A 57671-nucleotide genomic window follows, 5' to 3' on the forward strand; every position below is an offset into this window, starting at 1 on the left:
GATAAGCTGCAATTTCTCCGGCATTTTAATCGGCAAGGGGTTTTACTGAATATTCAGCGAAGCAAGGATGTGGGCGACACCCGAACGATAAAACAGCTCTACGGTATAAACAACTAATCCCAATTTTATGAAAAAGAAGACTTATTTAACCGCAATTCTAGCGGTAACGGGGATAGCTTTTCCTTTATTTTCCAAAGCGGACGGACTTGCAACTGATATTCAGGGTCTGCAGGGAACGTTAAACGGGGTATATAACGATATGCTCCCAATGTGCAGCCAACTCATCGGTGTTGGCCGTGCAATAGCCGGATTTGGTGCGCTTTTTTATATAGGAAGCCGTGTTTGGCGACAAATAGCCAGCGCAGAGCCGATAGATTTTTATCCCCTGATGCGCCCCTTTGCATTGGGTTTAGCGATTCTTGTATTCCCTACAGTTATAGCCATTATTAATGGGATTATGTCACCTACAGTAAGTGCCACGGGCGGAATGGTGCAAAATTCGGATGCCGCTATTGCAACCTTGTTAAAAGCAAAAGAAGCGGCGGTTGAAAAAACGGACACCTGGCAAATGTATGTTGGCTCCGACGGCGATGGCGACCGCGATAAATGGTATAAATACACTCATCCAGACGATCCAACAGGTGCAAATGAAGGAATGCTTGCCAGCGTAGGCAACGATATGAAGTTTGCTATGTCTAAGGCTTCATATAATTTCCGCAATTCAGTTAAGCAATGGATGTCCGAAGTGTTGCAGGTGCTATATGAAGCTGCGGCATTATGTATCAATACCATCCGAACATTCTATCTCATTATCCTTGCCATATTGGGGCCTATCGTATTTGGGTTAGCTGTTTTCGATGGGTTTCAGCACACCTTAACGGTGTGGCTGGCCAAATACATCAATGTGTTTCTATGGTTGCCGGTAGCTAATATCTTCGGTGCCATTATCGGTAAGGTACAGGAAAATATGCTAAAACTGGATATTAGCCAGGTGCAAAATGCAGGTGATACTTTCTTTAGTTCCACTGACACTGCGTACCTCATATTTTTAATTATAGGCATCATCGGTTATTTCACCGTACCAAGCGTAGCCAACTATATTGTAAATGCAGGCGGCGGCAATGGTTTACTTCAAAAGGTGAATAGTATTGTCAGTAATACCAGCCAATCCGTAATGAGCGCAGGCAGTTCCGGCAGCAGCATGTCATCAGATGCTTTTGGCAATCAACGCTCAAATACCAGCGCAAGTATGGCCGACAATGCCGTTAGCAAGCCATATTTCCAGGATAAACAACAAGGCGCAAATAGTCAGCAAGCCTCAAAAATAAATCCGCAAAAAGTATAATCATTCACCTTTAATAGCTCATTTATGTTTTCACAACTCAAAAATATCGACACAGCTTTCAAGCATATTAAGCTGTTTAGCTACCTGCTCATTGCAGCATGTACGCTTATTTCCTGCTTCGCGCTTTTTAAAAGCTATCAGGCGGCAAACATTGCAAATAATCATGTCTATATCCTGGCGAATGGCAAGGCGCTGGAAGCTTTTGCTGCCGACCGAAAAGATAACATCCCGGTTGAGGCAAGGGATCATATAAGGATGTTCCACCACTATTTTTTCACCCTTGACCCCGACGAAAAAGTAATTGATGCAAATATCGGCAAAGCGCTATACCTGGCAGATGAGAGCGCCAAAAATCAGTACAACGATTTGAAGGAAAAGAGTTACTACAATAATCTTATTTCCGGCAATATCAGCCAACAGGTTACAGTGGACAGTATTCAACTGGATATAAACCAATATCCCTACTATTTTAAATGTTTCGCTACACAAAAGCTTATCCGTTCAACCTCCACCGCGAACCGCAGCCTGATCACTCAGGGGTATTTGCGCAATGTAGCAAGGTCAGACAATAACCCGCATGGTTTTTTGATCCTGCATTGGGAAACGTTAGCGAATAGGGACACCACCATTCAACATTAAATGCTATGATTTTATCAAACAGTAAAACGTCAGCACAATTGAGCGACAAGGTTGCGGCTTCGCTGGCAAAACAGATTATATATTTCCAAATACGTTTTTCAGCCTGGCTAAACAGGTGGTTTAACGCTTACTCTATTCGTCAAAAGAAACAGATTGCTATTGCAATCGGACTGCTAACGATCATTATACTCATCAGCAGTTCATTTTGCAGTTTTTACACTATCCCCAAATTATCACAAAACTATACATCTGCACATATTGGGCAGGCATCAGAGTTTCCCGACCCCCGATTTATTAAACGTCAATTAACAGATTCATTAATTAAAAAAAAGTAAATCATGAATGCAGTATTAAACAGCGGCCAATTGCCGCAGCATACTCCTGAATTTCTGAAGGAGCGCAAATTTTTAGTCGTTATACCCCTGCTTATTATCCCATTTTTAACGATGGCATTTTGGGCATTAGGTGGCGGTAAGCAATCCGCATCCGCCTTTGAAAATTCCAGTGCACAGGGATTAAATGCAACACTGCCGCAGGCGCAGTTTAAAGATCAAAAGGCCCAGGATAAAATGGGCGTTTATCAAACCGTTAAAACTGATTCCGTAAGTTCATCCAGCAGTGGGGTTAGCGAAAGTTTCGTTAAATCAATGGGACTGGATGCCGCTAAAGCCGGGCATACTGATTCAGCTACCCAATGTTCGACCGCCAACCTTACAGGTGGCCCTACCGTAGCAGATGTTAACGAAGCTAAAATTCAGGCCAAACTTGCCGCAATCAATCAGCAGATCAACCAGCCCGAACAGCCCAACTATGGTGGCGGGAGCGCCTCATCGCCGCAATCTGCCGCAGATGTAAAACGGCTTGAATTAATGATGAAAGCCATGAATGGCAACGGCGGAGGCAGTGATCCTGAAATGAAGCAGATCACCCAAATGTTGCAACAAATCAACGACATACAAAACCCAGGCAATGCCAACAACCGTTTACGAAACCAATCTTTAAAAAATCACGGTAGGGTTTACGCTGTAGCAGCCGCTAAAGACGACGATGATGAGGAAAATCCTGTTTCAGGAGGAATGCAGGTTAGTTACACCTCTTACGATGGCGGCAATAAAACAAAAAAACGCCGCTCTGCAAGTACTGCCGAAACAGCAGGCAATACCATTCAGGCAGTTGTGCATGAAGACCAAACGCTCGTTAGTGGTGCAGTTATCAAACTAAGGTTGCTGGATGGCATTTATATAAACGGCAAAATGATACCAAAAGGCAGTTTTGTTTACGGCACTTGTTCGTTGAACAACGAGCGGTTAGAAATCAAAATAGCCAGTATTCGCTATCTCAACAACATACTACCAGTAGCACTCGCAGTTTATGACCTGGACGGTATGGAAGGCTTATATGTTCCCGGTTCAATAGGAAGGGATGCTGCAAAAAATGGTGTTGGCGATGCCGTGCAGTCCATGCAAATCATGTCAATGGATCAGTCTGTTGGTACGCAGGCCGCCAGTGCAGGAGTTGAAGCCGCAAAAGGCTTATTCAACCATAAGGTTAAGCAAATTAAAGTTAAAGTGAAGGCCGGATACGAAGTTCTTTTAAAGGATAGTAACGACCGTGATAATTAATCAAAAAGCCATGAAAAAATCATTCATTATTTTCATTCTTGGTGCCTGGGGAACAGTTTCTTACGCTCAAGATACCGCTTACGTAAGCCGTGATAAAACCACCGCTTTATTTTTTAAATCGGCGGTTAAGATTATCAGCAAATCAACACATGGTTTCGATGTAACCCAAAAAGAAGATGCACTGATTACCATTAAAGCACTTGATGCGGATTTTGCGCCTACGCGCATTAACGTGCAGGATGTTAGTACTGCAAAAATTTATCATATTCCGGTCGAATATTCCTACGGGCGGGCCGGAAGAAGGATTGACATTGACGGAACAGCACCGATGACAGTTAGGGTCATTAAAACTGGTGATTACAATTACAACGCAGTTGTTACCCAATTAGGCGAAGGTAAACGCAAAGATGTTGTAGACCATGAAAAAACCGGTGGTGTTAAAGCCTGGGTTGATAAACTATCCCTTGCAGGTAACCGCATTTTCTTTAGGCTTGATATTCGTAATAAATCCAATCTTCCTTATGAAATTGATTTTGTCCGCTTTTATATCAGGGATTTGAAAACTGTTGCACGGATGGCAACTCACGAGCAGGAAATAGTGCCGCTAATTACAACACTCCATAAAAAAACTTCAATTGCCCATAAGCAGGATATTGCAAAAATTTTTGGCTTTCACCGTTTTTCACTTTCTGAAGACCAGGCGCTCAACGTTGAATTATATGAGCGCAATGGCAACCGCCACCTTTACCTGCAAATCAAACAAAAAGATCTGGACGATTTAAAAACAATTGCACCGGCAAGGCAGCAACCGGCAAATACTTTAGTAGCTGCAAATACACTTTAATTAACCATTTATTCATTTAAATCATTAAGTTATGAATACTCAAAATGCTGAATTTTTGAAAAAATGCCTGCTTAATCTGGGTTTTGGCGACAAGTTAAATGCTGAACTGGATAAAGAAATGGCTGCTAAGACACCTGAATTTAAGTTAGGGCTTCAACACGAGTTTAACCAAAAAAGGGTTGACTACACCTTGCATTTCAAGGCTGGTGATAACCAGGATATGTATTTCTTTAATAAGTACGACGCAACCGTCAACCATAAGGATGATCCCGCAAAGAACATCGATCAAACGTTTTTTATTAATAAAGGCAGCGGCATTACCGCCAAAGAAGCCTTTAACCTGATGGAGGGCCGTGCCGTTCACAAACAGCTATATAACCTTGAAGGGCAAAAATATCAGGCCTGGTTGACGTTGGATGATAAGAATCTGACCGATAACGGCAATAAAAAGATTAAACATTATCATGAAAATTACGGCTATGATCTTGAAAAGGTCATTGCCGGAAAAGGTATTAAAGAACTGGAGGACCCAAAAGCTAAAGAGGAACTTTTGTACTCTTTGAAGAAAGGTAATGCCCAGCAAATTACAATTGGTGGTGAGGAAGGCGATAAAAAGTTTTTTATAGCGGCTAATCCGCAATTCAAAACTGTTGACCTTTACGATCACCAGATGAAGAAAATAAAGCGGGAAGAACTATTACAGATCGAACAAAAGCCGGTAAGGAACTTAAAACAACGTGAGCAGCAAAAGGAGGATGCTCCCGCAAAAAAGCAGTCGCGTAAAGCAAAAGTTCATGTTTAAGATAAATCGAAACAGGTCAGCTATTGGCCTGTTTCTTTTAAATAATTACGCTTATGATTACCGAAACAAGAGTATATAATCCACTAATAAACATTAAGGATGAACAGTGGTTCTTACTGATAGATTTACTTACTGAAAATGTTTTCGCTTTGAATGGCAGGAAATTAACCAAAATTGAAATTTAACATAGCATAGGAGGTCATTATCCTGCCATTTATTTCCGCTTAACGACTATTTTAGAAGATCCAAAAGATAATGATCTTAAAACGGAAGTTTCAGGCTTCGTACTTGGGTTTAATAACGAGTGGACAACGATGTTTATATACATCCATTGTCAACGCAGGGGTTTTGGGACGATTGCCTAAAAGATAATTCTATAAACGCTACGTTCGCTTATCATGAAGTGGGCCTGCGGAAATTGTTATCATTTTTGGATAAAGAACTAAATCTATGGCATATTCCGGAAGAAGTTAACTACAATGTTATTGTGCCAAATGAATGGCGGAAGTTAAATGCCGAACCGGTTAAGGACATGACAGCTAAAGCACCCTGATTTAAGTTAGGTTTTAACAAGAGTTTTAACAAGCAAATGAGGATGCTACGATGACAACGATTGGGTTAAGCCTGCATCTTTTTATGTGGAAGTTTGCGGTAAATATTTAATAATACCATTGTTATCAGCGTACAGCCGAACATCACCGCGGGCATAACTAACGTTGTACCGTTATTTAGAAAATTAACCAGCCACGATGCCGCAACCCCTGCGGTCATTTGAATACTCCCTAATATGGCAGATGCCCGGCCCGCAGCCGCTGAGAATGGTTTTAATGCGAGGGCGGTTGCATTTGGATTGATAAACCCCAACCAAAACAGGAAAAGGAATGTTAAGGCCAGCGTTATATAAGGCCCGGCCTGTCCTATAATATTAGCAAACAATAGTACCAAGCCGGTCAGCAATAGCAGCATCGCTGTGTAATTATTGATCTTAGCGCTATCATACCGTTTTAAAGCCAGCCGGTTGATCTGGCTGCCCAGTATAAGGCCGCAGGCATTAAAGGCGAATGCCCAGCCATAAGACTGGTCGGAAAAACCAAACTTTTGCATAAACACAAATGGCGAACCTGCAATGTAAGCATACATGCCGGCATAGCTGATGCCTCCTGCTAAACTGTATATCAAGAAACTCCTGTTTTTAAGCACGGCTAAATATTCCGGTGCAATTATTTTAATTTTCAATGAAACGGTGGCATCCGCTGATCTGGTCTCCGGTAAAAACCATTTTACGGCAGCGATCAGCATTAATGCGATAAATCCCATTACACCAAATACCCACCGCCAGCCCAGTAACGTATTAACAAATCCGCCTATCGTCGGCGCGATTATGGGGGCGACTCCCATGACCAAAACAAGTATAGACAGGATTTTGGCCGTGTCTTCCGGCGGGAAAAGATCACGTACTATAGCTCTTGCAGCTACCATGCCCACGCAACCTCCGAGTGCCATAAATAAACGGATGGTGATCAGCAGTGGAATGTCTGGTGCCAGCGCACAACCAATTGCCGCCACCAGGTAAACCAATAAGCCAATCAATAGCGGTTTCTTTCTGCCAAAACGGTCGATCAGAATGCCATATACCAGTTGTCCGGCGCATAAGCCTGCATAATAACTGGTTAATGAATAACCTACATGAGCGATATCCGACCGGAGCGATACGGCGATGGCCGGAAATGCGGGCAGGTACATATCTATTGAAAAAGGGCTTAGCGCAATAAGCGCTCCCAGGATTAAGATTATGAGTGTTTGCTGTTTGTTTTTCATAAACTTTTTAAGCGTTTCATAAATGCCGGAAAGGCGGAGTTCAATTCTTCAAATAATGGATGGTTGCGATTTTTGAGTTTCACTTCGCTAAATAATTTCAAACCGAGCGCAAACTGCGCAGCCTGTTCGGGATCATTAAAAGGATCTTTCGCTTTGATCCGGTCAATAATGCCAAATATTTCATCATGATTATCAAATACAAGCTCTATTTCTTTAGAAGGCTCGGTGCTGCCGTCCGCATATCTTTTCAAGGTCAGCGTCAGGTTATATTGGTTTGTCTTTTTTTCCATTGAGTGCAAATAATGATACAAAGATTGGTAACAATTCAATCATATTTAGTTAATATTAAATCCAAAAAGGATACTTTTAGAACATTTAACCGTTTTGCGAAATCCCGAACATGAAGCATCCGGCTTATTAAAAGGCATTAAACGTCCATAGAAAACTTCTTAACGAAACTTTGCCGAGAATTATAAGATGAAGCTTGGATCATTATCGGCAATTACATCTTCAGGCTTTACATTGTATTAAAAATTCGGATTACAGATGGACACCATTTGTCTATAAAATCAAAATATCGATAAAATCTTTACATTTGCATAATTGATTATATAATTAGCTATGTAATTATTGCTGGGTAAATGCTTTTTCAACAAACAAGCTGTATCAAAGATTAAAAGAAGATGAATTTGTATAATAAAACAGGTAAGATGGCATTGGGTAGTAGATTGCGCTTGCTAACATCAAGAATAACAGAAGACGCTGTGAGGATTTACGAACTATACGATGCAGATTTTTCACCTAAATGGTTTCCTGTATTTTTTGCCTTATGGGAGAATGGAGAGACCACGATCACAGCGATAGCCGACGAAATAGGACATTCCCAGCCATCCGTTACCACTATCATAAAAGAAATGGCTGTAGCCGGTTTAGTGGAGAATGGCATAAAATCTAATGATAAGCGAAAGAACATTGCAGGACTGACCGAAAAAGGAAGGGCCTTGGCTAACCGGATGATTAATGTTCAGTGCAAAGATGTTGATATGGCCATTGATGGGATGATCGCTGAAACCACACATAATCTATGGGAGGCTATAGCTGAATGGGAGTTTCTGCTGGATAAAAAGTCCTTGTTCAAACGGGTGGAACAGCAGAAGAAAATCAGGGAAAGCCTGGAGGTAGAAATAGTAGCTTATGAACCGCAATATGCAGCGGCTTTTAAATCACTTAATGAAGAATGGATCTCCACCTACTTTGAGATGGAAGAAGCAGACCATAGAACCTTAGACCACCCTCAGGAATATATTCTCGATAAAGGGGGTAAAATATTTGTTGCACTATACAACAACGAAGCTGTTGGAGCTTGTGCGCTCATAAAACTTAATGATAATGAGTATGATTTTGAAATGGCCAAGATGGCTGTGTCACCGGGCGCTCAGGGAAAGAGCATCGGATCGTTACTTGGTAATGCTGTTATAAATGCCGCTTTGCAAATGGGTGCAAAAAACGTTTACCTGGAAAGTAATACTTTGCTAAAGCCGGCAATAAACCTTTATCACAAATTAGGATTCAAAAAAATAGCCGGCAAATCCACACCTTACAAGCGATGCGACATACAAATGGTTCTTGATCTGGGTAAAAAAAACAAATAAATTCTATGAAAAACATTGTAAAAAAAGAACAGGCTGTACAGAAACAGTTTCTGGGTGTCGATTTCGTCGTATTAGCTATTGGCGCGGATACGATGGTAACTAAAATGCTGTACAAAACCACAGATCATGTACCGTTTCATAAGCATCCAAACGAGCAGAGTGGATATGTAATCTCTGGTAAATATAAATTGAAGTTCGATGGTCTGGAATATGATTTATCGCCTGGGGACGCTTATGCTATTCCTAAAGACATCGAACATTCGCTTGAAATTATCGAGGCGGGCGAAGTCATTGATGTGTTTAGCCCTATCAGACAGGATTATTTATAGCGATGGTAGTGATATACAAAAAAACAGCCTGAGTTTATTTCGGCAAACTATCCAAAAGTGATATAAAGCCTAAATTTAAATTTATGTACGAGAAGATTTTAGAAAGTTTCAATAAGCAGGGGCTGATGCAAACCTTTAATGCTAAACTTGCTTTAGTAGAAAACGGCAGAACAGAGATCACTTGTGATTTTTCCGCAGGGTTGACACAACAGCATGGCTTTTCATGCCGGAGTGATGACAAGTATCGTTGACAGCGCTTGCGGTTATGCAGCATTGACGATGATGCCCGAAAATGTAGAGGTATTGACTGTAGAGTTTAAAATAAATTTTTTGAAACCTGCCGTTACCAATAAACTCATCGCGATAGGAACAGTACTTCAGTCAGGAAAGACGCTGGCCGTTTGCGAAGGTTTGGTGTATGACAGTAAGCGAGAGAAGCTAATTTCAAAAATGACAGCAACGTTTATCGCGGTTCAGAAGTAGCTTTTACCGTGTTTCAATTTTAAAGCCGCGATGGGAATTTTACAGGAAATGATACTTTTAGCATATATAACGTTATGAAAGCACAGCCCACTGCTATTAAAGCATATGATGGTTTATATGGAGACCGGAATTCCCGTCCCGAAGCTGATTATTTGTTTTCAGAAAGATTGGAAACACGCAGCCCGAAATTCGGGTGGGATATAAAACCGCATTCTCACCCCGGTCTTTTGCAAGTATTCCTGATTCAAAGCGGTGATTTTGAACTTTTCCTGGCCGAAGAACAACAGCGTATAAGTGCGCCATGCCTGTTAGTGATCCCCTCAGCGGCGTTACATGGATTTCGTTTCAACGAAGAGGTAAAGGGACGCATCCTAACCATGAAAGAAACGCTTTACACCACACTCAGCGGCGAAATTCCGCTTGGGCCGGTTGATGAAGGGCGGCTGATCTGTATTAGCCAATTCACAAATTCAGCCACTCCGGATCGTATTGATGAACTGATGGCCGCTATTGACGATGAACTGGTTTCGCACGAAACTGGTAAACAATTAATGTTGCGGATCTGCCTGCAACAGTTATTTTTGTTGATCCGTCGGCAGACGGAAAATGGTCTGCCTGGAAAAGATCAATTAGTGAGTTCAGTCCCCCGTGTTTACAGGCAGTTTCATCAACTCATCCGTCAAACAGGGGCCAAAACATCAGTAGCTGATGTAGCTGCGACATTGGGTGTATCAACAGTTCATCTGAACCGGATCTGCAACCGGATTGCCGGAAAATCCGCAGGGATGCTTTTACAGGAATACCTGATCGGCGAAGCTAAGAAATACTTGTCTTATACCAGCTACTCTATAGCAGAGATCGCCTATCGCTTACATTTTGATTATCCAAACTACTTTGCCCGTTTTTTCAGAAAACATACCGGGCTTTCACCTTTGTCTTACAGGAATACTTAGGTGTTGTTATTAAGAGCGCTATATGGAAGACAAAGGTGATCCGCTACTGACCGTAAAGTTGTCATTCTGGGAACGTTTGTAATCTCGTAATTTAAATTTAAGCTATCCAGCCAGATAACATCGGTGCCAAGAGCCATACCATCTTTAATTTCCGAATCCGGGTCGTCTCCAACAATAATTACTTCCTTTGCCGGGTATCCGTTAGCCTCCATGATCCTGCTGAATATATCTTTTTTCGTATCGTTAGATTTCGTGCGGTCAATAATATAAATGCCGTTAAAATCATTCCCTATACCTAACTGTTCAACTTTGCTTAGCTGCAATTTAGTAAAGCCGGCAGTAACCAGGTATTTAGCCTGGGGAAGTGCCCTGATCAATTCATATCCGGGATAAGTTGCTATGGGATTATGATAGGTAAGCTCATCCAATAAAGCCAATGCTTTCCTTTTTAACTTATCGCTCATGCCATAGTGTTCCGCTACATATTGGAATGGCTTACGTTGAATGGCCAGTTCAATCTCCGGCAAGTCCGATCCGCATTCCCCGCTTTCGATAATTAACCGCATCAAGGGCGCAAATAATTGTTGCCCTATAGAAGAAACCGGGTACAGCGTGTTGTCCAGGTCGAAGATGATCGTTTTCTTTTTCATATTTAATAAATAATGCGGAAAGGTATTCCTTTCCGCAAATTATTCTTTTTACCATTGTTCAATGCCAAGCAATTTTTTTCCTAAAGAGGAAAGTTCAGCAACTGGATAATTTTGTTCTCTTTTCAATGGATCGCCGGGAAATGCGTAGCCCTCGGGTGCATTGCGCTCCTGCCAGGCCTTGATCCGCCATTGGCGGATGTCTTCGTTATTTTCATCTGCCGGCATCATCGAAATATATTGCGCAATCCGCACCTTGTTACCACTGTTATTTGCACGAATGCCATGAGGCTGCGAACTGTTGAAGATTAGCAGGTCACCGGCATTCATTTTTACTTTGGTTGGAGAAAACCCTGTGGTGTCCGGTTTAAAATGGTCACGGTCATCAGGCTGGGTTAGTTTCCAGGTTTCGTAATTGCGGAATAGTTCGGGAATGCATTGAAAGCCGCCCATGTTTTCATCCGTCTGATCAGCCAGGGCTAAAACCCCCTGCACGTTTTGAGGCTTGGTTTCAGGATCGTAATCCCAGTGGATAAAACCTTTATACTCATGGCCGGGGCGTATCGGGAAATTCAGGTTCGCCCTGTCGATCGTTACCCATAATTTGTCCGTTCCCCAAATATCGGCGAAAGCATCATGGATACGCTGGTTCTGGCGATTATCCCATAAAAGCTGATTGTTGTAAACTTCCACCATCCCCGTATTATTCAGTTCTTTCATCTGCATTTCTGCCGCGGGTGCCTTATACCATGTTTCGGGATCGTTGGCATCTTTACCTTCATATTGCCACAAAAAGTCCGCAGTTTTTTTAGCCTGTTCTGCCGGGATGGCATTTTTAATGATAACATAGCCGTTAGCTATCCAAAATTTCCAGTCTGCTTCTGACAGAACCTTTAAAGGTCTTGAACCGATCTCCTGACGTAGTTTGATCTTGCTGCTGGTTGCTGTTGACGGATTGCCGGGTATTTCTTTATGGGCAGTATTCAGTCCGTTTTCGGGTGTCATTGTTGCTCTTTCCATAACTTAATTTTTTATAATGATTTATAATACAAAAGTAGACCGAAATATTAGTTAGACTTTTCTCTGGAATAACGATTTTTTGCTCTTCATTGACTAAATTTGACTTATTACTATTATAAACGCGATCAATTAACGTCAAATGAAGATTCAAAAAGAAGTGGTACCGATAGAACCGGGGCACTCGTTCCGGGTATTTTCACCCAGCCTGCGAAACTATTTTTACTGGCATTATCATCCCGAATATGAACTGATCTATATTGAAGGGTTAACTGGTATCCGGCATGTGGGCCAGCATATAGACAGTTTTATGGAAAGTGACCTGGTTTTGATCGGCCCTAATATTCCGCATCTGAATTTTGATTATGGCTTAATGACCGACTATCATCAGATCGTGGTGCAGTTGAAGGAAAATTTCCTGGCAGATTCTCTTGCCAACACTCCTGAATTTACAGGCATTTCACAGTTGTTTAAGCGCTCAGTTTATGGAATTTCATTTCAGGGAGAAAGCAAAAAATTGGCAATAAGCATTTTAAAGAAAATACAGAATCTGGACAGTTTTCACCGAATGATAAAAATACTTGAAGTTTTCAATATTCTTGCCCATAGCGGGGAGTACACACTGTTAAACCAAGCTGATACCAGCGTAAAATTATTTTTAAACGATAAGCTTAGGATGGCAAATATTTATAGCTACATCCATCTTCACTATCATGAGCATGCTGATGTGAATGAAATGGCAGAAAAATTAAATCTTAGTACAGCTGCGTTTTGCAGGTATTTCAAAAAGCAGACTAACATGACCTTTACTGAGTTTGTAAATCAATACCGGATCAACCAGGCAAAAACGCTGCTGCTACAGGAAAATACTGTATCGGAAGTTTGCTACAGTGTCGGTTTCCAAAGTTTGTCTTATTTCAACAAACTTTTTAAAAAGCTCACCGGCCAGGGGCCAATGGAATTTAGAAAACGGTTTATCGGGAATTCGAAATACTATGGGTAGAAGATTCATGTTAGGTATCCAAATTTGATGATGTGTTGCCCTTACTTAAAATGGTAGCTTATGTAATATAGATACAAATTTTGTCCCTGCCGGAAAATATGTCAAATTCTAATTATTTAATAATCGCCGATCAACCTTATATATATTACCGTATCGTCTCTGCTAATAAACCTGCCAATATTTGAACTATAATTTAACAAAGTCCCTTTAGACTAATAGAACCTGAAGTTTGGCTAACTTCTTATTAAGCGAAATACTGAAATTTGATCTATAATCATTTAAGCTATGAAAGCAATAAGAATTCATGAATTTGGAGGTCCGGAAGTGATGCTAATGGAAGAAGTTCCCATCCCTGAACCAGCATCTGATGCGGTACTCGTTAAAACATACGCAAGCGGTGTAAATATTGCGGATTGCGGAATCAGAAAGGGAGGTAACGCCATACTAAGGCCGTTACTGAAGCTTCCGCTAACGCTCGGTTGGGATGCATCTGGTATAGTTGATAAGGTGGGCGATCAAGTAACCGCATTTAAAAAAGGGGACGAGGTATTTGGAGTGCCCACTTTCCCCGGCGATGGCAGTTACGCCGAATATTTTGTAGCGAAAGAGAGCCATCTCGCTTTAAAACCAAATGCTATCAGTTTTAATGAAGCAGCCGGCGTTCCTTTAGCAGGTGTGACCGCCTGGAATGGCGTTATTGAATACGGAAAATTACAGCCCGGTCAAAAAATCCTCATACATGGCGCTGCAGGCGGCGTTGGCAGCCTTGCAGTTCAAATCGCAAAAGCCAAAGGAGCCTATGTCATCGGAACAGCTTCTGTAAATAACCTTGAATTTTTAAAAGATCTCGGCGCAGATGAAGCAATTGATTATAAAACGCAACGCGTTGAAGAGATGCTAAAGGATATAGACCTTGTTTTTGACGCATCGCCCATACGGGATAACAACATACGTCTTAAATTTGTACAAATATTGAAAAATGGTGGCAGGCTTGTTTCTTCACAACTTGATTTTCCTTACAGCGAGGAGGTAAAGACTGCGCTTTCAGCTAAGAATGTTGAAGGTTCGCTGGTTCGCCTGCAAAATTACGCCTGCTTACGGGAAATGGCCGAACTGATAGACGCGGGCAAAATTAAAGTAGTGATCAGTAAAGTATATCCATTGGAGCAGGCCGGTGAAGCTCACAAAGAAAACGAAGCCGGTCATGTCCGCGGAAAACTGATTTTGGAAATCATCAAAGAATAATAAACAGCATGCGGCATTTTAAAACGATAAGCGAATTTCATGATTTCAGGCATTTGCCTGGGCCTAATCACCCTTTATTCAGCGTGATCGACCTTTCAACACCTATGCGACTGCATAATGATGAACCTATGCCCATGAGCAAAGATTTTTATGGAATAGGTATAAAACGAATGTCGAATGTCAAAGCCACCTACGGGCAGCAACCGTTTGATTTTAATAATGGTTTAATGACTTTTATGGCTCCAAACCAAATATTCAGTGTTGGCCTCGATAATAAACTGTTAGAGGCCAAACGATCAGGATGGATGATCTGCATTCATCCTGATTTTTTGTGGAACTCTCCCTTGGCCTTAAATATCAAAAAATATGATTTCTGGCATTATTCAATTAACGAGGCATTATTCCTTTCCGCTAAAGAAGAAGGGGTTATTAATAATATTATCCAAAATATTTTACAGGAGTATCATGGCAATATGGATAAGTTCAGCAAACAAATTATCATATCCCAAATCGAGAGCCTGCTAACCTATGCCGACAGATTCTATAACCGGCAGTTCATTACGCGTGATAAAATTAACCACCAAATATTGGAGCGTTTAGAGAAAGTGCTCATTAATTATGTTAATTCTGAACTTCTGCCCGAAAAAGGATTGCCAACAGTACAATATATTGCTGATGAACTACATCTTTCACCTAAGTACCTGAGTACATTGTTACGCGCCGTTACCGGACTAAATACACAACAGCATATACATGAAAAGCTGCTTGAAAAAGCTAAAGAAAAACTATCAACAACCAATTTATCAGTCAGTGAAATCTCTTATCAATTAGGATTCGAGCACCCTCAATCGTTCAATAAGTTATTTAAGACAAAGACAAATTTGTCGCCTTTGCAGTTTAGGGCAACGTTTAATTAATATGAAGACAATTTGTTGCTAATCCCTGTCGTTTTGAAAATCAAGAAATCCTTCGCTTATGACATTAATTACGCCTTACCCTTTTTTTGAAAATTAATCGCTGACCCCATACTTTTAGCAGTAAACCCTGCAAAGAATACAAAAAAAGAGAACTGCATGTTTCGCCCCCCCCCTTCAACAAAGGCTCACCTTTTTGAGTTGCACCCTTTTTGAGCTGGCACTTAACACATTAAAGTCATCGTCGGATAAAGGTACAACCTCGTTAATTGCTTTTTTAAGTACGTTATAATCTATATAGACAAATTTATGTATTGCAATGATGGTGTAATATAACGGTGAGTAGTAACAATCAATTGGGTGATAATTTCGTACATTCGGTTACAAACTCCTTACATCCGGTTATTTTTATTTTTCGCCTTAAGGTGACTTTTGTGGTATAAGATTTACTGACATGAACACTCCAGATTTAGAAAAAAACAAAGCCATTATTATTCAGTTTGACAAAGCCTGTATCCAACAAAACAACGAAGCCGCATTGGATGAATTGGTATCAGATCGGGTGATCAATCATGCGGCACATCCCGGTACGCCAAACGGGAAAGAGAGCTTTCATGATTTTTTAAATGCTTTACATGCCGGATTATCCGATATTAGGGTAACTGCATTGCGGCAGATTGCCGAGCATGACCTGGTGGTAACCCAGAAAGTTATTAGCGGTATACATACCGGAAACTTCTTTGGCATACCGGCAACCGGCAAGCCCATCAGCTTTGAAGCTATTGAAATTATAAGGCTGGAAAATGGCCAATATGCAGAGCATTGGGTACAAAGTAATATGGCTACCGTTTTGGGCGCTATCCATAATTAACTATCCTTAGATTTTTTGTATGAAAAACGTATCGCCTTTTCATATCCGGTCTATTACCGAGCTGCACCGGCTCAGGAAATTTCCGCCGCCGATGCATCCTTCTGTCAGCGTATTGCAGCTAAATTCAATAAACCAAGAGTTTTTGGAAGTGGCGGGGGCAATGGTGTTTGATTTTTATTGCATTTCGCTCAAACGAAATTTCAATCTTAATTTAAAATACGGACAGCATCGGTATGATTTTGATGAGGGCGTGCTGTATTTTTTAGCACCCGGCCAGGTGTTTGGTATTGAACAGGAAATGGTTGAAGCCAGCAACAAGGTTACAGGGTGGATGCTATTAATACATCCCGACTTTTTATGGCATACCGCACTGGCAAAGGGCATTAAAAAGTATGACTTCTTTGATTACTCGGTAAACGAAGCCTTATTTCTTTCTGACAAAGAGGAAGCGATCATTGTAGGTATTTTACAGAACATTGAGCAGGAATACAAGGAGAATACGGATAAGTTTAGCCAGGATATTATCATAAACCACATAGAGGCCCTACTTAATTATGCCGACCGCTTTTATCACCGGCAATTCCTTACGCGGAAAATTGCTAATCATCAAGTGCTTGAACGGTTAGACGAACTGCTTAAAGAAGCTTTTACCAGTACTGCGCTGATTAGTTCTGGTATACCAACGGTGCAGCAGATTGCCGATAAACTTCATCTTTCCCGGAATTACCTCAGTTCACTACTAACCGTAGCCACAGGCCGGAATACAAAGCAGCATATACAGGACAAGTTTATTTCAGTTGCAAAGGAACGAATATCCACTACTTCGCTTTCGGTAAGTGAGATTGCTTATGAATTCGGCTTTGAACATCCGCAGTCTTTTAGCAGAATGTTCAAATCGAAAACCGGTATGTCTCCATTAGCTTTTCGGGAATCATTTAGTGATTAAAACCCCCTATCATTCTGAATTTTGAAGCCTGTAGATATCAATGGTTGCAGGCTTTTTGCTGTCCCTTCGGCCAGACTTTACACTATCTCTTTTCTTTGAAAAGGGTGCCTTTCCAATACGTGAGAGAGACTGCTTATGGTTGAATGTTAAATTTCCAGCTACTGCATTTTTGCTGTGCTGCAACAGCATTCGCTTTCACGTCGACTGCCACCACTTCCCGTTAAGCGCATTATTCAGGACTTCACTTGTTTACCCGCTCCATTTCATTGCGCCGGGAAAAGCATCGCTTGCCTTCATGCTGCACTTAATTTCCAGCTAAAATATCAGATGCTTTCAAGGTGCTATTTTCCAAAGAAAACGGACAAAAGCGGCGTCAAGATCGGTCAGCCCGGTCGTACGAAGGCATAATGTCCTGCGCTGCGGCCACCCTTCGGGTTCATCAGAATCTCCAAGTGGGACCGATTCGAAATTATAACTGATATTTTTAAGCCGGAACTTTAAAGATGTATTTATAAACTTTAAGCTGTGAATTAGTGAACGATAATTAATTCTAGCATTCTGTCGAATAATAAAATCGTTGTCATATTTAAAAAAATATGGCATCAGTAAAAGTATTCCCCAGATTAGACAAGGCAAATAAGCAAGGTCAAGTGCCCTTGTATCTCCGGCTAACAAAGAACCGCAAGTCGAAGTATATCGCATTAGGCGTGTATATTGACCCGAAGAATTGGAACCCTCAAACCGGTAAAATAAAACCAAATGCAAAGAACGCCGGCCAAATCAATAGCTTCCTGGCCACTAAGGAAGCCGAAGCGGAGGCGCTCGCTTTGGAAATGGAGACCAATTCTAAATTTATCAGCGCTTACGATATTAAGTCAAAGATGCTCGGTAGGTCCTCTGAAGACTTTTTTGAATTCATCGAGATTCATCGAAAGGCATTGTACAAGGGCCTCAAAATAAAATCTATTGACCGGTGTGATAGTGCAATAGCAAAATTGAAAGTATACTGTAAAAATGAACCCTTGTTGTTTGATGAGCTGACGGTAAAATTTCTGGAAAATTATCAGCAATATCTAAGCAGCGAGCGCCACAATCATGTTAATACTATTCATGGCAATTTTAAAGTGATCCGGAAAATAGTGAACTATGCGATAGGTGAAGAGATGTTACCGGAAGAAAAAAATCCGTTTAAAAAAATAGCATTTAAAGCGGAGAAAACAACAAAGAAGTATCTGCTGGAGGATGAATTGGAAAGAATGGAAAAACTGGAGCTTGATAAGTCCAGCAAGCTTAATCATCACCGGAACCTATACATCTTCAGTGCCTATTCAGGTGGCATACGAATTTCTGATCTATTGATGATGCGTTGGGCAAATTTTGATGGAGAACACCTTGTTTTTAAAATCAGAAAAACGACAGAAAATCTCAGCGTCAAACTTCCTCAGAAATCATTGGACCTTATCATGTTTTACCTGGCTTTGTCAAAAGAAAAATTTTTAGACAAGGAGATTCCCCCCGAATCATTCATTTTTCCTCTGCTAAATATTAATAAAGATGAAACTGATGACCGTGCAATATATAAAGCCATTTCTTCAGCAAACGCCTATATCAATAAGAGCCTGCGAAAGTTGGTTAAGATGGCTAAGATCAATAAACAGATCTCATTTCATTCTGCCCGGCATACCTGGGCGGTGAGGGCAATGCAAAAAGGCATGCGAATTGAATATGTTTCCAAGTTAATGGGCCATGCCTCAGTTAAGCAAACGGAAGTCTATGCCACTATATTAAATACAGAACTAGATAAAGCTATGGCTGTTTTTGATCAAAAACCGGATAAAGAATGAGTCGAGCTGAGTTGTAATATTCGCCAGCTATTAAGAGATAAATGTGATTTGGTAATTAGATTGTCCTATTGTTTAAAAAGAAATAAAAAACCATTGCAGGGATCATGCGGGGATCACAAGAAGGGACAGAAAGACAGGTGACCCAAATGTTTTACCTATGTTGTACCTGTAACTAAAAACGCCCCGTAAGTTGTTGACTTACAAGGCGTTTGCTTTAAACTTCGTGATCCCGCTGGGATTCGAACCCAGGACCCCAACATTAAAAGTGTTATGCTCTACCAGCTGAGCTACGGAATCATACTTTTTAACTTTACCGGTACTGCTACCGTTTCTGTTTAAAGAGATTCAATTATGGTTTAAAATAAGAAAAGCCTTCTTTCAAAGGCTTTTCGTGATCCCGCTGGGATTCGAACCCAGGACCCCAACATTAAAAGTGTTATGCTCTACCAGCTGAGCTACGGAATCATTACTTTTCAACTTTCCCGGTACTGCTACCGTTTCCGTTTAAAGTGGTGCAAATATAGGGCGATTAATTATATGATGCAAGTGGTATTTACAATTAATTGTAAAGTATTTGTTAAGCTATTAATTGCCAATAAACTACATTTTAAATATCGCTATTTTACCCTTGTCGCCAGCCAATAAAACCAGCTTTCCGTGTTTAGCCCTGCGGCAAACATTAAAGCTGGTGCTATCAATTTTTTTCCAGGACTCGCCGTAGGCTGCCGATAAGCTGGTGCCAGATGTCCCTGTTGATAAATATGTCCGCCCTTGTATGCGCTCCACACATGACTGAAACCCGGTATCGCCTGCAGGCAAAACCTTATATAAGTTGCTTTTTTTGTCGTACTTACAAATTACAGAATCCGTTGCTTTATCTTTTGAATAGTTACCACCTACAGCCACCAGCAAATCATCAGATATTGAAAAAGAGCCTTTACTGCCTGCATTTTGTGCAAGGGGTAACCTTTTTGTTTGCCATTGCGGTTTATTGCAATTACATAATTGTAAAAAACGGGCTGCCATGCCGCCGCTTGCTATAACCACACCCAAATCTTTATTAACCCTTAAGCAGGTACCGCTTGCTGCAAAGGCGGCCTCGCCGGGTAAGGCATCGGGCGTGTTTTGCATCTCGGCCCAGGTTTCGCCGCCATCGTTGGTTTCCATCAGCAGGAATTTATTTTTTATAGGGTCGCCTAAAATATAGCCGTGTTTGGCGTCGGCAAAGTCCATAGCATCAAAAAAGTATATACTATCGGTTTTGCGGCATTTTTCCTGCCAGGTTTTACCGCCATCAGTAGTTTTTAAAACCAAGGCGGGAGTACCCGAGCTCATAATCACAGCCTCTTTATCATTAAATGCTTCAATATCCCTAAAATCGGCTTTTTCATAGCCGGCAACCTGCTGCCAGGCCCAGGTTATGCCGCCATCGGTAGTAATAGCTATGTGTCCTTTGCTGCCGCTTATCCACGCGGTTTTATCATCAACAACCGATAAACCACGAATGCTGGTTGGCTTATCCTGCTGTAAAATGGTGATGGTTTGCGCTGCCGAAATAAATGGCGTAAACAGTAAAACTGTAATTATTAGCTGGTAAAAACGTTTCATGAAGCCTAAATTAAGCCTAAACCGGGCAAGTAACAACTGCCCGCCAATTTTTTAATTTATTATAAGGCTTTTTGACAGAAACGCTTATATTTGCACGCTTGTTAATAAAACAACAGGCCCGGATGGCGAAATTGGTAAACGTTGCGGTCTCAGAAGCCGTTGAGAATTGTCTCTTGAGAGTTCGAGTCTCTCTTCGGGCACGCCGGAAATGAAGTTGAAAGTCTTAAGTCTACAGTCTAAAGTGAAATACTTAAGGCTTAGAACTTAAGACTTTAAACTTAAAATGCCCAGGTGGCGAAATTGGTAGACGCACCATCTTGAGGGGGTGGCATTCGTAAGGATGTACGAGTTCGAATCTCGTTCTGGGCACTTCGCAAAAATTCAAATCATTTCCTTCACAACCCCAGGTTATAACAAGCGTGCTTGCAAACATCTGATGATATTGGTTGTAACGTATATACGTTAAACAAGCAAATGTATAAATACACCCTATCTATTTTCATTATTATAGCAGTTGCCTGCAACCTGCGGGCGCAAAACCAGCCTATCTATCAATATAAAGATCATGTTTTCCCTAATATCGACATAGCAGAAAACTTAACTTATAATCCCGCTGCAAAGCCTGCCGACGCTATTTCATACCTCTTCGATCTATATCAGCCCAAGGGTGATCATGCCGCAGCCAGGCCGCTTATTATCTGGATGCATGGCGGTGGTTTTAAATATGGCTCAAAAGCCGACAAGGGCATCAAAATATGGAGTAATGATTTTGCTGAGCGTGGCTATGTATGCGCGGCTATTAACTACCGGCTAAGCAAAAATAACCCGGTATTCCATTTTGATGAATTGCAAAAAAGCTGCTATTACGCCGTACAGGATGTAAAAACGGCTATAGCTTATTTTAAAAAGCACCGGGCAGAATATCATATCGACACCAACAAAATAATTCTTGCAGGCAATTCTGCGGGCGGCATTATAGCCTTGCAAGCCGCTTATAGCAGCAACGCCGAACTATCAAGACGTACAGGCGTAGTTGACTCGACAGCCTTACTTAAACCCGACGATAGGGCTAAAATTGCCGGCATCATTAACTTTTGGGGAGGCATTCTTGACATCCGCTGGTTAAAAAATGCGCGGGTACCTATTGTAAGTGTCTATGGCTCGCATGACCGCATTTTAAACCCCATACAGGCCGATACAGGGATGTATGGCAGTATCACCATCCATCACCGCGCGGATGACCTGCATATTAAAAATAGCGTAAAAGTATTTGAGGGATTCGGGCACGAATTGCAAAGGCATTTCAATCCGCTTTTTGATGCCGGCAAACCCACGCAGAAAAGATGGCTTGAGGCAGCACAGTTTGCAGCCGTTTTTTACTACGAACTATTATTTAACAAACCCGAGTAAACAATTGTTGCTTTTTGCAGTTATAATGTTGAAATTGCTTTGATCCAATTAATTACAAGTATATGAGAATCACAAAAATTATCACGATTGCAACCATAGTGCTAATGAGCTTTGAGGCTTTTGATGCCACAGCCGAAGCATTACCTGCTGTTGCGGCAACATCTGTTTTACAAATCAAGCTTCCGCCACCGCCACCACGTCCGCCTGCACCGCCAAATCCGTTCAGGAGGCGTCACCGTCGCATCCACAGGCACCGCAGGCTGCATATCAAATTGCCGCCGCGTCCGCCTGCACCGCCAAACCCTTTGAATTTGCCAACGCCGCCGCGCCCATAATTAAAAAGCCCTCCCGATAGTACATCCGGAGGGCTTTAACGTTTAGGTTTATTGCGGAAGGTTATAAAAAAATGTTTCGGTTACAATTTTACCGGCTTTAACTTCGTAAACGCAAACTTCGCTCATCATGCTGCGGCCCTGGCCTTTATAGGTTACATCCATATCCATGGTTACTGCAAAAAAGTTACCGCTTACAATCGGGTCAGATACCTGGCCGCTGTGAACCTCTTCAACCATATCATACCATTGCTGGTTTTTGGCTATCGCGGCTTCCTTACCCTCTGAAAGCTCCATATGCGAACCTTTTGGTTCGTGGCTTACCACATCATCAGCATACAGCTCACTTATGGCATCTAAATTTTTGCCTTCGCGGCAAAACTCAACTAATTTTTCAGCTACTTCCTGTGTGTTCATCTCAATTGGTTTTATTGGTTAATGCTGATATAAAGTTACTCAGTATTATAAAAACTATGGCATTATTTGTTTTAAGTTTAGGTTAAGCTTTATTAAGTTTCTGAGGTCGGATATCTGGGGTCTGGGCTCAGAGATCTGAGATCTGAGGCTGGAAGCCTGGGAGGCTGAAATCTGTCATCTGATTACAGAGTACAAACCTGTTAAAAGCTAAAAACTCTGACCTCAGACCTCATAACCCAGCCCTCAGACAATTCGTCTAAAAAAGTTTAATAAAATCATTTTTTTATGATTACTTTGAAGGTTAAATTTTTGCAAGGGATACAACAAATTAAATGCAGCTTACCCGCTTAGAAATCAAGGGCTTTAAGAGTTTTGGAGATAAGATCACCATTAATTTTAATGAGGGTGTAACTGCTATTGTTGGGCCCAATGGCTGCGGTAAATCAAACGTCGTCGACTCTATCCGCTGGGTACTGGGCGAACAAAGCACCAAGATGCTCCGGTCGGAGAAGATGGATAACGTGATATTTAACGGTACCAAAACCCGTAAAGCAGCCAACCTTGCCGAAGTTTCCCTTACTTTTGATAATACCAAAAACGTACTGCCCACTGATTACTCGCAGGTTACCCTTACCCGCAAGCTTTACCGCACCGGCGAAAGCGAGTACCGGTTGAATGATGTGCAATGCCGCTTAAAAGACATTACCGATCTTTTCCTGGACACGGGTATCGGCTCAGATTCGTACTCCATCATCGAGCTACGGATGATTGATGAGATCATCACCAACAAGGAAGGCTCTCGCCGCAATTTATTCGAGGAAGCATCCGGCATATCTAAGTACAAACTGCGCAAAAAACAAACTTTTAATAAGCTAAAAGATACCGAAGCCGATTTAGAACGTGTTGAAGACCTGCTTTTCGAGATTGAAAAGAACCTGAAAACACTGGAGAACCAGGCAAAAAAAACCGAGCGCTATTACCGGATAAAGGATCAGTATAAATCGCTGAGCATTATGCTGGCCTCATTTAGGATAGTATCTTTCAGCGAATCGTTGGCAAAAATTCAGGACCAGGAGCAAAAGCAAAAAGCCGATAAAGGCGGCATTGTTGCCCAGATAGATACTTTGGAGGCTGCCCTGCAACAACAAAAGCTGGATAGCATTACCAAAGAGAAAAACCTATCGGTACAGCAAAAAACCACCAACGAGTTTGTATCGAAGATTCGCGCTTACGAAAGCGAGAAAAAAATTAAGAACGAGCAGCTAAAATTTCAGCAGGATAAGGAAGCGCGGTTGACAGAGGAACTTGACAAAGATAAAAACCAGTTAAACCACGTTTTTTACAACATCAAACGCCTGTCGGAAGAAAAGGCGCTGGAAGATGAAACCCTGCAAACTATTAAAACCCGCCTGGCCGATTTAAAAGAAGCGGTTGACGAGTTACGCCTGCAGCAAACATCGGCCCGAAACGAATTGACCGAAATAACCGGCATTAACACCCGCCTGCAAAACCAGGCCTATAAGGCAGAAAAGGATATCGATATCCTGCAAATTCAGCAACAGGCGCTGGAGCAGGAAAGCCAGCGCAACATGGAAGATACCACCAATAAAGAGGTGGAACTTTCGCACTTTAACCAGGTGGTTGCCGAGCTGCAAAACAGGAAGGAAACGCTGGATTTTGATTACCAGCAGGCCCTTGATTTTGAAAACAAGTTAAAGGAGCAGATAGCCGAAACGGATGCCGAACTGAGTTTGGTAAAAGATACCATCATTAAAGAAAGCCGCAAGCTGGATGCCAAACAAAACGAGTACAACCTTACCAAAAGCATGGTTGATAACCTGGAAGGTTTCCCTGAGTCTATCCGCTTTTTAAAGAAAAATACCGACTGGGCAAAAAATGCCCCCTTGTTTAGCGATGTACTGTTTTGTAAAGAGGAATACCGCGTAGCTATTGAAAACTACCTGGAGCCGCTGATGAACTACTACGTAGTTGAAAATTATGATGAAGCTATAAAGGCTATCCAGCTATTGAGCAATTCGTCGCGTGGCCGCGCGCATTTCTTTATCCTTGAAAATTATAACGAGATAAACCCGACTAACCCTGCTTTTGAAAATGCGGATGCGGTATCGGCCCTTAAGGTTATCGAGGTTGATAAACGCTACATTAACCTGTGCAACCATCTGTTGAAAGATGTATTCCTGGTTGATGACGATAAAGACCAGCAAATTAACAACGCTGCCCTGCCCGATGGCGTGGTGCTGATTGGCAAAAGCGGCAAATTCAACAAATCCAGGCATACCATGGCCGGCGGATCGGTAGGTTTGTTTGAGGGGAAAAGGATTGGGCGCGCCAAAAATCTGGAAAACCTGGCTAAAGAAATTAAAGGCATCGAAAGCCTGGTTAACACGCAGAAAAGCAAATCCGACGAATTACAGAGCAGATTATCTGCCTTAAGATCATCAACTAAAAACACCGAGATCAATGAGCAGCAAATGATCATCAACCGGCTAAATACCGAACTGATCACGGTAAAAACCCGGCAGGAGCAGTACCAGACATTTATTGAAAACAGCCTTAATCGTAAGGATGATATAGCCCGCAAAATTGAAGGCATTAAAGCCGAAATGGAAGCCCTGCACCCACAATTGGCCGATTTAAAAGCCCAGAAGCAAATTCAAAGCGAACTGCTGGTTGACAAACAGGCCGAATTTAACGAACTGAACGAATATGTATCGGTACAGTCAAACGCCTTTAACCAGGAGAATATCCGTTTTCACCAACAGCAAAACAAGGTATCAGGCCTGGTAAAAGACCTGGAATACCGCGATAATCAGCAGGAAAACCTGGAGGCCCGCATAAAACAAAACAGCGCCGAACTGGAAAAAGTAAAAATTGCCATCCAGGATAACCTGAAGCAATCTGACAACTCCGACGATGACCTGCTGGAGATGTACGAGCAGAAGGAAAACCTGGAAAAAGCCACCCAACAGGCCGAGCAGGAATACTATCAATGGCGTGGCATCATTACCGAAAACGAAAACGAGATAACCGCGCTTCGCCGTAAAAAAGACAACCACGAGGTGATTGAAAATGAGCTTCGCGATGAGCGTAATAACCTGAAACTGGAACTAAACGCGCTTAAAGAACGCCTCTCGGTTGAGTTTAATATCGATATTGAAGACCTGCCGGAAACCGAAACACCGGCCGAAAGCGAACAGGAACTGCGCGAAAAGGCCGAAAAACTAAAAAAACAGCTGGACGATTTTGGTGCCATCAACCCTATGGCGGTTGAGGCATACAATGAGATGAATGAGCGTTACACCTTCATCCAGGCACAAAAGAAGGACCTGAGCGAAGCTAAAGCATCGCTGCTGGCCACCATCCAGGAGATTGATGATACCGCCAAAGAAAAATTCATGCATGCCTTTGTCATGGTGCGCGAAAACTTCATCAAAGTATTCCGCTCATTGTTTAATGACGAAGATTCATGCGATTTGATCCTGACCGACCCAAGCCACCCGCTGGAATCGGACATTGACATCATCGCAAAGCCAAAAGGGAAACGCCCGTTATCCATCAACCAACTATCCGGTGGAGAAAAAACCCTTACGGCCACGGCCATACTCTTTTCCCTTTACCTGTTAAAGCCCGCCCCTTTTTGTATTTTTGACGAGGTGGATGCCCCACTTGATGATACCAATATTGATAAATTTAATAACATCATCCGCACCTTTTCCAAAGATTCTCAATTCATCATTGTATCGCACAATAAACGCACCATTGCCAGTACCGATGTTATTTATGGCGTAACCATGGTTGAGCAAGGCATATCGCGCGTGGTGGCAGTTGATTTGCGGGAACTGGCAGATTAAATGTATTTCGCTAAAAGTAGGCAGGGCAGTTTGTTTCCCCCAAACATATAGCACCAACGGCGCACGCCGCTATCGCTTTATCCTCCCCTCCACCGTGTTTACACCTTTGGGTATATTATGTAAGAAATAGTTATCATTTCGACGGGCGAAGGTGACCATTGGGTAGGGTATGAAGAAATTCTATACGAGCGATATGCACAGTTGGGTATGGCATAGAAGATTTCTCACCATTACCCCCGAACGGGTCACCCCTCCAAGGAATTCGAAGTTACAGAAGATACTAAACATCAATGCCGCAAATTTTGTAAAAGCAGATATTACAACTTAAATTAAAAAGGGGCAAAAGATAAATATCCCTTGCCCCTTTTTAATAAGATTCAATGCTTTCCGCTTATCTATGGCGAAGTTCTTTCTTTCCTCCTACCATTCCTTTAAACTTACGTTCGTCCAGTTTTAGTGTCATGTCTGAAACCTGCTGTGCCGACATAGTTTTAGTTTTTGACAAGCTTTGAACTTTCGGGCCAGACACGTCATAAACGCCCGTAGTAATATAGTTTAGGGCATGTTGCAATAATACTTCTGTACTATCGCCAAAATCCTTGGTAACATCATCATAATCAAGTTTACCCGGGTAATCTGTTGAACCTGGCGTCATCCCCGAATAATACCCACCCTGGTTGGCCGAGTTTTTGGTTTCAAACTGCGGCACATATAATTGGTATTTATTGATATCGATAGCAAAAAAACCTACCGGTTTACCGTAACTGGTGCGACCTATAAGTTTAACTTCCATTTCGGGGCGCAGGTTATTAATAGTTAGTTCACTTGCCGATGCAGTTGAGCCGGTTACTATAAAAAACACTTTACTTACATTCAGCGAACCACTTTTGGCGAAATTAACCCGGTTGTTAGCCGGTAAAAAATCGCCTTTATTAATATCATATATAGCGCTTAGCAATGGGTGGTTATCGGCTTGCAGCTTATTATTATAATAATAAGTAAACATCTGGGTGCCGCTTTTTGCAGCAGGTACAATCAGGTTATCCAGGTATTCGGCTGTTTCAACACTTCCACCGCCATTATAGCGCAGGTCAACAACCAGGTCAGTAACACCTGCAGCGCTAAAGGCATTAAAGGCTTTTAATAATTGGGGGCGGGCGTTAGCTATTACTGTAAAAGTATTAAAAACAACATACCCTATTTTTTTATCACCCATAGTAAAAACCTTGTATTTTAAAACCGGGTTAATGGTATAATCGGCCACACTTAACGACACGTCAGCTGTAGTATTGTTGGCCTTTTTAAGTGTCATAGTAATTGGGCTGGTGCCAAAAATCGCATTTACTACAAAGTTTACATTGGCGCCGTTATCATAATCCAAACTGGTGCGGCTATTAAGTTTTACTATCTGATCGCCCCTTTTTATGCCTGCACTATCAGCAGGCGAACCAGGATATACATATTTTACGCGCAGATCGTTGGTTTCCTGGTACAACACCGAGAATCCAAAATCGCCGCTTACACCGCCCAGTTCTGAAGAAACAGACCCATCATCAATAAACGAGTATTTAGCCGAGCCAGGATCGGCCGCATAGTATTCATATGGAAGGCTTGTTGCCGGGTTAATTTTATATTGCGATAGTTTATCCACCTCGCTGGTAAGTGCGGCTATTTCGTTAGTTCCCGTGAATGAACGTGGAGCAAATGTTTTATAATCCGGAATAGCATCATACCATAAATAGGTTTCTTTAGTATACAGGTAAACCGAATCCTTGATCAGGTTAGATATTTCTAATTTGATTGCGGTAGAATCGGTACCGTTCACGATTATTTTTTTATCCTTATGGCAAGCTGATAACAAACCGGCGGCAAGGATGATGATCAAGTATAATATTTTTTTCATGTACAACAAATATAATGTGTTAACGAAATAAAAATAAGTATGTTACAACAGGTGTTACAAAAATTTGTCTACGCTTAAATAGTCAATTCCAACAGTTTCGGCGCATAAGCTATCTACTTCAGAACTGCCTATCATCAAAATATCCCTTCGTTGCAGGTTATGCTCCTGCATTAACAGGTGTATTACATCTGGCTCGGGTTTTGGGGCGGTTTCATCGGCCAGGTAGCAAATTAGGTATGGTTCAAGTTTATGCCACTCTACCTGCCTTATCTTATTTACCTGCTGCGTAACTTTCCCGTTGGTTACAATGAATAGCTTTTTGCGGTCGACAACAATTTCCTGAAGTAAGGTAAGCATATTCTGGTACAAAAGCAATTTCAGGGGCAGCTTCGCGGTATCAAAAAGGTTGTAAAACTTGTCCCGGTACTGCGCCGCGACAGGAAATTCCTTTTCAAGCTTATCAAATACAAAATCGGGCCCTTCGGCAACATAGGTATCTGTCATCAAGCTAATTACTTGTTTGGCATCAACCAGTTCAACATACTCCAGCATGTTTGCAAACAGGTAGTAAACCTGGTATATATAATCTTTGGCCGGGTATAAAACATCATCCAGCTCCAGTACAAACGCGGTTTTGCGCTTATCAATATCCTTATACTTCATCGTTGCCGGCAATGATTGTTATATTATATTCGTTAAATAACACCTCCGATTGTTTTAACAGGCCGGTTTCCTGTTCGCGGAAAAGATAAACTTTGTCTACCCCCAAGTCAAGGCATAAAGCCAGCATTTCATGCGTGTAACTGGGCGATGCAGGATTAGGCAGGCGAATGAGTTGGCCGGGCTTCAACATAAAATCCGGCAATTCCATATAATCGCCCATAATAATATCGGCGCCGTTTAATTTATTTTTTTGCTTATAAGCTTGTGCAGCATTTGCTGCTGTTATCAGTATCTTCAATTTAATAGCTAAGCTTATGGTACAATTAAACCGTCTTTCATAATAACCGTACGGTCAGATAGGTCGGCAAGTTCTTCATTATGAGTAACAATAACAAAAGTTTGATTAAAATCATTACGCAACTTAATGAAAAGTTCATGCAACTCCAGCGCGTTTACTGAATCGAGGTTGCCCGATGGTTCGTCGGCAAATATTAACGCCGGATTGTTGATAAGGGCACGGGCAACGGCTACCCGTTGTTGTTCGCCACCCGAAAGTTGGTTGGGCTTATGGCTCAGCCTATCGCTCAATCCCAGCAAATCCAGTAACTCCCTGGCTTTTTTTTCGGCATTTGACTTTGATACACCTGCAATAAACGCCGGTATACACACATTTTCCAGCGCCGTAAACTCGGCCAGCAAATGATGAAACTGGAAGATAAAGCCAATTTTACGGTTCCGGAAATCGCTTAAGTTTTTATTATTAAGCTTGCTTAACTCAATATCGTTAATATATAACTCCCCCGAATCCGGCCTGTCTAACGTGCCTAAAATATTAAGCAGGCTACTTTTGCCGGCCCCCGATGCGCCAACGATGGTTACAATTTCGCCTCGTTTAACCTCCAGGTCAACACCCTTCAATATCTGTAACTGCCCGTATGATTTATAAATGGATTTAGCTTTAAGCATAACGCAAAGTTAATATTTTGGTTGATTTTATCGGGGCGTAGCAAACCTGCAGAATATGACTAAATTTAAAGCTGATAATGTTAAAATAGTATAACAAAACAGCTAATATGCCGTATACACCCCTGTGAAATAAAACCTTAAGGAGTAATATTATTGCAATCACCTAAATATAAAATATGCGCCTTCTGATAGTTTGCTGCATTTTACTTATCAATGTACCGTTTATTAATGCCCAGCAGCTATTTGTTGAAAAATACCCAATGAACGTTTACGGCGCCGGCATACAAAGCTGGACCATGGCACAGGATAACCAGGGGGTACTATATATTGCCAATAACGATGGTGTTGTTAAATACGATGGCCTTACATGGGATTTAATGCCCATTGCCAATCAAAACTACGTATTTTCATTAGGCATTAATTCAAAAAATGAAATTTTTGTAGGCTCCTATAACGAACTTGGTTACTTCAGGAAAGATAGCGCAGCAAATTATAAGTATCATACTTTATTGCCCCTGCTTCCCAAAACGTACAAAAACCTGAATGATATACGCCAAACAATAGTTTTTAATGACGAGGTGTTTTTCAATAACAACAAAAACATTTTCCGGTACAGCCAGGGCACACTTAAAATACTCAATATTGCCGATAACTGGCTATTTCGGCTAAAAAAACAATTGTTTTCGTTAGGTAGTAACGGCTTGTTAGTATATAAAAACGGCCAATTTGCAGATGCCGGTTTTGGCAAACAAATGGCCGGGCTACATTTGAAACGAATTGCCGACTACGAAGATGACAAATACCTTTTGCTCGACGATAACAACCGGATATGGGCATTAAACCCGCTGGAGGCAGATAGCACTAAAAAAATGTTACTCCTCACCAAAAATCCGGTTACAACCACCAAAAACGTTCCTGTACGAAGCCTGCTTTACCTGGATATGGGAAAAATAGCCCTGGTTGCCGAAGAAGGCGTTTATCTTTTAAACAAAAATGGCGAAACGGTAAATTTTAACTCAAAAGATATGCTGGGGCTTAACCTAAACACCGGTTTTTGTTTCCTGGATAGGGCCCAAAACATCTGGCTTGGTGCCGATACCTATATTACGCAGTTGGTTTCAAGTTCGCCCTTATCTATTTATGACCACAATAATGGCCTGGACGGTACCATACTATCCCTTGGTAAAAAAGGCAACGATTTATATGTGGGTACCGACAAAGCGCTTTTTTATAAAAATGGTAATTCAACTTTTTCTGCCATCCCCGGAACCGAAAGCGAAAACTGGAATATGTTTAATTTTGGCAGCAAACTATATTTAGCTCATCGTAAAGGGGTTTTTGAAATACAAGGCAAAAAAGCTATTCCGCTCATTCATCATTGGTTTATCCAAACCCTTGGCGAGATAAAAAACAAGCCCGATTGTATGATCATGGGCACCTATAACACGGGCATCTGGCTTTTATCAAAAGAAGGCAATACCTGGCACGAAAAAAAGATCAGGGGCTTTGAACAGGAAACCCGCTATATACAACAAGATGATGAAGGTAACGTATGGATAAGCCACTACAATAAAGGTATTTATAAACTAAGGCTAAACGCGCAAATGGATTCAGTAATCAGCACGGCCTTTTATGATACAAAAAACGGATTACCATCAACCCTCAACAACCGTATTTACCGGTTAAACAACCGCATTGTAGCCACCACCACCAACGGTTTTTATAGCTACAACAAAATAAAAAACAGGTTTGAACCCGATGCCATACTTGGTGAGGTGAGCCGGGGCGTTTGCATTTACACCGCTACACAAACTACCCGGGGCGATATTTACTTTTGGGGAGCCCCATCAAAAAAAGTGCAAAATGCTGGCGTCTTTATAAAACAAGCTGATGGTTCGTTCGGGTTGTTGTTTACTCCATTTAAAAAAATCGCGTTGACAACACATGGCCTGCTGCCTGTTGATGTAGATGCACCGGTACTTGCGGCCGGCAACAACCAGGTTTGGATTGGAAATTTAAAGCAGGTTGTAAATTACAACCCCAATCAGCAAACTTATTACCATAAACCGTTGCCTGTATATATCAAAACCGTAAAGGCGGCTGATTCAACCATTTTTACTACCGGGGCCGGGTTACCGCAAAACGATATTCCGTTTTCAAAAAACAGATTGAAATTTATTTTCACAAGCCCGTTTTTTGAGGATGCCGACAAAATGCAATACCAATACCAATTAAACGGATTTGAAGATAAATGGTCGGGCTGGAGCCATGACCGCGAAGTTTCATTTACCAACCTTGCCGATGGCGATTACACCTTTTTTGTACGGGCCAAAAACATTTACGGGCAAATAAGCAGCACAGATGCTTATTCGTTTCATGTTAACGCCCCCTGGTTTAAAACCTGGTGGGCGTATTTATTTTATATACTTACAGGGTCATTGTTTTTTTACTTGTTCAGCATATTTAATAACAGCCGCATTAAAAGACAAAAGGTGGTATTGGAACGAAAGGTTAACGAAAAAACCAAGGAATTAAGTGATAAAAACGACGAAATTTTGACCCAAAGCAGGGCGCTACAGGAATCAAACTTAACCAAAGACAAACTTTTTTCAATCATCTCGCACGATTTAAGGGGCCCAATAGGGCAGCTCAAGCAAACCCTCGACATGGTAAAATCCGGTTCGATATCGCTTGCTGAGTTAGGTGAGCTTATCCCCCATCTCGATGAAAATATTGGATCGGCATTTAGCCTTACGGATAACCTGCTTTACTGGGCAAAAAGCCAGATGGACGGCATCCAGGTACACCGGGTTTTGTTTGATATAATGGAAATTGCCGACGAAAATTATCACCTGTTTAAACTGAACACCGATAACAAACATATTGAACTGGTTAACAACATCAATAAAAGCATTGCTGTTTACGGCGACAGGGATATGATAAAGCTGGTATTGCGCAATCTGATTGGCAATGCCACTAAATTCACACCTGTTAACGGCAAAATAACCCTGGGATACAGTACTAAACCCGGCTTTGTTGAAGTGTATGTAGAAGATACCGGCGGCGGAATGTCTGCCGAGGATATTGCCAAAATATTCCGCAGGGAAAATTTTCATAAAGATGGCACTTCGGGCGAAAAGGGCTCGGGGCTGGGGCTCTCGCTTTGCCAGGATTTTATCGAAAAAAATGGGGGTAAACTAACCATCCAAAGCCAATTGGGTAAAGGAAGTAAAATTTCTTTCTGGCTTAAAGGCGATGATAAAATAAGTGCTGTCAAATAAACGCTACAATCCTCCCCTACTTTAAACAAAAATTGTAGATTTACCGCAAATTCTTCAAAAAACATGAATATCCACGAATATCAGGGCAAAGCGATATTAAAAAGCTTTGGCGTACGAGTACAGGAAGGCATTGTTGCTGATACACCCGAAGAGGCTGTTGCAGCTGCCCAAAAATTGAAAGAAGACCTGGGGTCAAGCTGGGTGGTTATAAAAGCCCAGATCCATGCCGGTGGCCGTGGTAAAGGCGGTGGCGTAAAGCTGGCCAAAAATCACGATCAGGTTAAAGAAATTGCAGGCAATATTATTGGCATGCAACTGGTTACCCCACAAACCGGCCCCGAAGGTAAAAAAGTAAAAAAAGTTTTAGTTGCCCAGGATGTTTACTATCCTGGCGAAAGCGAAACTAAAGAGTTTTATATGAGTGTACTGCTTGATAGGGCTAAAGGCCGTAACATTATCATGTACAGCACCGAAGGCGGTATGGATATCGAAGAAGTTGCACACTCAACCCCCGAACTGATATTTAAAGAAGAAATTGATCCTAAAGTTGGCCTGCAGGCTTTCCAAACCCGCAAAATTGCTTTCAACTTAGGCTTATCGGGCGAGGCTTTTAAGGATATGACCAAATTCATCGCGGCATTGTACAAAGCTTACGATGCAACCGATTCATCGCAGTTTGAAATTAACCCGGTATTAAAAACATCTGATAACAAAATTTTAGCTGTTGATGCCAAAGTCAACATTGATGATAACGCCCTATACCGTCACCCGGATTACGCTGCTATGCGCGATACCGACGAGGAAGACCCTACTGAAGTTGAAGCCAGCAAATCAAACCTTAACTATGTAAAGCTTGATGGCAACGTAGGCTGTATGGTTAATGGTGCCGGCTTAGCTATGGCCACCATGGATATTATTAAAATTGCCGGCGGCGAGCCAGCCAACTTCCTTGACGTTGGTGGTACTGCCAATGCCGAAACCGTAAAAGCAGGTTTCAACATCATCCTGAGCGATCCGAACGTTAAAGCCATCCTGATCAACATCTTTGGTGGTATCGTTCGTTGCGACCGTGTTGCACAGGGTGTTATTGACGCCTACAAAGAAATTGGCAACATCCCTGTACCTATCATTGTTCGTTTACAAGGCACCAACGCCGCCGAAGCAAAAGAATTGATAGATAACTCAGGGTTAAAAGTATACTCGGCCATTTTGCTTAAAGAAGCTGCCGAAAGAGTAAAAGAAGTATTGGCTTTGTAGTTAAAGCAGATTGAAGTATATTGAAAAAGGGGCCTTGTGTCCCTTTTTTGGGTTAAAAGCCCTTCGCAAAAATGTTATTGCGAGCGTTGCGCGGCGAATAAATCGGCCTGTAAAGTTCGCGATTGCCGCATCGTTCCTCCTTATAATGACGTATTCGTAAGTTACTGACTGTCAATATCTAATATCCGTCATTGCGAGGTACGAAGCAATCCCGAACTACGTAGGACTTAGCATGAAGAGGATTGCTTCGTACCTCGCAATGACGGTAGTTTAGAACATTAGTTTAACTATATCCGTTGCACCTCATAACGATTTTTTCAGGTTTTAATTGGTGGATACCCGATATCGTTTATTTGTGCTGCCATCCCTCCCCTCATCAAAAAGCCGCCCCAATAACCTCCATATAATCCGCCCTATTCGATTTTTTAAAAACAATATCCCGGCAGTTATTAAATAGAATAAATGCTTTTAGCGCTGCTGTTATCTTCCCTATCATGGCCTCGTCAAGCTCTACCTCCTCAAAATGCAGGTTGTGTACAATCAGTACTTTTTGTTTCCTGTCGGCTTTGGCATCCATGCGGGCTACAAAGGTGTCGCCTACCAGTACCGGTAAGCAGAAATAGCCATACTTGCGTTTGGGCGCGGGCACAAAGCATTCAATCTGATAGTCAAAGTCAAAAAAGTCCCTCAAGCGGTGCCTGAATACATTCAGGATATCAAAGGGCGAAAGGATAAAAGCATCACCCGCCAGTTCAACCTCGGTTTGCTGGCCAGGCAACATATAAAGCGGGGCGCTTTTTAACCCTTCTACCTGTATGGTGCGCACTTCGCCTGTGGCTACCATTTTCTCCAGTTCTTTTTTAACCAGGTTGCCCTTTACATAACGCGCGCGCCAGGCCATTTCTTTAACGTAGGCTATCCCCAATGCACCCAGCGTTCGCCTGATAACGAAGCGGGCAAATTCTTCTGCCGTGGGCATGGTTAAATCCGTATCCAGCGGAATTAAATTCATCGGCACATCATATATTTTATGAAAACTTTTAGTGCGGGTGATGGTCAGTTTGCCATCCAGGTACAACCGTTCGAGCGCCACTTTGGCCGGGCGCCAATCCCACCAGCCCGAGCTGGCCTCCAGCCGGTCGTTCTCAAAATCGCCAACCATCAGGGGGCCTTCACGTTCCACCCGGTCAAGCACCTGTTTCATGAGGCGGGTTTCTGCTGGTGTCAGGGGCTTCCGGTTTACCGAAAAACCTTCCTTAACGGGCAACGAAAAACGAAAATCCCTCATCGGGATATACCCCGCGTCGGAAGTAAAATATTCAAATATCCGGCCGTCGGCTACCAGTTCGCTCAGCCAATCCGGCTCATAATCCGGCACCCGCGCAGCCATTACGTGGTGGTGCGCCCTTTCAACCACGTAATTGGTGTCCAGCTGCACAAACCCAAGGTGATCAATAAGCCGGTAAACCGCCTCAATCCCCGATCCAAACTGCGCCTGCCTGGCTAATCCGGCAGCGTGAAGGATGATTTTTCGGGCCTGTGGTTTTGATAGTATCAGAGGTTCCATACCAATTCGTTTTTCAGCAGAGGCACATCACATAAACCTCTACAAGAATTCCGTTCGCAATTAGGTCATTACCATTTTTCGGACTGGCGGCATTACCCGCAATGGGGCGTGCATTATGTATTATGATAACAAATCGGGTTAAACTGCAACCGGCAATGCCACCCCATCGGCCTCTTCGGCAACCAGCGGGTTAATGCTTTCATCATCTTTTTCAACCCGCAGGTTGTTTACAATGTGCATCTGGCGGGTTGGCGTGTTTTTGCCCATAAAATATTCCAGCAGGCCTTTAATGTTGGCGTCTTTCAGGATCACGGGATCAAGGCGGATATCTTTACCTATAAACAAGCCAAATTCATCGGGCGAAATCTCGCCCAATCCTTTAAAACGGGTTATCTCGGGTTTGTTGCCTAATTTGGCTATGGCGTTGCGGCGTTCCTCGTCGCTGTAGCAGTAAATGGTTTCTTTTTTATTACGCACCCGGAATAATGGCGTTTGCAGGATAAAAACGTGACCAGCCTTTACCAGGTCGGGAAAAAACTGCAAAAAGAAGGTCATGAGCAGCAGGCGGATGTGCATACCATCCACATCGGCATCAGTGGCTATTACAATATTGTTATAGCGCAGGGCATCCAGGCCGTCCTCAATATTAAGGGCATGCTGCAGCAGGTTAAATTCCTCATTTTCGTACACCACTTTTTTGGTTAGGCCAAAGCAGTTAAGCGGTTTACCTTTCAGGCTGAATACAGCCTGGGTCATTACATCGCGCGATTTGGTGATGCTTCCGCTGGCCGAATCGCCCTCGGTAATAAACAGGGTGGTATCCTGGCGACGCTCGTGGGTATCTTCAAAATGCAGCTTACAATCGCGCAGCTTGCGGTTATGTAACGATGCTTTTTTGGCGCGCTCATTGGCCAGCTTTTTGATACCGGCAATGTCTTTACGCTCCCGCTCTGATTGCAGAATGCGTTTTAATAATGCATCGGCAGCGGCCGGATTTTTATGCAGGTAATTATCCAATTCCTTTTTCAGGAAATCGTTGATGAAACCACGCACCGATGGCCCTTCGGGGCCAATATTTTGCGAGCCAAGTTTGGTTTTAGTTTGCGATTCAAAAACCGGCTCCTGTACCTTAATGGCTATAGCCGCAACTATAGATGCGCGGATATCGGCAGCATCAAATTCCTTTTTATAAAACTCGCGGATGGTTTTAACAACTGCCTCGCGGAAAGCAGCCTGGTGGGTACCGCCCTGTGTAGTGTTCTGGCCGTTTACAAACGAGTAATATTCCTCGCCATATTGCTGCCCGTGGGTCATGGCTATTTCAATATCCTCGCCTTTAAGGTGGATGATAGGATAACGCAGCGTTTCTACATCGGTATTACGGGTAAGCAAATCATACAGCCCACGTTCCGAAAAATATTTTTGGCCGTTAAAGTTAATGGTAAGGCCCGAGTTAAGGAACACATAGTTCCAGATCATGCTCTCAACAAACTCCGGGATAAAACGGTAATGCCTGAAAATGGTATCGTCGGGCAAAAAGTTAATAGCCGTACCGTTGCGTTGCGTGGTTTCCTTTTCGGGTTCGTCCCGAATCAGTTCGCCTTTGGCAAATTCGGCCAATTTGGTACGGCCGTCGCGGTATGATTGTACAATGAAATTGTTCGACAGCGCGTTTACCGCCTTGGTACCCACACCATTTAACCCTACCGATTTTTGGAAGGCCTTGCTATCATATTTACCGCCGGTATTTATTTTACTAACGCAATCAATAACCTTACCCAGCGGGATACCGCGGCCATAATCGCGTACCGATACTTTATGATCGCTCATATTTACCTCAATGGTGCGGCCGCTGCCCATTACAAACTCATCTATCGAGTTATCTACAATCTCTTTAAGCAATACGTATACCCCATCATCATAAGCCGAGCCATCGCCCAGTTTACCAATATACATACCTGGGCGTAAACGGATGTGCTCCTTCCAATCGAGCGAGCGGATACTATCTTCACTGTAATTAACTGGTTCTGCCATTTATAAAGTAGAATTTTAAAGCAGGTGTTACTATGCACCTATTTGCAAAAATAAAGTTTCGGTAATGAATTGAGTGTCCAAAACTGTTAACTTACTAACATAATGTTAATGAATCTTAAACTTAAGGCAATTGCTGGCCCTATCGGCGTTCCGGAAAAATTCGGGATCTTTTTCGTTGGTAAAGCAAACCGCCATAATTGTACCGGTATGGTTACGCTGCAAAATAATGAGTAAGGCGTATTTGTAGCTTTTGGTTTCGGGCATGTCCATCAGGGTTAGCAGGTACGATTTACCGGCATCGGCATTATAACGCGCCAGCACATTGGCCGGAATGGGCCTTACAAAATTGTCCTGTTCGCCAGAAAAATTAGTTGCCTGTGCTTTACCAACCTCCAGGTATGACGAATCGGGATTTTGCTGTTCATGGTTGCGCTCCAAACTCAGCCAGTTTTGTTTTAAGGATTTTACCTGGAACCATATCTCAAACTCACGCCCTGGAATTTCCATAGCATAGTCAAACGAAAAATTCTCGTTATTTACGGCCGGAATCTCTCTGAAACCTTTTGGGAAGGTAAAAGTAACATTGGCATTGGCCAAAATTTTTGAAAACTCGCGAAATTCCGTGCTACCCTTAACCGGCTTAACCGTTACAGCAGGCAGGGACTTTTTCCTGTGTGCGGCCAAATATAACGGACGCTTTGCCTGTGCAAAAACATCTGTAATGCATAGCAATAGTATAGCCTGAAGTAAAATACATTTAAGCTGCTTCACAATAGTTTTCATTAACTCGAAACCAGGGCTGTTTCTTTATGTAATTCTATAAAAATAGAACCACAAATCAAAATTAATTATAATTTAAAAACACAAACAACTAAGTTAATATCAGCTATTTGCATTAGTTAAATGCATCTTATACCACTTTCCTCTTTTTATTTAGCCGGATAAAAAATCAGCCAAAAATACTGCAACAAAATAGCTTTATAAATTTTGTTACTAATTTAGTTTCGGCACAAATTTAAAAAAAACATGAAATACCAGGACATCCCACTTATTAATAACGAAGCCATACACAATTTTGAACTTATTGTAGATGGCAACAGGGCCTTTATTGATTACAAGTTAAAGGGCGATAAAATTTACCTGATACATACTGAAGTACCCGTAGAAATGGAGGGCAATGGTGTTGCTGCCGCCATTGTTGAAAAGGCCTTTAATTATATTGAAGAACACCACCTGAAAATTGTGCCGCTTTGCGCATATATCATTGCTTATTTAAAACGCCACCCCGAGTGGAAGCGTTTACTTGCAATAGCAGAATAAGCTTAAAGAAATCGCCCGGAAATATCAGGTTTCCGGGCGGTTTGTTTTTATGGCTACAGCCAAACCTTTTTAAAAATCGATCGGCAGCCAATTACCCGCCGCTTTTATTATTTAAACTCTCACCGACTAACCGCCGTTTCAACTCCTCATTCATCGGTAATTTTCCGCCGTTTACCGGAAGTTTGCTTTGCTTCGCCTAATAACCATAGTTAAAAGGCCACTCTGTTTGCATTTTTGAATCAACAAATCGCAATCACCATGAAAACTTTACTTGCTATACAAATCATCCACCTGATAGTTAAAGCTGCTGAGCACGCCGAAGCTATCATTAATTCCATCGGTCACCTGATAAAATAAGCCCCCCAGCCCCCTTGAGGGGAGCTTTTGATTGTCAGGTTCTATATATATCAACGTTACTCCCATAATGCTATTTATAAAAGATAACGCCATGCAAAAAGGGAGATAAAACAAACAGGAACTGGGCAAAATCGGCAGCCGAAGATAAAACGGTTAAAACCACGATGAGCCCGTAACCAAAAACATAAAGAGCAGCCCCACCCAAACCCTCCCCGGAAGGGAGAGCTTAAAAAAGCCTCCCCTTCCGGGGGAGATTATTCACATTGTTTTTATTTAAGGGTTGTTCATGATGGCTGCGCCGTTTAGAGGGGGCCGGGCGCTTTTAAATAATTCATGGTTATTTCATTATTCTGTTGCATTTTTACCCTATGGCAAAACCACCCATTATCACTGTAAAAAACCTGGTAAAAAACTACGGCGATTTTGCAGCCGTAAAAGGCATCAGCTTTGAAGTTTACGAGGGCGAGATCTTCGGCTTACTTGGCCCCAATGGCGCCGGAAAAACTACTACACTTGAAGTTATTGAAACCCTGCGCGAAAAAACGTCGGGCGAAATCACTGTCGACGGCTTTAATATTGATACCGATAAAGACAGCATTAAACAGCGAATAGGTGTGCAGTTACAGGCTGCCGGCTACTATCCCAACCTTAACCTATCGGAGTTGATAGAACTGTTTACCGGCTTATATGGGGTTGACAAAACACCCACCGAAATGCTGGAGAAAGTTGCGCTTGTTGATAAAGCCAAAGCAAAATATAAAGATCTTTCGGGCGGGCAAAAACAGCGGTTCTCTATCGCCACCACGCTTATTAATAACCCAAGGATCATTTTTTTGGATGAGCCCACAACCGGCCTTGACCCGCAAGCCCGCCGTAACCTTTGGGACCTGATCCGCGAAATACGCGACCAGGGCACAACCGTTGTAATTACCACCCACTATATGGATGAAGCCGAAGTACTATGCGACAGGGTAGCCTTTGTTGACGGCGGCCACATCATTGGCATAGATACCCCCGATCACTTTATTGACCAACTGGTTGAAACCGGTTTCGAACGTAAAAAGCAAGTTAAACTGGCCAACCTGGAGGATGTTTTTATTAACCTTACAGGTAAAGAATGGCGGGAAGGGTGATCAGTTGGCAGTTTTGAGTTTGCAGTTATCAGTTAATACCGGCCGATAACTTAAGCCACCCTCCAAACAATGACCTAATGACGCCGCAGGCAAATGGCTCAATAACCAATAACGCCGCCAGAAAAGACCAATGAACTAATGAACAAGTGAACTAATGAACCAAAAGAAATATAGCAATACTAAAGCAACCCTGGCGATTGCCAAAGCAAGTTTCAGGGCCATACTGCGCAGCCCCTCGGCGGTTGTGTTTACGCTGGCCTTCCCTTTAATATTTATAATTGTTTTTGCCAATATTGGCGGCGGGGCCCCTTCTGTTGATGTTGGTGTTGCCAAAGGCTGCGATACTACCGGAAAACTTTATCAGCAACTTAAACAAAAGCAGTTGATAAATTTTATTACCGATCAGTCGGCTGATGAAATGAATAAGAACCTGGCTAAAGGGCAAATAGATGCTATTATAGATATTAAGCCGTTAGTACCTATGCAACCCTTGAATATAAAAGTGCAATACAGCAAGGCTTCAAACAAAGGAGGCATTTTACGATCGATACTGAACAATGCTTCTTATAACGCGCAACTGGCCGAGTTAGCCAAAATACAATCGGTATCGGGCTTTAAAATACCCGAGGCTGTGCATCTGGAGGAAACTACCGTATCAGGCCGTGCTTATAAATACATCGATTTTATTTTACCCGGGCAGTTAGGTTTTTCCATTTTAAGCAGCGGCGTTTTTGGTACTGCCTTTGTTTTCCTGAGTTTACGTTTAACGTTGGTTATCAAGCGTTTTTTTGCTACACCGGTAAAACGATCAAGCATTGTTTTGGGCGAGGCTTTGGCCAGAATAACCTTCTCGTTACTGGGTGCGTTGTTCATCATTTTAGTTGGCCATTACCTGTTTGGCTTTACGCTTATCCACGGGTTTATCACGGTAGTTAACATGCTGGTGCTCTCGGCGTTCGGGCTCATTATATTTATGGGCTTTGGATTCATTATTTCGGGCATTGCCAAAAACGAGGGTTCGGTACCTCCCCTGTCTAACATTATTACCATGCCGCAGTTTTTACTGTCGGGCACTTTCTTTTCAGTAACAGCTTTCCCTAAATGGCTGCAGGCCATCAGTAACGCTTTGCCTTTAACACATTTAAACAATGCTATGCGCAAGGTGGCTTTTGAAGGTGCGGGCCTGGCAGATGTAACAGATCAACTCCTGATCCTTTTAATTTGGTTTGTGATTGTTTATGCTGTGGCTATCAAAACTTTTAAATGGGAATAGTTTTTTAGTAGCAAATAGTTAGTATCAAGCAGTAAGATTGATTGCCCCCAGAGCAAACGCATCTTAGTTGGGTTAACATAACTTAACACATTTTAGGTTATTTTCTTATAAATACCTAATAATCAATATTTTATCTTTTTTTTCAAGGTTAACACTAAACTGATATCTTCTGCTCATTCTTTAAATCCGCAAACGGCGTAGCCTTCTTGAACACCTCTTAAAAACAAACAAAGGTGAAAAATGCTGATTAAGACAATTCGCGATAGGGATAAAAGCGGATACCGGCCCGCGCCTAATGCCATGTGCGCGTATGAGCGGTTAGCCCGGGCCGCAGGCATCGCCTTAAATCGACAAATTTTAAATCTCACTACATTAACAAAATAAACTTTTCTTTTCCATCGGCCCGCTTACCGATAAAATTTAACATTACCTTAACATTAAGGCGTTGTAACTTAACACTAACGTAACATTAAGGAAATACATTTGCACAATTAAACCCCTAAGTTATGTTCAAAATCAACATTGGTGCCGTTTTAGTTTTTATTTTGTTAACGGTATGTTCATCTGCCGTTAAAGCCCAGGATACCAAAGTTGGTACATGGGGCATAGCCACCGTTGTATTACCGGGCGATAGCGCTCATAAATGGGGCGGATACTCCGAAATTCAAACCCGAACAAACGGTGCGTTTACACAGTTTCAGTACTACGAGGCAAAAGCGGGCGTAAGTTACGATCTGGATAAAAATTTTACCGCCCTGCTTGGTACCGGAACTTACCATACTTATGATTATACCGATCTCGACAAAGGCCCAACAACCAATGAATTCAGGTTTTGGGAGCAAATGACGGTTAACCAGTTTCTGGACCGCTTTAAATTCGAACATCGTTACCGTATAGAGCAGCGCTGGGTAAATGGCGATTATCGCAACCGCTTCAGATATCGCCTAAACATGTTTATCCCGTTAAATCACAAAAAAATTATTGCCGACACCTGGTTTATCTCGGTTTTTGACGAAGTTTTTTTTAATAACAGGGTGCCCAATTTCGAACGCAACCGCATTTCTGCTGCTTTGGGTTACCAGGTTGATAAAAGCTGGATATTGCAGGCCGGCTGGATAAACCAACGTAATTATACGGCGATACAAAGCAGCGCCAAACACAATATTATGCTGATGCTGATGTATCGTATTAACCGCAAAAACTCGGTGGAACGGGAGCATGTGCCTACTACGACCGATTAATAGATCAGTTATACTATTTTTCTGCCTCCAGTTTTTCCAATGCTACTTTTGCATTCGTATCGTCGGGTTGTAAAGAAATCGCTTTTTTATACATTCGTATTGCATCCTGTTTTTTGTTTGCTTTGGTCAATGCTTCACCATAACTGCGGTAACCCAGGGCATTAGCTGGATTTAATAACACGTTTATTTTAAAGGCTTCCAAGGCTTTCTCAGCGTAGCCGTCTTTAAGCAGTTCATGCCCAATGTAGTCCATTTCACCACCGTTGTAATTGAAATTTGTGGTATCAGCCTTCATTATAAATAAACTAACCGCGGCGGCATCAGGCCCGGATTTTGAGATGATCTTTGCGTACCTATCTGCAATTGAAATTTTAGTAACCTCTTGTTTCCTGTTATTTAAAATACATAAGGCATTTGACCCGGTTATGAAATTTGCTCGGCTTTCAGTATTGTCAAAAACAATTACCGTTTGATTTTTTGAAACATTTCTAAAAAATACAGTTCTGATACCAGGTACGTAACCGGTGTGTAAAACAATTTCTTCTGATGGGACTGTTTTTAAAACATACCATCCCAAACCATATGAAACGCCCCCACCGGCTACGGCCTCTTTTCCGTCATTCAAAATCACCGGCTTAAATGCCCGCTCAAGTATAGCCAAGTTTACCAGCTTGTTACTATAAAGCGACTGATCAAATTTGAAAAGGTCAAATGTTGTACTAACCAGGCTGCCTTGGCCCCAAAATACAGTGTAGTTTTTACTGTCATTCACAAATTCGATTACAGAATCTACCGGTTTCAAATTGGCGTAGTAGTGCTTCGGGTAATAATATCCCCTTGTAATGTGAGACTGTGGAGTGGGTGGATTTGTTTTAAAATAAGTGTTGTTCATTCCGGCCGGATTAAAAACGTATTTTTTCATATACTTATCAAAGGGCATATTGGTTACCTTTTCAACAAGCAGGGCCAAAAGGTTGTAATTTATGTTTGAGTATGTCCACTTTTCGCCAGGAATATAACTAAGCGGGGGATGATATTTTTCTATTGTTGCAAGAATATCATGATAACTGAATTTATCGTCCGGACATGCTTTCAAAACAGTATCAAAAATATTTTCCTTATCCCTTGGTAAGCCCGATGTATGTGAAAGCAAATTGCGGATAGTTATGCTCGGATATGGAAAAGCCGGAAAATACTTTTTATAGGGATCATTTAAACCAACTTTATTTTTTTGCATGAGCTGTAAAACCGCTGTGGCGGTTAGGGTTTTTGAAACCGATGCCAGTTCAAACTCAGATTGATCATCATTTAAAATCTTACGATTTATATCTGCATAGCCAAAAGATCTTTTATAAATTATCTTCCCCTTTTCGGCAATTAAAACGTTGCCGTTTAGCCGTCCCTCGGCATATTGTTTGTTAAAGAGGCTATCAAGGCGTATTCTTAAATTTTGAGCTTTAGCAAGGCTGCTTGCCAATATGGATAACATCAACATTAATAGTGTTTTTTTCATGGTACTTTAAAGACAACATATCGCTTTAAAGCGTGACAAAGGCATTCATTTTTTCCAGCAATTTTATTTTTAACAAATTACTGATAGTACTAATGTGCAATTACTCAGATAATGAAATCAACATACCATGTTTTGTAAAAAAATTCCTCTGTATATTAATTTAATGTTAAATATTGAAGATCATCGGCGATATTCGTTTATAAAAGCAAATTTCAATTGTGATTTCTTGAATTTGCTGTTAACTTAGCCGCCGGTTTACAAATTACAAATATCTGACAATAAAAAAATGAGCTTAATAATTGACGTACACGCCCGCCAGATTTTAGATTCGCGCGGCAACCCTACTATCGAAGTAGAAGTATTAACTGAAAATGCTGCGTTCGGTCGCGCTGCGGTACCTTCTGGTGCATCAACCGGTGTACACGAGGCTGTTGAACTTCGCGATGACGATAAAACAAAATACATGGGTAAAGGCGTGTTAAAAGCTGTTGCCAACGTAAATGACATTTTAGCTCCCGAATTAAAAGGCATTGATGTATTTGATCAAAACAGCATCGACGCCCTGATGATTGAAATTGATGGTACCGAAAATAAAGGCAAAATTGGCGCCAACGCTATATTAGGTGTTTCATTGGCCGTTGCAAAAGCAGCAGCACAGGAAAGCCGCCAGCCTTTATACCGTTACATTGGCGGTGTAAATGCCAATACTTTACCTATCCCGATGATGAACATCATCAACGGTGGTTCGCACTCTGATGCACCTATCGCTTTCCAGGAATTTATGATTATGCCGGTTGGCGCCCCTTCTTTCTCTGAAGCATTGCGTTGGGGTACCGAAGTATTCCACAACCTGAAAAAAATTCTGCACGACCGTGGCTTATCAACAGCTGTAGGCGACGAAGGTGGTTTTGCTCCTACTTTTGAAGGTACCGAAGATGGTGTTGAAACCATTTTAAAAGCCATTGAAAAAGCAGGCTACAAACCAGGCGAAGATATCTTTATCGCCTTTGACTGTGCTGCATCTGAATTTTACAAAGACGGCAAATACGACTACACCAAATTTGAAGGCGAAAAAGGTGCTATCCGCACCAGCGCCGAGCAGGTTGAATACCTTGCCGAACTTGTTGCCAAATACCCTGTTATTTCGATTGAAGACGGCATGGCCGAGGACGATTGGGATGGCTGGAAATTATTAACCGAAAAACTGGGCAAAACTGTACAGCTGGTGGGTGATGATTTATTTGTAACCAACACCAAACGTTTACAACGTGGTATTAACGAGGATACTGCAAACTCAATCCTGGTAAAAGTAAACCAGATTGGTTCGTTAACAGAAACCATCAACGCGGTAACTTTAGCACAAACCAACGGTTATACATCAGTAATGAGCCACCGCTCTGGCGAAACAGAAGATGCTACTATTGCAGATTTAGCTGTAGCATTAAATTGCGGTCAAATCAAAACCGGTTCGGCTTCACGTTCAGACAGGATCGCTAAATACAACCAATTGCTTCGTATTGAAGAAGAATTAGGCGCAAACGCAAAATTCATTGGTAAAGATTTTAAATTCTACAAAAAATAATTTCGACCGATATAATGAGCCATCTGTAAACAAAACGGATGGCTCTTTTTTATAAAATGACCAATATTTGGGGCCGCAATTTATGTGAGCCTACAACTTAAGTAACGCCTGTTACGTTATAAACAAAATACCAGTACTAAATTTTGATGGATAAGAAAAGGGTTTCGCGGGGATTGTGGTTGTTATTGCTTTTAACTTTAGTTATTGGCGCCGATAGGATCAGCAAGATATATGTACGTGATCATATCCATTTTTCTATTGTCATTACGGTTGTGAAAAACTTTCTGACCATTACCAGGGTAGAAAATACAGGTGCATTTTTAAGTATCGGCGATAAGCTGGCCAATCCATGGCATTTTATCCTGCTTTCGGTTTTACCAGCCGCGGCATTGGCCTGGGGTTTATTATACGTGCTATTAAAACGTGGTTTAACACTGCTTAACCAGGCCGGCATTATTGTAATACTGGCAGGTGGCATAGGCAACCTGTATGATAGGGCCGTTTATGGCAGCGTAACCGATTTTGTACACATGAACTTTGGCATTTTTGAAACCGGCATATTCAACATTGCCGATGTAGCTATTATGGTTGGTGTAGGCATGCTGCTATTGAACGCCTTTATGCGCGAGCGCGAACAGAAAAGGCAAGCGGCCGCCGGGAAAGCGGTTACGGCTTAATCCTTGATCTCTATTTTATACTTCAAGCTATCCAACTGCCCTACTGTTAAATCAATTCTTTTATAGATGTTTTTATAGGTAAGTGGTGTATTCTCCGGCAATTGCTGAATATCTCTTCTATAAAACAAAAAAGTTAACCCACCCTTATCCACTGCCTTAATTTTCCAACTCGAGGCGTTAATTGCAGGGTGGATGGTATCATGAGGTAATAACTGATTACCATTAATGTTATAAGCTATATCATGCCGCCTTTTAGCTGTATCATTTGCTGCTATTGAATCATAAGCAAAGTTAAAAGTATATTCATTTTCTGATTGATAACCATGCACATAATAATATAATGAGTCGGTAGTGTTGTTAATGATAGTGATGTCATTATTTCCGGGATCATAAATGCATGAAAACATAAACATAACGAAACAGCTAATTGTGACTACGGTACATTTTTTCATTTTTAGATAACTGAGTTATTATTGATACCATTTTATTAGCAAAGTAACCTTTGGTTTGTTCAAATTAATCTTAATATAAAAAAGCGTATCTTTGCAGAAAATTATGCCTCGTTAAAAACATAGGCATATCAGTCTATAATATTACAAGCATATCTGCACATCTGAAATTTGCACATCTGCACATTCAAACAAACATGTCATTCGAAAATTTAAAATTAATTGAGCCTATCCTCAAGGCCTTAAAAACCGAGGGATATACAACACCTACCCCTATCCAGGCGCAAGCCATTCCTATTGTACTAAATCACCGCGATTTATTGGGTTGCGCACAAACAGGTACCGGTAAAACCGCCGCCTTTGCGCTGCCTACGCTGCAGTTACTGTTCCAGGACAGGATGGCCCATAAAGAGCAAAAAGCTATTAAGGCGCTTGTGCTTACCCCAACCCGCGAGCTGGCCATCCAGATTGCCGAAAGCTTTACAGCTTATGGAAAACATACCGGCTTAAAAAACCTGGTTATATTTGGTGGCGTATCGCAAAACCCGCAGGTTGATGCCTTACGCCGTGGCGTTGATATTTTGATAGCAACCCCGGGCCGCTTACTGGATTTAATGAACCAGCGCTTTGTACACCTTGACCAGGTTAGGATGCTGATACTGGACGAAGCCGACCGCATGCTGGATATGGGCTTTGTAAACGATGTAAAAAAGATCATCGCCAAAGTACCATCAAAAAGGCAAACGCTGTTTTTCTCGGCTACCATGCCTGCCGAAATAACATCATTAGCCAATACCATCTTAACCAATCCCGAACGGATAGAAGTAACCCCGGTATCGTCTACAGCAGATACTATACAACAGGCTTTGTATTATGTAGAAAAAAATGATAAAAAATCATTGCTGATCCACATACTTAAAGATAAAGGAATTAAAACGGCGCTGGTATTTACCCGTACCAAACACGGTGCCGATAAAGTGGTTAAAGACCTGAACAAGGTTGGCATTACTGCCGAAGCTATTCACGGTAACAAATCACAAAACGCGCGTCAGCGGGCTTTAACCAACTTTAAAAACCGTACCACCCGCGTGCTGATAGCTACAGATATTGCTGCCCGTGGTATTGATATTGATGAGCTTACACACGTTGTAAATTACGAATTGCCTAACATCCCCGAAACTTATGTACACCGTATCGGTCGTACAGGCAGGGCCGGTGCCGACGGCATAGCCATGTCGTTCTGCGATTCGGAAGAGATCCTGTTTTTACGCGACATCCATAAACTGATAGGGAAAGAAATCCCTGTTGAGGAGGGTCACCCTTACCCGATGAGCCCTGTGGCGATGGCAGCAAACTTAGTGGCAGGCCAATCCAAAAAAGGATCGGGCAGCTTTAAACGCGAAGGCGGCCGTGGCGGTAGTGGCCGCAAACCATCCGGCGGCGGCAGATCAGGTGGCGGTCGCTCGGGAGGCAACAAATCAACCGGCGGCGGCAGCGGCATGAGCGGAGCCAGCCGTTCATCGGGCAGGAGATAGTTGATTAGGTGAGTGGTTGATTGGGTGAGTGGTTGATTAAGTTAAACGTCAACCAGTCACTTAATCAACCACTCACCAAAAATATTTGCAACCTTCAAGAAAAATAAATAGCTTTAAATGAAATTCAAAGAACCCATATCGATGAAACGCCTCATTAGCCTTTTTAAGAATAAATTCTTTTTGGTTACGCTGGCTTTTGTAGTTTGGATGATTTTTTTCGATAAAAACGACCTCTTCTCGCAATACGAATACCGCACCCAGGTAAACAAGCTTAAAAAAGAACGCGATTTTTATAAAGCCCAAACAGACCAGGTTACCAAAGAGTTAAACGAACTAACATCCAACCGGCAACAATTAGAAAAATTTGCCCGCGAAAAATACCTGATGAAAAAGGACAACGAAGATGTTTATCTGATTGTCCCGGAGAAAAAGGAAAAATAGAGTTAAGATATTTGATAGCGGTGAATTGTTCATCGCTATTTTTTTGCAGCAAAAACTGTGGGCTCGTGCGATTCCCTCCCAACGGGAGGGTGCAGGGAGGGGTTGCTTCACACTAATAAAGCACTATGTAGTTAGTAACTCCAGATCAAAATCCTTCGGCAATTTAATAGTACTATCATTTTTGATAATCTCAATTGCAGTAGTTTCTATTGTTCTGAGCACGTTAAACATATCATTTTTCATTTCGGCCTCAGTAAATCTCAAAAACTTTATCCCGAAGTTCTCCAATTTTTGCTGACGTATTTGGTCTTTGACAAAGGCCACCTCGTTGTTATGCGACATGCCATCAATTTTAATGGTCAGCATTAAATCTCGACAATAAAAATCAACGATATATTCGTCTATAAAACGCTGTCTGTCAAAGTCGAATCCCAGTAGTTTATCATGTTTCAATTCATTCCAAAGCAGCAACTCGCCATCGGTCATGGTTTTCCTGAGCTTTCGGGCTAAGGCTTTTAGCGCCGGGTTGTATGGAATGATCTTTCTATTCGCCATTTTGTCGCTTTAATAAACCCCTCCCTGCACCCTCCCGTTGGGAGGGAATCGCACAGCCCGCCGCTTTTTTTAATTCAATATGCAACTATCTTGAGTCTTTCCCTAAACCTCGCCTTCTCTTTTCCTTGAAAACCATTCGCCACTTAATAGCAGCAATATCAGCACAAACAGCCATTTTACATCAATGACATCGCTGTAGCGCTTATCTTCATAAACCACAGTCTTAATATTGTCGTTCTTGCGGATCATCTCTGCAAGCTGGCCGATTTGCGATGGATACAGCATTTTCCCGCCGCTTTGTTGGGCAAGTGTTTTTAACAACTGGTGATTGGCGGCGCTTTGGCGGGTTTCCAGGTTCAGGGCTTTAACGGTAAGCTGGCCGGATGCCCTAAACTGGCTTTTCCCGTTTTGGGTTGATGCAGTATAGCTATACTCGCCAACAGGTAAGGCTCCGGCATCTAATTGGTAACTTGGTCCGCTGCGGCTGAAAAGGAAACTGTAGTTTTTACCTGAGCTGCTTTTCAGGTCGATTTTCACATCTGGCGTGTTAATCAATTCAAGCGCATCATTGTATAACTCGGCGTTCAGGATCACGTTTTCGCCCTCGTCAAATACGTTGCGGGCCGGGTAAACGCGGAAGCGCTGCCTGTTGGTGTTGGCCGTTAAATACTGTACCGTTTGGCTCAACAACTCGTCTGTAGCATTTCGGTTGCCGAAGTTTTGAAACTCGGATAGCTGCCAGCGCCAGATGCCTTCGCCGGTTAAAACAGCGGTGCGGTGGCCACCTTCATCACCAAAAGCCAGTAAGGGGTAGCTTGTGCCGATAGCGCCAATTTTTTGCTTTAATAACATGGTGGTGCCCGCTGCTGTTCCGTAGCTACCAAACGGGGCAAGCAATGGCGGCAAATTACTGATCTTTTTACGCGACGAATCAGACAAGGTAAAAGCGGCAAAACCCGCTTCGGGCAAGGCATAAACTTCCTGCGTTTCGCTGCGGCCGGCACTTATTTTCACAACGCCTTGCTCAGTATTAAATGCCGGCAAGTCGCTTTGCGAACCTAAGACGTACCAAACCGGGATTTTGCTTTGGGCGATGAATTTTTTCACGGGTGCAAAGGTGCCTGCACTAATTTGATATAATATGATAAGGCTGTAATCGGGCAGTTTTATGCCGGTCATGTCGGCCAGTAGTGCTGTTTTTACCTCATAATTTTTATTTGTCTCGATGGCTTGTTTGATGACCGTGATATCGGGGTGCGCACTTTGATAAAGCACCAATACCTTTTGGCGGGCATCCAAAACATCTACATAAATAACTTCGGTGTTATTTTGGGTTGATAGTTCGTTTTTAACCGGGGCTATGTTGATGGTGAATTTACGAACGCCTTTTTTATCGGCCGTTAACTTAACAGGCACAAGCTTTTTAAAATCGGTGCCGGTTACCGGGATAGTTTGCGAGAATACTTGCCTGCCATCTTCGGCGACAGATAGATGAATGTTTTCGCCTTTGCTTTGGTAGGCGGCGGTTAAAACCTCTACCTCAAAATCGTTACCTAAAAAGGCGGTTTTGTTATAGTTTACATTGCCAATCAACAGGTCGCGTTTGGCCACCGTGTCACCAAAGGCAATGGTATAAATACTCGTCCTGATGTTTTTAGCCTCATATTGCGGGTCGTTCCCCTGGTTGTATAAACCATCGGTGGCTAAAACCAACGCGCCAATGTTTTGGTTTACAAATTTATTGTTTAGCTGGTGGAGGGCATTTGCTAAATCGGTTTGCTTACCGTTGAATTTATTGGACAGCCCATTGTACAGATCTTTATCAAAATTAAACGCCTGCACATCGTATTTATCGCCCAGCTGTTCCTTAAGTTTAGCAAGATCACTTACCAGTTTATCAGCATTAAAACCTGGTGCTTTAAATGTATTTACGGATGATGAATTATCCTGCGCTATTAATACTAATGGCTTCTGCGGATCGTATTTGACGGATTTTACCAATGGAGATACCAGCAGCATCGCTATAAAAAACACCACCACCGCGCGGATAACCGAAAGCCCATACCTGAAATATTTACCAAGGTTTACCGGTTGCCGGTAAAGCAGCCAGGCATATACAATTCCTAACAGCAAACAGGCAGGCACCCACCATCCCGAAACCGAACCCCATGTAAGTGAAAATAGAAATAGCATATTATAAGTGATACGTATTACGTTGTACGTTTTACGTTATGGTGCAATATCAGAAATTTAGGCTGAATTAAGGGAAATTAAGAAACTGGTTTCAAATTATTACCGAACATAAAAAGAAACTGTTCGATGTTTTCACCTTTAGTGTTAAGAATAATCGAGGCCTTATTAACCAAGTCCAAATATTCGAGATAATAGTTCTCGGTATTGTCGTATCTGATTTTGTTTATCAATGTGAACTCCTCGTATATCTTGCCTGAGAAAACACTGATAAGTCTCTGATCCAAAATCAAACATGGATTGTTATCAAATCTCACGTCAAGAAAATAAAGCATTTTGCTGTAAGTCGATAAACCAATACCGCCTATGCCTTTTACAATTTTTATAGACTCCGTAAAATCAGATGTAGTTAGGTTAAGATTGGCTTTATGCTTAATAAGCATGCTTTCAAGTTTATTAAAATTGTCTCCCCCCAAAAGCTTAATAAAATGATTTCCCCTCATCCCTCCCGTATAGCCCCAGTAGATAGTTTTTAAAATTACCACTTTAATTGATTTATGAGAATCAAAAATATCTTGACGACTAATAGTCAAGGTTTCCTCACCCTGAAACAGGTCATCGTTTACAATTTTCAGCCAGCTAAAATCTTTTTCCGCGTACTCCCAAGTGCTTCTTTTGGTTGTGAATGCTTGTTCTCTAACTGGTAGATTTACAATTAGATTCTTATAATTCTCGATTTTCATAGCAAGTTGCGATATAAGGCTTTGATTGCAATATAGAAATTACTATTCCAAAACATAAAATAAAAAAGGCAAGCTGAATGCCTGCCTTGTTAAGATATTTGTTATCAATAGTCCTCGGCTGTTGTCAAACCCCAGACTTAGTTTTAAAAACTTAAGTCTCCCGTCGTTTAGTTCCGACGCAAAAACTTTTTGAATTTTTACTTTTGAATTTTGACTTACAATTATAGCATCCCCCCATCAACCGGAATAACCTGCCCGGTAATATAGGTTGCCATATCTGATGCCAGGAAAACGCAGGCATTGGCTACGTCTTCAGTAGCGCCGGCGCGTTTAAGCGGGATTGCTGCCGCCCAGCCCTCAACCACCTTAGGGTCTAACACTTCGGTCATTTCTGTTTTGATAAAACCAGGAGCCACCACGTTGGTACGGATATTACGCGAGCCCAATTCTTTAGCCATTGATTTGGAGAAACCAATGATACCTGCTTTTGAAGCGGCATAGTTACCCTGCCCGGCATTACCCTGAACACCTACAACCGAGCTCATGTTAATGAACACACCGTTACGGTTTTTCATCATGATCTTTGATGCCGCTTTGGTTACGTTGAAGATAGATTTCAGGTTAACGTTCATTACTTCGTCCCAGGCTTCTTCGGTCATGCGCATCAGTAAACCGTCTTTTGTGATACCGGCGTTGTTAACCACGATATGAAGGGTGCCAAAATCGGCAATGATATCAGCTATCAATTTTTCGGCTTCGTCAAATTTTGAGGCATCGGAGCGATAGCCTTTAACTTGTGTACCAAAGCTTTGCAATTCCTGCTCTAAAGCCTGCCCTTTTTCAACAGACGACAGGTAAGTAAAAGCTACATTAGCGCCGTGCTCGGCAAATTTTTCGGCTATTTTACGGCCTATTCCTTTTGATGCACCGGTGATAAGTGCGGTTTTTCCTTCTAATAATTTCATTTATGTACTATTTCGGGCGGTGAAGTTAGTTGTTTTAGTATCAAGTATCAAGTAGTTAGTATCAAGACTGGTTAGCGGCAGGTAACTGATGGATAACAATGGTGTTAGGGCAGCTTGCCATTCAATTTAAGCCACTAAAAATGAGCATAGTTGTGCCCTACATCTTTTTTTAATTTGTCTTGCTACTTGATACTTACTACTTGATACTATTTCACTACCTTTGCGGCTCAAAAAATCACTGTAAATGAGCCAGTCTGTTCAAATAAAAAATGCTTTAATTTCTGTTTACTATAAAGACAATTTAGAGCCAATAATTCTCGAGTTAAATCGCCTTGGTGTTAATATATATTCTACCGGTGGTACCGAAACTTTTATCCGCAATTTAGGGGTAAATGTGATACCTGTTGAGGATCTTACCTCGTACCCGTCTATATTAGGCGGTCGTGTTAAAACCCTGCACCCTAAGGTGTTTGGTGGAATTTTGGCCCGCCGTAGCTTTGATAGCGACGAGAAACAACTGGCCGAATACGAAATCCCTGAATTGGATTTGGTAATTGTAGATCTTTACCCGTTTGAAGAAACTGTGCAATCTGGCGCAGGTGCCGAAGATGTGATCGAAAAAATTGATATCGGTGGTATTTCCCTGATCCGTGCCGGTGCAAAAAACTTTAAAGATGTAACCATCGTTGCTTCAAAAGACGACTATGGCATACTGGAAGACATCCTGAAAACACAGGATGGCGTAACCACTATTGATCAGCGTAAATCATTTGCGCAAAAGGCATTCAACATTACTTCAAACTACGACACACACATTTTCCAATACTTTAACCAGGAAGAGCCGCTGCCGGTGTTCAAACAAAGCATCCTTACCAGCCAAACCTTACGTTACGGCGAAAACCCGCACCAGAAAGGTACATTTTATGGCAACCTGGATGCCATGTTTAACAAACTGAATGGTAAAGAGCTTTCGTACAACAACCTGGTAGATGTTGATGCAGCAGTTGCGTTAATTGACGAATTTACCGGCGAGCCAACCATCGCCATATTAAAACATACCAATGCCTGCGGCATTGCTTCGCGCTCGTTTATTAAAGAAGCCTGGATAGATGCATTGGCTTGCGACCCGGTTTCGGCTTTTGGCGGTGTAATTATCGCTAACGATGAGATAGACGCCGCTACCGCCACCGAGATTGACAAAATATTTTACGAAGTGCTGATTGCACCTGCCTATACCGACGAAGCAGTGCAAATATTGCAGGCTAAAAAGAACCGCATTATTTTAGTTCGCCAACCGGTTGAATTGCCGGCTAAGCAGTTTAAAACTTTGCTTAACGGTGTTATTGAGCAGGATAAAGACGCAGTTATTGAAGGCCCGGCACAAATGACCCCGGTTACCAACCGCAAGCCGACCGAGCAGGAGCTGAAAGATTTGTTTTTTGCCAATAAAGTGGTAAAACATACCAAATCAAACACCATTATATTTGCCAAAAACGGCCAGCTGATGTCAAGTGGCGTTGGGCAAACCTCAAGGGTTGATTCATTGAAACAGGCGGTTATTAAAGCCAACAGCTTCGGCTTCGATCTGAATGGTGCAGTGATGGCCTCCGACGCGTTTTTCCCGTTCCCTGATTGTGTGGAACTGGCTGCCGAAGCCGGTGTTACCGCTGTATTACAACCAGGCGGATCAATAAACGATAAACTATCTGTAGCCATGTGCGATGAAAAAAACATCTCGATGGTAACCACAGGAGTGCGTCATTTTAAGCATTAATGTTTGAGTTGATTAGGTTGATTGAGTTGGATTAAGTGAGTGGTTTAAAAAAACAAGAGCGAGTATAACAACTCAATCAACCTAATCAACCCAATCCAACTTAATCAACCCGCGCAAACAATAAATATTAATTTTTAACGCTTTTAATTGCAAGTATGTAATTTTATTAAGCGTATTTTTATAAACTTTGCAGATTATTTCAAGGGAAACATTAGATGGGTTTATTTAACTTTTTTACACAGGAAATTGCTATTGATTTGGGTACTGCCAATACCCTCATTATACATAATGATAAAGTTGTTGTTGACGAACCGTCTATCGTGGCGTTCGACAGGACTACCAACAAGGTTATTGCCATTGGGCGCCAGGCCATGCAAATGGAGGGTAAAACACATGATAATATCCGTACGGTTCGCCCGCTTAAAGATGGTGTAATTGCCGACTTTAACGCTGCCGAACACATGATACGCGGTATGATCAAAATGATAAACCAGGGTAAAGGATGGTTCTTCCCATCGTTGCGTATGGTTATCTGTATCCCATCGGGTATTACCGAGGTTGAGAAACGCGCGGTGCGCGACTCGGCCGAGATTGCAGGCGCCAAAGAGGTTTACCTGATACATGAGCCAATGGCTGCCGCGGTAGGTATAGGCATTGATGTGGAAGAGCCTATGGGTAATATGATCATCGATATTGGTGGTGGTACTACCGAGATTGCGGTTATCGCGTTATCGGGTATCGTGTGCGATCAGTCCATCCGCGTAGCGGGTGATAACTTCGACTCGGATATTGTACAATACATCCGCCGCCAGCACAATATCATGATTGGCGACCGTACTGCCGAGAAAATTAAAATTGAAGTTGGTGCAGCACTGCCCGAGCTGGCAGATCCACCGGCTGATTTTGCAGTACAAGGCCGCGATTTGATGACCGGCGTGCCAAAACAAATCATGGTATCGTATACAGAGATTGCACATTGTCTTGATAAATCTATCTCCAAAATAGAAGAAGCGATATTAAAAGCGCTGGAAATTACCCCGCCCGAGCTTTCGGCAGATATTTACCAGACTGGTATTTACCTAACTGGTGGTGGTGCTCTATTGCGCGGCCTTGATAAACGTGTGGCAGCCAAAACCAAACTGCCCGTTCACGTAGCCGAAGACCCCCTACGGGCCGTAGTACGTGGCACAGGAACCGCCCTTAAAAACATAGGTAATTTTAAATTTTTAATGCAATAGTTGATCAATGACTGAATTATTGAGTTAGTGAATTAGTGATTTTTAATTGCTTTTTCAATTCAATAATTCAGTTATTCACTAATTCACTAATTATAAAGCGATGCGTAACCTCTTGATATTTATCACTAAGTATAACGCGTTTTTTTTATTCCTGATTTTTGAGGTGAGCGCGTTGCTTATCTATATCAAATACAACTCTTTTCAAAAGGCTACTTTTATCAGTTCGCAAAACCAGGTTACCGGCAGTTTATTTGGGCAGGTAAGCGAGTTTAAGGGATATTTATCTCTAAAGGACGTAAACGACAGCCTTGCACGAGAAAACGCAAGGTTACGGGGAATGCTTAAAACATCATTTTATGTTGATACTACCGAAAAGCATAAAGTTGTTGATACTGTTTACA

General features: G+C 42.1%; 52 protein-coding genes, 4 tRNA genes and 1 pseudogene (2 of these 57 running past the window's edge). 36 read left to right on the forward strand and 21 right to left on the reverse strand.

The window, feature by feature from the left end; translation table 11 throughout:
• The 7 genes from ACFGVS_RS12575 to ACFGVS_RS12605 all read left to right on the forward strand — a co-directional run.
• Positions 1 to 117: the final stretch of a TerB family tellurite resistance protein gene (locus ACFGVS_RS12575; protein WP_439698891.1), read on the forward strand. The gene continues 531 nt to the left of window position 1, outside the view; the window shows 117 of its 648 coding nt (coding positions 532–648); its start codon lies beyond the left edge, outside the window; its stop codon occupies positions 115 to 117.
• A 10-nt stretch (positions 118 to 127) separates the two neighbouring features.
• Positions 128 to 1345 (forward strand): conjugative transposon protein TraJ, encoded by a 1218-nt coding sequence (gene traJ, locus ACFGVS_RS12580; protein ID WP_439698892.1) that lies wholly within the window; start codon positions 128 to 130, stop codon positions 1343 to 1345.
• A gap of 24 nt (positions 1346 to 1369) precedes the next feature.
• Positions 1370 to 1984, forward strand: a complete 615-nt coding sequence (gene traK, locus ACFGVS_RS12585) for a conjugative transposon protein TraK (RefSeq protein ID WP_439698893.1) — start codon at positions 1370 to 1372, stop codon at positions 1982 to 1984.
• 338 nt (positions 1985 to 2322) lie between these two features.
• Entirely contained in the window at positions 2323 to 3606 is a 1284-nt protein-coding gene (traM, locus tag ACFGVS_RS12590; protein WP_439698894.1) for a conjugative transposon protein TraM, read from the forward strand.
• Positions 3607 to 3616: 10 nt separating this feature from the next.
• Positions 3617 to 4450: a DUF4138 domain-containing protein gene (locus ACFGVS_RS12595; protein ID WP_439698895.1), complete on the forward strand. Its 834-nt coding sequence runs from the start codon at positions 3617 to 3619 to the stop codon at positions 4448 to 4450.
• A gap of 31 nt (positions 4451 to 4481) precedes the next feature.
• On the forward strand, positions 4482 to 5252 hold the full coding sequence (locus tag ACFGVS_RS12600; RefSeq protein WP_439698896.1) for a hypothetical protein: 771 nt from the start codon (positions 4482 to 4484) through the stop codon (positions 5250 to 5252).
• 304 nt (positions 5253 to 5556) lie between these two features.
• Entirely contained in the window at positions 5557 to 5805 is a 249-nt protein-coding gene (locus ACFGVS_RS12605) for a hypothetical protein (protein ID WP_439698897.1), read from the forward strand.
• Positions 5806 to 5870: 65 nt separating this feature from the next.
• Here the strand turns inward: ACFGVS_RS12605 and ACFGVS_RS12610 are convergent, their stop codons facing one another.
• Together ACFGVS_RS12610 and ACFGVS_RS12615 are read right to left on the reverse strand one after the other, a co-directional pair.
• Positions 5871 to 7070: a multidrug effflux MFS transporter gene (locus ACFGVS_RS12610; RefSeq protein ID WP_439698898.1), complete on the reverse strand. Its 1200-nt coding sequence runs from the start codon at positions 7068 to 7070 to the stop codon at positions 5871 to 5873.
• Positions 7067 to 7360, reverse strand: a complete 294-nt coding sequence (locus tag ACFGVS_RS12615; RefSeq protein ID WP_439698899.1) for a DUF3861 domain-containing protein — start codon at positions 7358 to 7360, stop codon at positions 7067 to 7069. The genes ACFGVS_RS12610 and ACFGVS_RS12615 overlap by 4 nt, the downstream gene beginning before the upstream one ends.
• 393 nt (positions 7361 to 7753) lie before the next feature.
• On the opposite strand from ACFGVS_RS12615, the gene ACFGVS_RS12620 reads away from it, so the two are divergent.
• The 5 genes from ACFGVS_RS12620 (at position 7754) to ACFGVS_RS12640 (ending at position 10487) form a co-directional block, all read left to right on the forward strand.
• Positions 7754 to 8722, forward strand: coding sequence for a bifunctional helix-turn-helix transcriptional regulator/GNAT family N-acetyltransferase (locus ACFGVS_RS12620; RefSeq protein WP_439698900.1), 969 nt, complete (start codon positions 7754 to 7756; stop codon positions 8720 to 8722).
• A 5-nt stretch (positions 8723 to 8727) separates the two neighbouring features.
• Entirely contained in the window at positions 8728 to 9051 is a 324-nt protein-coding gene (locus ACFGVS_RS12625) for a cupin domain-containing protein (RefSeq protein WP_439698901.1), read from the forward strand.
• 83 nt (positions 9052 to 9134) lie between these two features.
• Positions 9135 to 9302: a hypothetical protein gene (locus ACFGVS_RS12630; RefSeq protein WP_439698902.1), complete on the forward strand. Its 168-nt coding sequence runs from the start codon at positions 9135 to 9137 to the stop codon at positions 9300 to 9302.
• A complete protein-coding gene (locus ACFGVS_RS12635) occupies positions 9286 to 9534 on the forward strand; it encodes a PaaI family thioesterase (RefSeq protein ID WP_439698903.1) in 249 nt (82 codons plus the stop codon). The genes ACFGVS_RS12630 and ACFGVS_RS12635 overlap by 17 nt, the downstream gene beginning before the upstream one ends.
• 74 nt (positions 9535 to 9608) lie before the next feature.
• Positions 9609 to 10487: a helix-turn-helix domain-containing protein gene (locus ACFGVS_RS12640; protein ID WP_439698904.1), complete on the forward strand. Its 879-nt coding sequence runs from the start codon at positions 9609 to 9611 to the stop codon at positions 10485 to 10487.
• Here ACFGVS_RS12640 and ACFGVS_RS12645 read toward each other — a convergent pair.
• Both ACFGVS_RS12645 and ACFGVS_RS12650 read right to left on the reverse strand, forming a co-directional pair.
• Entirely contained in the window at positions 10484 to 11137 is a 654-nt protein-coding gene (locus ACFGVS_RS12645; protein WP_439698905.1) for an HAD family hydrolase, read from the reverse strand. The genes ACFGVS_RS12640 and ACFGVS_RS12645 overlap by 4 nt on opposite strands.
• Positions 11138 to 11185: 48 nt before the next feature.
• Positions 11186 to 12154, reverse strand: coding sequence for a phytanoyl-CoA dioxygenase family protein (locus ACFGVS_RS12650; RefSeq protein ID WP_439698906.1), 969 nt, complete (start codon positions 12152 to 12154; stop codon positions 11186 to 11188).
• A gap of 139 nt (positions 12155 to 12293) precedes the next feature.
• On the opposite strand from ACFGVS_RS12650, the gene ACFGVS_RS12655 reads away from it, so the two are divergent.
• From ACFGVS_RS12655 to ACFGVS_RS12680, 6 genes are all read left to right on the forward strand, one after another.
• Entirely contained in the window at positions 12294 to 13154 is an 861-nt protein-coding gene (locus tag ACFGVS_RS12655) for a helix-turn-helix domain-containing protein (protein ID WP_439698907.1), read from the forward strand.
• A gap of 285 nt (positions 13155 to 13439) precedes the next feature.
• Positions 13440 to 14399, forward strand: coding sequence for an NADP-dependent oxidoreductase (locus ACFGVS_RS12660; protein ID WP_439698908.1), 960 nt, complete (start codon positions 13440 to 13442; stop codon positions 14397 to 14399).
• Between the two features lie 8 nt (positions 14400 to 14407).
• A complete protein-coding gene (locus ACFGVS_RS12665; RefSeq protein WP_439698909.1) occupies positions 14408 to 15316 on the forward strand; it encodes a helix-turn-helix domain-containing protein in 909 nt (302 codons plus the stop codon).
• A 451-nt stretch (positions 15317 to 15767) separates the two neighbouring features.
• Positions 15768 to 16184 (forward strand): ester cyclase, encoded by a 417-nt coding sequence (locus ACFGVS_RS12670; protein WP_439698910.1) that lies wholly within the window; start codon positions 15768 to 15770, stop codon positions 16182 to 16184.
• Between the two features lie 19 nt (positions 16185 to 16203).
• Entirely contained in the window at positions 16204 to 17130 is a 927-nt protein-coding gene (locus ACFGVS_RS12675; RefSeq protein ID WP_439698911.1) for a helix-turn-helix domain-containing protein, read from the forward strand.
• 596 nt (positions 17131 to 17726) lie between these two features.
• Positions 17727 to 18974, forward strand: a complete 1248-nt coding sequence (locus tag ACFGVS_RS12680) for a tyrosine-type recombinase/integrase (RefSeq protein WP_439698912.1) — start codon at positions 17727 to 17729, stop codon at positions 18972 to 18974.
• A 224-nt stretch (positions 18975 to 19198) separates the two neighbouring features.
• Here ACFGVS_RS12680 and ACFGVS_RS12685 read toward each other — a convergent pair.
• The 3 genes from ACFGVS_RS12685 to ACFGVS_RS12695 form a co-directional block, all read right to left on the reverse strand.
• A tRNA-Lys gene (locus ACFGVS_RS12685) sits at positions 19199 to 19271 on the reverse strand.
• Between the two features lie 95 nt (positions 19272 to 19366).
• Positions 19367 to 19439 (reverse strand) — tRNA-Lys (locus tag ACFGVS_RS12690).
• 135 nt (positions 19440 to 19574) lie between these two features.
• Complete coding sequence (locus tag ACFGVS_RS12695) at positions 19575 to 20582, reverse strand: WD40/YVTN/BNR-like repeat-containing protein (RefSeq protein WP_274212092.1); 1008 nt, start codon at positions 20580 to 20582, stop codon at positions 19575 to 19577.
• Between the two features lie 116 nt (positions 20583 to 20698).
• Here ACFGVS_RS12695 and ACFGVS_RS12700 point away from each other — a divergent pair.
• The 4 genes from ACFGVS_RS12700 to ACFGVS_RS12715 all read left to right on the forward strand — a co-directional run bounded on the left by ACFGVS_RS12700 (position 20699) and on the right by ACFGVS_RS12715 (position 22327).
• Positions 20699 to 20782: transfer RNA gene (locus tag ACFGVS_RS12700), tRNA-Leu, on the forward strand.
• An 85-nt stretch (positions 20783 to 20867) separates the two neighbouring features.
• Positions 20868 to 20951, forward strand: a tRNA-Leu gene (locus ACFGVS_RS12705).
• Positions 20952 to 21056: 105 nt separating this feature from the next.
• Positions 21057 to 21992, forward strand: coding sequence for an alpha/beta hydrolase (locus ACFGVS_RS12710; RefSeq protein WP_439698913.1), 936 nt, complete (start codon positions 21057 to 21059; stop codon positions 21990 to 21992).
• Positions 21993 to 22054: 62 nt separating this feature from the next.
• Complete coding sequence (locus ACFGVS_RS12715; protein ID WP_439698914.1) at positions 22055 to 22327, forward strand: hypothetical protein; 273 nt, start codon at positions 22055 to 22057, stop codon at positions 22325 to 22327.
• Between the two features lie 48 nt (positions 22328 to 22375).
• On the opposite strand, the gene ACFGVS_RS12720 is transcribed toward ACFGVS_RS12715, so the two are convergent.
• Positions 22376 to 22741, reverse strand: coding sequence for a nuclear transport factor 2 family protein (locus tag ACFGVS_RS12720; RefSeq protein ID WP_274212089.1), 366 nt, complete (start codon positions 22739 to 22741; stop codon positions 22376 to 22378).
• A gap of 332 nt (positions 22742 to 23073) precedes the next feature.
• Here ACFGVS_RS12720 and smc point away from each other — a divergent pair, with 332 nt between their 5' ends.
• Positions 23074 to 26613, forward strand: a complete 3540-nt coding sequence (smc, locus tag ACFGVS_RS12725) for a chromosome segregation protein SMC (RefSeq protein WP_439698915.1) — start codon at positions 23074 to 23076, stop codon at positions 26611 to 26613.
• Between the two features lie 391 nt (positions 26614 to 27004).
• On the opposite strand, the gene ACFGVS_RS12730 is transcribed toward smc, so the two are convergent.
• Genes ACFGVS_RS12730 through ACFGVS_RS12745 form a run of 4 tightly spaced genes read right to left on the reverse strand, consistent with a single transcriptional unit; the run spans position 27005 to position 30145 of the window.
• Positions 27005 to 28516: a S41 family peptidase gene (locus ACFGVS_RS12730; protein WP_274212087.1), complete on the reverse strand. Its 1512-nt coding sequence runs from the start codon at positions 28514 to 28516 to the stop codon at positions 27005 to 27007.
• 54 nt (positions 28517 to 28570) lie between these two features.
• Positions 28571 to 29179 carry an HAD family hydrolase gene (locus ACFGVS_RS12735; protein ID WP_274212086.1) on the reverse strand — a complete coding sequence of 203 codons (609 nt, stop codon included), beginning with the start codon at positions 29177 to 29179 and terminating at the stop codon, positions 28571 to 28573.
• Complete coding sequence (locus ACFGVS_RS12740; RefSeq protein ID WP_439698916.1) at positions 29169 to 29477, reverse strand: hypothetical protein; 309 nt, start codon at positions 29475 to 29477, stop codon at positions 29169 to 29171. Before ACFGVS_RS12740 ends, ACFGVS_RS12735 begins: the two co-directional genes overlap by 11 nt.
• Before the next feature lie 14 nt (positions 29478 to 29491).
• Positions 29492 to 30145 carry an ABC transporter ATP-binding protein gene (locus tag ACFGVS_RS12745; RefSeq protein WP_439698917.1) on the reverse strand — a complete coding sequence of 218 codons (654 nt, stop codon included), beginning with the start codon at positions 30143 to 30145 and terminating at the stop codon, positions 29492 to 29494.
• A 176-nt stretch (positions 30146 to 30321) separates the two neighbouring features.
• Here ACFGVS_RS12745 and ACFGVS_RS12750 point away from each other — a divergent pair, with 176 nt between their 5' ends.
• Together ACFGVS_RS12750 and sucC are read left to right on the forward strand one after the other, a co-directional pair.
• Positions 30322 to 33426 carry an ATP-binding protein gene (locus ACFGVS_RS12750; RefSeq protein WP_439698918.1) on the forward strand — a complete coding sequence of 1035 codons (3105 nt, stop codon included), beginning with the start codon at positions 30322 to 30324 and terminating at the stop codon, positions 33424 to 33426.
• A 60-nt stretch (positions 33427 to 33486) separates the two neighbouring features.
• Positions 33487 to 34683, forward strand: a pseudogene (gene sucC / locus ACFGVS_RS12755) (ADP-forming succinate--CoA ligase subunit beta); the annotation flags it as partial.
• A gap of 376 nt (positions 34684 to 35059) precedes the next feature.
• Here sucC and ACFGVS_RS12760 read toward each other — a convergent pair.
• From ACFGVS_RS12760 to ACFGVS_RS12770, 3 genes are all read right to left on the reverse strand, one after another.
• Positions 35060 to 36250 (reverse strand): winged helix-turn-helix domain-containing protein, encoded by a 1191-nt coding sequence (locus ACFGVS_RS12760; RefSeq protein ID WP_439698919.1) that lies wholly within the window; start codon positions 36248 to 36250, stop codon positions 35060 to 35062.
• Positions 36251 to 36388: 138 nt separating this feature from the next.
• A complete protein-coding gene (locus ACFGVS_RS12765) occupies positions 36389 to 38284 on the reverse strand; it encodes a DNA topoisomerase IV subunit B (RefSeq protein WP_439698920.1) in 1896 nt (631 codons plus the stop codon).
• 105 nt (positions 38285 to 38389) lie between these two features.
• Positions 38390 to 39055: a hypothetical protein gene (locus ACFGVS_RS12770; RefSeq protein ID WP_143065476.1), complete on the reverse strand. Its 666-nt coding sequence runs from the start codon at positions 39053 to 39055 to the stop codon at positions 38390 to 38392.
• Between the two features lie 255 nt (positions 39056 to 39310).
• On the opposite strand from ACFGVS_RS12770, the gene ACFGVS_RS12775 reads away from it, so the two are divergent.
• From ACFGVS_RS12775 to ACFGVS_RS12790, 4 genes are all read left to right on the forward strand, one after another.
• The gene (locus ACFGVS_RS12775; protein ID WP_439698921.1) at positions 39311 to 39604 is read left to right on the forward strand and encodes a GNAT family N-acetyltransferase; all 294 of its coding nucleotides are present in this window, start codon (positions 39311 to 39313) and stop codon (positions 39602 to 39604) included.
• A gap of 725 nt (positions 39605 to 40329) precedes the next feature.
• A complete protein-coding gene (locus tag ACFGVS_RS12780; RefSeq protein ID WP_090651231.1) occupies positions 40330 to 41094 on the forward strand; it encodes an ABC transporter ATP-binding protein in 765 nt (254 codons plus the stop codon).
• 154 nt (positions 41095 to 41248) lie between these two features.
• A complete protein-coding gene (locus ACFGVS_RS12785) occupies positions 41249 to 42367 on the forward strand; it encodes an ABC transporter permease (RefSeq protein WP_439698922.1) in 1119 nt (372 codons plus the stop codon).
• A 506-nt stretch (positions 42368 to 42873) separates the two neighbouring features.
• Positions 42874 to 43608 (forward strand): DUF2490 domain-containing protein, encoded by a 735-nt coding sequence (locus ACFGVS_RS12790; protein ID WP_439698923.1) that lies wholly within the window; start codon positions 42874 to 42876, stop codon positions 43606 to 43608.
• 13 nt (positions 43609 to 43621) lie between these two features.
• Here ACFGVS_RS12790 and ACFGVS_RS12795 read toward each other — a convergent pair whose 3' ends face one another.
• On the reverse strand, positions 43622 to 45121 hold the full coding sequence (locus ACFGVS_RS12795) for a serine hydrolase (protein WP_439698924.1): 1500 nt from the start codon (positions 45119 to 45121) through the stop codon (positions 43622 to 43624).
• Between the two features lie 286 nt (positions 45122 to 45407).
• On the opposite strand from ACFGVS_RS12795, the gene eno reads away from it, so the two are divergent.
• Both eno and lspA read left to right on the forward strand, forming a co-directional pair.
• Complete coding sequence (eno, locus tag ACFGVS_RS12800; protein WP_439698925.1) at positions 45408 to 46703, forward strand: phosphopyruvate hydratase; 1296 nt, start codon at positions 45408 to 45410, stop codon at positions 46701 to 46703.
• 146 nt (positions 46704 to 46849) lie between these two features.
• Positions 46850 to 47380 (forward strand): signal peptidase II, encoded by a 531-nt coding sequence (gene lspA / locus ACFGVS_RS12805; RefSeq protein ID WP_439698926.1) that lies wholly within the window; start codon positions 46850 to 46852, stop codon positions 47378 to 47380.
• On the opposite strand, the gene ACFGVS_RS12810 is transcribed toward lspA, so the two are convergent.
• The gene (locus tag ACFGVS_RS12810; protein ID WP_274212078.1) at positions 47377 to 47793 is read right to left on the reverse strand and encodes a hypothetical protein; all 417 of its coding nucleotides are present in this window, start codon (positions 47791 to 47793) and stop codon (positions 47377 to 47379) included. The two genes, lspA and ACFGVS_RS12810, sit on opposite strands and share 4 nt — an antisense overlap.
• Before the next feature lie 233 nt (positions 47794 to 48026).
• Here ACFGVS_RS12810 and ACFGVS_RS12815 point away from each other — a divergent pair, with 233 nt between their 5' ends.
• Both ACFGVS_RS12815 and ACFGVS_RS12820 read left to right on the forward strand, forming a co-directional pair.
• On the forward strand, positions 48027 to 49364 hold the full coding sequence (locus ACFGVS_RS12815; RefSeq protein WP_274212077.1) for a DEAD/DEAH box helicase: 1338 nt from the start codon (positions 48027 to 48029) through the stop codon (positions 49362 to 49364).
• A 117-nt stretch (positions 49365 to 49481) separates the two neighbouring features.
• Entirely contained in the window at positions 49482 to 49805 is a 324-nt protein-coding gene (locus ACFGVS_RS12820) for an FtsB family cell division protein (protein WP_439698927.1), read from the forward strand.
• 123 nt (positions 49806 to 49928) lie between these two features.
• On the opposite strand, the gene ACFGVS_RS12825 is transcribed toward ACFGVS_RS12820, so the two are convergent.
• The 4 genes from ACFGVS_RS12825 to fabG all read right to left on the reverse strand — a co-directional run bounded on the left by ACFGVS_RS12825 (position 49929) and on the right by fabG (position 54258).
• On the reverse strand, positions 49929 to 50360 hold the full coding sequence (locus ACFGVS_RS12825) for an endonuclease domain-containing protein (RefSeq protein WP_439698928.1): 432 nt from the start codon (positions 50358 to 50360) through the stop codon (positions 49929 to 49931).
• 102 nt (positions 50361 to 50462) lie between these two features.
• Positions 50463 to 52553: a hypothetical protein gene (locus ACFGVS_RS12830; RefSeq protein ID WP_439698929.1), complete on the reverse strand. Its 2091-nt coding sequence runs from the start codon at positions 52551 to 52553 to the stop codon at positions 50463 to 50465.
• Between the two features lie 77 nt (positions 52554 to 52630).
• A complete protein-coding gene (locus ACFGVS_RS12835; protein ID WP_439698930.1) occupies positions 52631 to 53293 on the reverse strand; it encodes a hypothetical protein in 663 nt (220 codons plus the stop codon).
• Between the two features lie 221 nt (positions 53294 to 53514).
• Entirely contained in the window at positions 53515 to 54258 is a 744-nt protein-coding gene (gene fabG / locus ACFGVS_RS12840) for a 3-oxoacyl-[acyl-carrier-protein] reductase (RefSeq protein WP_439698931.1), read from the reverse strand.
• A 244-nt stretch (positions 54259 to 54502) separates the two neighbouring features.
• Here fabG and purH point away from each other — a divergent pair, with 244 nt between their 5' ends.
• From purH to mreC, 3 genes are all read left to right on the forward strand, one after another.
• Positions 54503 to 56032 (forward strand): bifunctional phosphoribosylaminoimidazolecarboxamide formyltransferase/IMP cyclohydrolase, encoded by a 1530-nt coding sequence (purH, locus tag ACFGVS_RS12845; protein WP_439698932.1) that lies wholly within the window; start codon positions 54503 to 54505, stop codon positions 56030 to 56032.
• A 215-nt stretch (positions 56033 to 56247) separates the two neighbouring features.
• A complete protein-coding gene (locus ACFGVS_RS12850; RefSeq protein ID WP_090651245.1) occupies positions 56248 to 57270 on the forward strand; it encodes a rod shape-determining protein in 1023 nt (340 codons plus the stop codon).
• Positions 57271 to 57370: 100 nt separating this feature from the next.
• Positions 57371 to 57671, forward strand: partial view of a rod shape-determining protein MreC gene (mreC, locus tag ACFGVS_RS12855; RefSeq protein ID WP_090651246.1) — the beginning only. It continues 524 nt past the right edge of the window; the window shows 301 of its 825 coding nt (coding positions 1–301); it begins with the start codon at positions 57371 to 57373; its stop codon lies off the right edge, out of view.

Source organism: Mucilaginibacter sediminis (assembly GCF_051903035.1).
Classification (GTDB): Bacteria; Bacteroidota; Bacteroidia; order Sphingobacteriales; family Sphingobacteriaceae; genus Mucilaginibacter.

Excerpts from the sequence above, each read along its gene's own strand:
- eno (WP_439698925.1), top strand. The coding sequence starts at position 45,408 with ATGAGCTTAATAATTGACGTACACGCCCGCCAGATTTTAGATTCGCGC.
- ACFGVS_RS12795 (WP_439698924.1), bottom strand. The coding sequence starts at position 45,121 with ATGAAAAAAACACTATTAATGTTGATGTTATCCATATTGGCAAGCAGC.
- ACFGVS_RS12820 (WP_439698927.1), top strand. The coding sequence starts at position 49,482 with ATGAAATTCAAAGAACCCATATCGATGAAACGCCTCATTAGCCTTTTT.
- ACFGVS_RS12595 (WP_439698895.1), top strand. The coding sequence starts at position 3,617 with ATGAAAAAATCATTCATTATTTTCATTCTTGGTGCCTGGGGAACAGTT.
- ACFGVS_RS12765 (WP_439698920.1), bottom strand. The coding sequence starts at position 38,284 with ATGGCAGAACCAGTTAATTACAGTGAAGATAGTATCCGCTCGCTCGAT.
- ACFGVS_RS12640 (WP_439698904.1), top strand. The coding sequence starts at position 9,609 with ATGAAAGCACAGCCCACTGCTATTAAAGCATATGATGGTTTATATGGA.
- ACFGVS_RS12825 (WP_439698928.1), bottom strand. The coding sequence starts at position 50,360 with ATGGCGAATAGAAAGATCATTCCATACAACCCGGCGCTAAAAGCCTTA.
- ACFGVS_RS12655 (WP_439698907.1), top strand. The coding sequence starts at position 12,294 with ATGAAGATTCAAAAAGAAGTGGTACCGATAGAACCGGGGCACTCGTTC.
- ACFGVS_RS12620 (WP_439698900.1), top strand. The coding sequence starts at position 7,754 with ATGAATTTGTATAATAAAACAGGTAAGATGGCATTGGGTAGTAGATTG.
- fabG (WP_439698931.1), bottom strand. The coding sequence starts at position 54,258 with ATGAAATTATTAGAAGGAAAAACCGCACTTATCACCGGTGCATCAAAA.
- ACFGVS_RS12850 (WP_090651245.1), top strand. The coding sequence starts at position 56,248 with ATGGGTTTATTTAACTTTTTTACACAGGAAATTGCTATTGATTTGGGT.
- traJ (WP_439698892.1), top strand. The coding sequence starts at position 128 with ATGAAAAAGAAGACTTATTTAACCGCAATTCTAGCGGTAACGGGGATA.
- ACFGVS_RS12780 (WP_090651231.1), top strand. The coding sequence starts at position 40,330 with ATGGCAAAACCACCCATTATCACTGTAAAAAACCTGGTAAAAAACTAC.
- ACFGVS_RS12630 (WP_439698902.1), top strand. The coding sequence starts at position 9,135 with ATGTACGAGAAGATTTTAGAAAGTTTCAATAAGCAGGGGCTGATGCAA.
- ACFGVS_RS12665 (WP_439698909.1), top strand. The coding sequence starts at position 14,408 with ATGCGGCATTTTAAAACGATAAGCGAATTTCATGATTTCAGGCATTTG.
- ACFGVS_RS12835 (WP_439698930.1), bottom strand. The coding sequence starts at position 53,293 with ATGAAAATCGAGAATTATAAGAATCTAATTGTAAATCTACCAGTTAGA.
- lspA (WP_439698926.1), top strand. The coding sequence starts at position 46,850 with ATGGATAAGAAAAGGGTTTCGCGGGGATTGTGGTTGTTATTGCTTTTA.
- ACFGVS_RS12815 (WP_274212077.1), top strand. The coding sequence starts at position 48,027 with ATGTCATTCGAAAATTTAAAATTAATTGAGCCTATCCTCAAGGCCTTA.
- ACFGVS_RS12670 (WP_439698910.1), top strand. The coding sequence starts at position 15,768 with ATGAACACTCCAGATTTAGAAAAAAACAAAGCCATTATTATTCAGTTT.
- ACFGVS_RS12715 (WP_439698914.1), top strand. The coding sequence starts at position 22,055 with ATGAGAATCACAAAAATTATCACGATTGCAACCATAGTGCTAATGAGC.
- traM (WP_439698894.1), top strand. The coding sequence starts at position 2,323 with ATGAATGCAGTATTAAACAGCGGCCAATTGCCGCAGCATACTCCTGAA.
- ACFGVS_RS12810 (WP_274212078.1), bottom strand. The coding sequence starts at position 47,793 with ATGTTTATGTTTTCATGCATTTATGATCCCGGAAATAATGACATCACT.
- ACFGVS_RS12735 (WP_274212086.1), bottom strand. The coding sequence starts at position 29,179 with ATGAAGTATAAGGATATTGATAAGCGCAAAACCGCGTTTGTACTGGAG.
- ACFGVS_RS12675 (WP_439698911.1), top strand. The coding sequence starts at position 16,204 with ATGAAAAACGTATCGCCTTTTCATATCCGGTCTATTACCGAGCTGCAC.
- ACFGVS_RS12830 (WP_439698929.1), bottom strand. The coding sequence starts at position 52,553 with ATGCTATTTCTATTTTCACTTACATGGGGTTCGGTTTCGGGATGGTGG.
- ACFGVS_RS12745 (WP_439698917.1), bottom strand. The coding sequence starts at position 30,145 with ATGCTTAAAGCTAAATCCATTTATAAATCATACGGGCAGTTACAGATA.
- ACFGVS_RS12625 (WP_439698901.1), top strand. The coding sequence starts at position 8,728 with ATGAAAAACATTGTAAAAAAAGAACAGGCTGTACAGAAACAGTTTCTG.
- ACFGVS_RS12600 (WP_439698896.1), top strand. The coding sequence starts at position 4,482 with ATGAATACTCAAAATGCTGAATTTTTGAAAAAATGCCTGCTTAATCTG.
- smc (WP_439698915.1), top strand. The coding sequence starts at position 23,074 with ATGCAGCTTACCCGCTTAGAAATCAAGGGCTTTAAGAGTTTTGGAGAT.
- ACFGVS_RS12615 (WP_439698899.1), bottom strand. The coding sequence starts at position 7,360 with ATGGAAAAAAAGACAAACCAATATAACCTGACGCTGACCTTGAAAAGA.
- ACFGVS_RS12730 (WP_274212087.1), bottom strand. The coding sequence starts at position 28,516 with ATGAAAAAAATATTATACTTGATCATCATCCTTGCCGCCGGTTTGTTA.
- ACFGVS_RS12750 (WP_439698918.1), top strand. The coding sequence starts at position 30,322 with ATGCGCCTTCTGATAGTTTGCTGCATTTTACTTATCAATGTACCGTTT.
- ACFGVS_RS12790 (WP_439698923.1), top strand. The coding sequence starts at position 42,874 with ATGTTCAAAATCAACATTGGTGCCGTTTTAGTTTTTATTTTGTTAACG.
- ACFGVS_RS12650 (WP_439698906.1), bottom strand. The coding sequence starts at position 12,154 with ATGGAAAGAGCAACAATGACACCCGAAAACGGACTGAATACTGCCCAT.
- ACFGVS_RS12785 (WP_439698922.1), top strand. The coding sequence starts at position 41,249 with ATGAACCAAAAGAAATATAGCAATACTAAAGCAACCCTGGCGATTGCC.
- ACFGVS_RS12680 (WP_439698912.1), top strand. The coding sequence starts at position 17,727 with ATGGCATCAGTAAAAGTATTCCCCAGATTAGACAAGGCAAATAAGCAA.
- purH (WP_439698932.1), top strand. The coding sequence starts at position 54,503 with ATGAGCCAGTCTGTTCAAATAAAAAATGCTTTAATTTCTGTTTACTAT.
- ACFGVS_RS12610 (WP_439698898.1), bottom strand. The coding sequence starts at position 7,070 with ATGAAAAACAAACAGCAAACACTCATAATCTTAATCCTGGGAGCGCTT.
- ACFGVS_RS12645 (WP_439698905.1), bottom strand. The coding sequence starts at position 11,137 with ATGAAAAAGAAAACGATCATCTTCGACCTGGACAACACGCTGTACCCG.
- ACFGVS_RS12710 (WP_439698913.1), top strand. The coding sequence starts at position 21,057 with ATGTATAAATACACCCTATCTATTTTCATTATTATAGCAGTTGCCTGC.
- traK (WP_439698893.1), top strand. The coding sequence starts at position 1,370 with ATGTTTTCACAACTCAAAAATATCGACACAGCTTTCAAGCATATTAAG.
- ACFGVS_RS12760 (WP_439698919.1), bottom strand. The coding sequence starts at position 36,250 with ATGGAACCTCTGATACTATCAAAACCACAGGCCCGAAAAATCATCCTT.
- ACFGVS_RS12660 (WP_439698908.1), top strand. The coding sequence starts at position 13,440 with ATGAAAGCAATAAGAATTCATGAATTTGGAGGTCCGGAAGTGATGCTA.
- ACFGVS_RS12695 (WP_274212092.1), bottom strand. The coding sequence starts at position 20,582 with ATGAAACGTTTTTACCAGCTAATAATTACAGTTTTACTGTTTACGCCA.
- ACFGVS_RS12720 (WP_274212089.1), bottom strand. The coding sequence starts at position 22,741 with ATGAACACACAGGAAGTAGCTGAAAAATTAGTTGAGTTTTGCCGCGAA.
- ACFGVS_RS12635 (WP_439698903.1), top strand. The coding sequence starts at position 9,286 with ATGACAAGTATCGTTGACAGCGCTTGCGGTTATGCAGCATTGACGATG.
- ACFGVS_RS12775 (WP_439698921.1), top strand. The coding sequence starts at position 39,311 with ATGAAATACCAGGACATCCCACTTATTAATAACGAAGCCATACACAAT.